At 54.0% G+C, this 46,665-nt stretch carries 31 protein-coding genes, 1 rRNA gene, 1 pseudogene and 1 riboswitch; of the genes and pseudogenes, 20 read left to right on the forward strand and 13 right to left on the reverse strand.

Annotation, left to right across the window (positions count from 1 at the left end):
• Positions 1-358: 358 nt before the first annotated feature.
• From AC3G2T_RS35610 to AC3G2T_RS35625, 4 genes are all read right to left on the reverse strand, one after another.
• On the reverse strand, positions 359-1,117 hold the full coding sequence (locus AC3G2T_RS35610; RefSeq protein WP_488438425.1) for an anti-sigma factor: 759 nt from the start codon (positions 1,115-1,117) through the stop codon (positions 359-361).
• A 2-nt stretch (positions 1,118-1,119) separates the two neighbouring features.
• On the reverse strand, positions 1,120-1,689 hold the full coding sequence (locus AC3G2T_RS35615; protein WP_474685299.1) for an RNA polymerase sigma factor: 570 nt from the start codon (positions 1,687-1,689) through the stop codon (positions 1,120-1,122).
• 120 nt (positions 1,690-1,809) lie between these two features.
• On the reverse strand, positions 1,810-2,190 hold the full coding sequence (locus AC3G2T_RS35620) for a cupredoxin domain-containing protein (protein WP_488438426.1): 381 nt from the start codon (positions 2,188-2,190) through the stop codon (positions 1,810-1,812).
• A gap of 550 nt (positions 2,191-2,740) precedes the next feature.
• Complete coding sequence (locus AC3G2T_RS35625; RefSeq protein ID WP_488438427.1) at positions 2,741-4,327, reverse strand: plastocyanin/azurin family copper-binding protein; 1,587 nt, start codon at positions 4,325-4,327, stop codon at positions 2,741-2,743.
• 214 nt (positions 4,328-4,541) lie between these two features.
• On the opposite strand from AC3G2T_RS35625, the gene AC3G2T_RS35630 reads away from it, so the two are divergent.
• The 3 genes from AC3G2T_RS35630 (at position 4,542) to AC3G2T_RS35640 (ending at position 7,853) form a co-directional block, all read left to right on the forward strand.
• Positions 4,542-6,152 (forward strand): glycoside hydrolase family 28 protein, encoded by a 1,611-nt coding sequence (locus tag AC3G2T_RS35630; protein ID WP_488438428.1) that lies wholly within the window; start codon positions 4,542-4,544, stop codon positions 6,150-6,152.
• Positions 6,153-6,676: 524 nt separating this feature from the next.
• Positions 6,677-7,204 carry a hypothetical protein gene (locus AC3G2T_RS35635; protein ID WP_474685295.1) on the forward strand — a complete coding sequence of 176 codons (528 nt, stop codon included), beginning with the start codon at positions 6,677-6,679 and terminating at the stop codon, positions 7,202-7,204.
• Positions 7,205-7,208: 4 nt separating this feature from the next.
• Positions 7,209-7,853 (forward strand): TetR/AcrR family transcriptional regulator, encoded by a 645-nt coding sequence (locus AC3G2T_RS35640; RefSeq protein WP_474685294.1) that lies wholly within the window; start codon positions 7,209-7,211, stop codon positions 7,851-7,853.
• 8 nt (positions 7,854-7,861) lie between these two features.
• Here the strand turns inward: AC3G2T_RS35640 and AC3G2T_RS35645 are convergent, their stop codons facing one another.
• Both AC3G2T_RS35645 and AC3G2T_RS35650 read right to left on the reverse strand, forming a co-directional pair.
• On the reverse strand, positions 7,862-9,646 hold the full coding sequence (locus AC3G2T_RS35645) for a SulP family inorganic anion transporter (RefSeq protein WP_474685293.1): 1,785 nt from the start codon (positions 9,644-9,646) through the stop codon (positions 7,862-7,864).
• Between the two features lie 97 nt (positions 9,647-9,743).
• Positions 9,744-10,070, reverse strand: a complete 327-nt coding sequence (locus AC3G2T_RS35650; RefSeq protein ID WP_474685292.1) for an ArsR/SmtB family transcription factor — start codon at positions 10,068-10,070, stop codon at positions 9,744-9,746.
• Between the two features lie 655 nt (positions 10,071-10,725).
• Between AC3G2T_RS35650 and AC3G2T_RS35655 the strand changes: the two are divergent.
• Positions 10,726-10,920: pseudogene (locus AC3G2T_RS35655) on the forward strand (hypothetical protein); the annotation flags it as partial.
• Between the two features lie 335 nt (positions 10,921-11,255).
• Here AC3G2T_RS35655 and AC3G2T_RS35660 read toward each other — a convergent pair.
• Complete coding sequence (locus tag AC3G2T_RS35660; protein WP_474685291.1) at positions 11,256-11,384, reverse strand: DUF6254 family protein; 129 nt, start codon at positions 11,382-11,384, stop codon at positions 11,256-11,258.
• 712 nt (positions 11,385-12,096) lie between these two features.
• Here AC3G2T_RS35660 and ltrA point away from each other — a divergent pair.
• The gene (ltrA, locus tag AC3G2T_RS35665; RefSeq protein WP_488438429.1) at positions 12,097-13,398 is read left to right on the forward strand and encodes a group II intron reverse transcriptase/maturase; all 1,302 of its coding nucleotides are present in this window, start codon (positions 12,097-12,099) and stop codon (positions 13,396-13,398) included.
• Between the two features lie 30 nt (positions 13,399-13,428).
• A complete protein-coding gene (locus AC3G2T_RS35670; RefSeq protein ID WP_488438430.1) occupies positions 13,429-13,821 on the forward strand; it encodes a hypothetical protein in 393 nt (130 codons plus the stop codon).
• 386 nt (positions 13,822-14,207) lie between these two features.
• On the opposite strand, the gene AC3G2T_RS35675 is transcribed toward AC3G2T_RS35670, so the two are convergent.
• From AC3G2T_RS35675 to AC3G2T_RS35685, 3 genes are all read right to left on the reverse strand, one after another.
• Positions 14,208-18,758 carry a glutamate synthase-related protein gene (locus AC3G2T_RS35675; protein ID WP_488438431.1) on the reverse strand — a complete coding sequence of 1,517 codons (4,551 nt, stop codon included), beginning with the start codon at positions 18,756-18,758 and terminating at the stop codon, positions 14,208-14,210.
• A gap of 525 nt (positions 18,759-19,283) precedes the next feature.
• Positions 19,284-20,636 carry a glutamate-1-semialdehyde 2,1-aminomutase gene (locus AC3G2T_RS35680; RefSeq protein WP_474685355.1) on the reverse strand — a complete coding sequence of 451 codons (1,353 nt, stop codon included), beginning with the start codon at positions 20,634-20,636 and terminating at the stop codon, positions 19,284-19,286.
• Between the two features lie 189 nt (positions 20,637-20,825).
• The gene (locus AC3G2T_RS35685) at positions 20,826-21,821 is read right to left on the reverse strand and encodes an LCP family protein (RefSeq protein WP_488438436.1); all 996 of its coding nucleotides are present in this window, start codon (positions 21,819-21,821) and stop codon (positions 20,826-20,828) included.
• Positions 21,822-22,063: 242 nt separating this feature from the next.
• Between AC3G2T_RS35685 and AC3G2T_RS35690 the strand changes: the two genes are divergently transcribed.
• From AC3G2T_RS35690 to AC3G2T_RS35705, 4 genes are all read left to right on the forward strand, one after another.
• A complete protein-coding gene (locus tag AC3G2T_RS35690; protein WP_474685289.1) occupies positions 22,064-23,119 on the forward strand; it encodes an ABC transporter ATP-binding protein in 1,056 nt (351 codons plus the stop codon).
• On the forward strand, positions 23,112-23,906 hold the full coding sequence (locus AC3G2T_RS35695; protein WP_474685288.1) for an ABC transporter permease: 795 nt from the start codon (positions 23,112-23,114) through the stop codon (positions 23,904-23,906). Before AC3G2T_RS35690 ends, AC3G2T_RS35695 begins: the two co-directional genes overlap by 8 nt.
• 5 nt (positions 23,907-23,911) lie before the next feature.
• Positions 23,912-24,697, forward strand: a complete 786-nt coding sequence (locus tag AC3G2T_RS35700; protein ID WP_474685287.1) for an ABC transporter permease — start codon at positions 23,912-23,914, stop codon at positions 24,695-24,697.
• Between the two features lie 213 nt (positions 24,698-24,910).
• Complete coding sequence (locus tag AC3G2T_RS35705) at positions 24,911-26,407, forward strand: right-handed parallel beta-helix repeat-containing protein (protein WP_474685286.1); 1,497 nt, start codon at positions 24,911-24,913, stop codon at positions 26,405-26,407.
• Here the strand turns inward: AC3G2T_RS35705 and AC3G2T_RS35710 are convergent.
• The gene (locus tag AC3G2T_RS35710; RefSeq protein WP_488438432.1) at positions 26,404-26,817 is read right to left on the reverse strand and encodes a hypothetical protein; all 414 of its coding nucleotides are present in this window, start codon (positions 26,815-26,817) and stop codon (positions 26,404-26,406) included. The genes AC3G2T_RS35705 and AC3G2T_RS35710 overlap by 4 nt on opposite strands.
• A gap of 315 nt (positions 26,818-27,132) precedes the next feature.
• Entirely contained in the window at positions 27,133-28,404 is a 1,272-nt protein-coding gene (locus AC3G2T_RS35715) for a DUF6612 family protein (protein ID WP_474685285.1), read from the reverse strand.
• A 173-nt stretch (positions 28,405-28,577) separates the two neighbouring features.
• On the opposite strand from AC3G2T_RS35715, the gene bcp reads away from it, so the two are divergent.
• Positions 28,578-29,048: a thioredoxin-dependent thiol peroxidase gene (gene bcp, locus AC3G2T_RS35720; RefSeq protein ID WP_474685284.1), complete on the forward strand. Its 471-nt coding sequence runs from the start codon at positions 28,578-28,580 to the stop codon at positions 29,046-29,048.
• Between the two features lie 12 nt (positions 29,049-29,060).
• Positions 29,061-29,417 carry a VOC family protein gene (locus AC3G2T_RS35725; protein ID WP_474685283.1) on the forward strand — a complete coding sequence of 119 codons (357 nt, stop codon included), beginning with the start codon at positions 29,061-29,063 and terminating at the stop codon, positions 29,415-29,417.
• 127 nt (positions 29,418-29,544) lie between these two features.
• Here AC3G2T_RS35725 and AC3G2T_RS35730 read toward each other — a convergent pair whose 3' ends face one another.
• Positions 29,545-34,254, reverse strand: coding sequence for a DUF8202 domain-containing protein (locus tag AC3G2T_RS35730; RefSeq protein ID WP_474685282.1), 4,710 nt, complete (start codon positions 34,252-34,254; stop codon positions 29,545-29,547).
• Between the two features lie 331 nt (positions 34,255-34,585).
• Here AC3G2T_RS35730 and AC3G2T_RS35735 point away from each other — a divergent pair, with 331 nt between their 5' ends.
• The 8 genes from AC3G2T_RS35735 to AC3G2T_RS35770 all read left to right on the forward strand — a co-directional run.
• Positions 34,586-35,830, forward strand: coding sequence for a response regulator (locus AC3G2T_RS35735; RefSeq protein WP_474685281.1), 1,245 nt, complete (start codon positions 34,586-34,588; stop codon positions 35,828-35,830).
• A gap of 340 nt (positions 35,831-36,170) precedes the next feature.
• Entirely contained in the window at positions 36,171-37,652 is a 1,482-nt protein-coding gene (locus AC3G2T_RS35740) for a polysaccharide deacetylase family protein (protein ID WP_488438433.1), read from the forward strand.
• 58 nt (positions 37,653-37,710) lie between these two features.
• Complete coding sequence (locus tag AC3G2T_RS35745) at positions 37,711-38,688, forward strand: AAA family ATPase (RefSeq protein WP_474685279.1); 978 nt, start codon at positions 37,711-37,713, stop codon at positions 38,686-38,688.
• Positions 38,689-38,699: 11 nt separating this feature from the next.
• Positions 38,700-39,920 (forward strand): DUF58 domain-containing protein, encoded by a 1,221-nt coding sequence (locus AC3G2T_RS35750; protein WP_488438434.1) that lies wholly within the window; start codon positions 38,700-38,702, stop codon positions 39,918-39,920.
• Entirely contained in the window at positions 39,907-42,207 is a 2,301-nt protein-coding gene (locus AC3G2T_RS35755) for a DUF4129 domain-containing transglutaminase family protein (protein WP_488438435.1), read from the forward strand. Before AC3G2T_RS35750 ends, AC3G2T_RS35755 begins: the two co-directional genes overlap by 14 nt.
• A gap of 168 nt (positions 42,208-42,375) precedes the next feature.
• Positions 42,376-43,914 carry a glutamine-hydrolyzing GMP synthase gene (guaA, locus tag AC3G2T_RS35760; protein WP_474687313.1) on the forward strand — a complete coding sequence of 513 codons (1,539 nt, stop codon included), beginning with the start codon at positions 42,376-42,378 and terminating at the stop codon, positions 43,912-43,914.
• Positions 43,915-44,001: 87 nt separating this feature from the next.
• Positions 44,002-44,102: riboswitch (purine riboswitch) on the forward strand.
• A 133-nt stretch (positions 44,103-44,235) separates the two neighbouring features.
• Complete coding sequence (locus tag AC3G2T_RS35765) at positions 44,236-45,633, forward strand: NCS2 family permease (RefSeq protein ID WP_474687315.1); 1,398 nt, start codon at positions 44,236-44,238, stop codon at positions 45,631-45,633.
• A gap of 906 nt (positions 45,634-46,539) precedes the next feature.
• Positions 46,540-46,665 (forward strand): 16S ribosomal RNA (locus AC3G2T_RS35770); the annotation flags it as partial.

The following is a 46,665-nucleotide window of genomic DNA, read 5'->3' on the forward strand; positions in this document are numbered from 1 at the left end:
GTAACACGCCTAGATGATCTGACCATTAGAATAGGTTTTTTTATGCAAAATTTCAACATTAATTTACCTTTTTTGTTAAATAACATTTAAAAAATATGGTTTGTTACATTTGTTTGCAAAGCTAGTGGAAAATTCCTGCACTTTCGCAGGCTTTTCGCCAAAATGAACCGTTTCTACGGAAAAAGCCTGCACTTTTGCAGGTTTTTTCGCCAAACGCATAGTTTCCAGTGAGAAACCTACATGTTCGCGGGTTTAGCGTGCGCCGAGCCGCTGTACTGTCTTCCGTGGCAGTCCATAGGGGGTGACTGCCTGCTGCTGCTCTAACAAGGTGTTGAAGCTAGCTGGGTGAGGTACCTTTTTATACGGACCCGAATACTTTTGAGCCTCGCGGCTGCTCGCCGCGGTCGTCCGGTTCGAGCGTGACGCCGATTGTATCGAAGGTGAGCTTGCCTGAGGCGATCGGCATGGATAGCACGCCGATACCTTTGCCGTCGTTCGCGACGCGGAACGTCCCGGCGCTTTGGCGCACGCCGTCCTTGAGCAGCCACACCTGGTACGCCTGTTCGCCGCTTGTCGGAGCTACGCCGAAGACGTAGACGACGAACTGTTTGCTTTGCCCGTTGTCGACGATGCAGGCGATGCCGTAGCTTTTTGCCTCGTTGGCTTCCGCCTGCGGCTCAAGCATCACGATCTGTTTGATTTGCGCGGCGGGTACGGAGAGCGCTTTTTCGATGGGGAGCGGCGCGGCGGCTCGTTCCCGGAAAAGCCATACGTTCCATGCGGTTCCGGTTGCAAACAAGATCAGCAGCAGGGCTGCGGCGTATTGGAAAGACCTTCTGTTCCGCCTTCTTACGGTGCGGGAGCTTTCGGCGCTATGCCCGGCTTCCGCTGCGAAAGCGGCGTTCATCACTTGTTTTTTCAAATCTTTCGGCGGTTCGATCCGTTCCATATCGGCGGGAAGCGCCTCCCATACGGTGCACAGCTCATCCATTTCGGCCTGGCAGGCCTCGCAGCCGGGAAGGTGACGCTCGAACGCCAAACGCTCTTCATCCGTACAAACGCCCGATATAACGTCCAGGCACAAGTCACATACCGATGCTGAGTTTTTTTCGGTCATCGTCATCCCTCTCCTTCCACCAGCAGATGTCTGCGCAATATTTTCAAAGTTTGATGCAATCTGTTTTTTACTGTTCCGAGCGGTTCTTCATAAAGGGCGGCGAGCTCGCTCAAACTGTAGCCGCGCCAATAAAAGTGCTCCAGCAGCTCGATTTGCTGCTTTGACAGGAAGCGGTAGGCGAGGCGGACCTGCTCTTTCAGCGATTCCCGCTCGGCATGCTCTTCCGGCGATGCCGCCCGGGAATCGGGTATCCGCTCCAGCTCCTCCGGCACGTACGGGACAAGCCCTTCGGCCTGTCTGCGCTGTTTGCGAAGCCAATCGGTCGTGATGTTGCGGGTGATCGTTATCAGCCAACTGGTAAAACGCCCCTTATCCGGGTCGTAGTCCGATTCGGTCGTCCATAGCCGCACAAATACGGATTGAACGATGTCGCGTGCAGCCTGCTCGTTTCGCACCGCTTTCCAGGCAAACGAATATACAAGCGACGCATAACGGTCGTACAGTTCGGAGAGCGCATCTTGGCGCTTAAGCTTCACGAGCAGCATCAGTTCGTAATCGGAGTGGTTATTCATTCCGCGCGGCCTCCAGAACGGCAATATAATCTCTTAATGCTATCATACAACAAATTGCGGGTATTGCGGTCGGCAATCCGGATAAAAAGCAAGGGCAACCGGTCACCCGGCTACCCTGCTTTATTTCTCTTTAACGACAATGGCGCCCCGCATGCCGGGATGAGGAGAACAATAATAGCTGAATTCGCCGGTTTTGTCAAAAGTGATCGTTTTGTCCTTGTTCTGTGCGAGCAAACCGGTATCGAACGATTTGTCGTCGGCGGTCGCGGTGTGGCTTACCGCATCTTTGTTTACAAATTTTACGCTGTCGCCGGCTTTGATCTCCAGCTTGTTAGGAGAGAAGGCGAAATCGACGATTTCGACGACATGCACTTTACCGGCCTCGTCGCCCGCGGGTTGACCGGCCGGGTTCCCGGCCGCGGCGCCAGCCCCGGGCTTGCCGCCGCCGGATGCGTCTACCGGCGCATCCTTGCCAGCCGCGCCTCCGCCGCCGGCAGACACGCCGCTTCCGGCGTCCGCTTTGGCGGAGCTTCCGCCCGCAGCCGCGGCGTCGTTGCCGGCGGCATGCAGCGCGTGTCCGCTGTCTGCATCGCCCGCGCCGCCGCTTGGGCTGCCCCCGGCCCCGGAGGGGGCCGGTTGCTCCGCCGGCCCGGCGGTTTGCTGCGCAGCGGCTATCTGGCCGCTGCCCGCGCCGCCCGCACCACCCGCGGTCCCCGCGCCACCTGCGCCAGCCGCAGCGCTCGCGCTGCCCGCGCCACCTGCGCCAGCCGCGCCGCCCGCAGCGCTCGCACTGCCCGCGCCAGCCGCGCCACCCGCAGCGCTCGCACTGCCCGCGCCAGCCGCGCCACCCGCAGCGCTCGCACTGCCCGCGCCAGCCGCGCCACCCGCAGCGCTCGCACTGCCCGCGCCAGCCGCGCCACCCGCAGCGCTCGCCGCGCCCGCAGCGCCAGCCGCGCCGCCCGCGGTCCCCGCGCCGCAAGCGCAAAGGAGCAGCAGGCACAGCAGCGCGAACCAAACGGCTAATGCTCGTAGCGTCATCGCTGCATCACGCTCATTTCACGATAACTTGGCCTTTCATAAATTGCTTGTGCGGCTCGCAGTAGAAGTCGTAGGTACCGGGGTTCGCAAGCGTAACGGTGTAGGACTCCCCTTTGTCGAGCAGCGGAGTGGCGAAGCTGCCGTCCACCGCGACCGCGTTGTGTTTCATATCGTCATAGTTGGTGAATGTGATTTTGGAGCCGGCCTCGACCGTCAGCGGGCTTGTGCCGAACGAGAACTCTTTGATGTCGATGTTGTAGGTTTTCGCCGCCTGGGCGGCTGTTGTACCGGCGAATTTCGCCGGATCTACGACGAACCATACGCTGCCTACGTTTTGGCCCGCGGTGTCGCCATGCGACTGATCTTTAACAAAGTAGTAGAGCGGGTAGCCTTTGTACGTCGCCTGTTTGCTGCCGTCAGCGCGCGTAATTGCGCCGAAATCGGCCGCCGACAGTGTCGAAGGCACGCTTCCTCCCGAAGCGCCGTAAGCCGGCCAATTGGCGAGGCAGTTCCCTTCGCAAACGCTCGTTTGCGGCTTGTCTTTATCAAAATAATACAGCGTGCGCCCGCGATCATCGGTCAAATAATTGCCGAGCGTCGTATTGGTGCCGAGCATGACCGTGTAGTCCGATTTTGCGGCGAACCAGACGCCGCCGACGGCCTCACCGAGAGTATCGCCCGCCGCCTTATCCTTGACGAAATAGTAGAGCGGCCAGCCTTTGTACATCCACTGCTTCGTTCCATCTGTCCGGGTCAATACGGAAAAGTCAGCCGCATTTAAAGTGGCAGGAATTTGCAGTTGATCCGACGTGAAGAGCGGCCAATTCTCGATGCACTTTCCTTGGCAGGCGTTCAAATCCTGCGCGTCTTTCGTGAAAAAGTACAGTGTGCGGCCTGCTTTGCCGGTAAAATATGTACCGAGCTTGGCGTCGCTGTGCAGACCGATCCGTTCGCCTTGCGGGAGCGCTGCGCCGGCGGGGATGACTTTTTCGCCCTGCAGCATCTCGAAGAGCGAATGGCCTTGCGCGGTTTGCGCAGACAGAGCTTCGACAAGCGCTGTGGCGATATGGGCGTTCGTCAAAGCGGAGACGCCTGCGATTTGCCCGAGACCCTTGCCTGCGGCGAACTTTTCCGCGTCCGCGTAAGCGAAATCCGTGCCGGATTTATAGCCTATCGCCTCTAGCAGCACCTTGTAGAACTGCTGGGCGCTGATCGGCACCAGCGGATCGAAATGCCCATCGTCCATGCCGCTCCAGCCGTACTGCGGATGATTTTTCAAATACGCGAGAATCGCCTGATTGCTCTTGTCGACCTGCCCGGAGTCGGCGAATCCGCCGCTTCCCTTGAAATCGAGAGCTTCCTGCAGCTTGCCTTGAAGACGGAGTGAAATTATAGCCGCCTGGATTCTTGTCGAGCCTTTGGCCAGGTAAGCAGCCGAAACGCCGTCGCCTTCACCGGCCAGAAGGCCGAGCTTTTCCACCGTTTGCGCGTCGCTTGTAACGCCTGAGCCGTTCGTTTGTCCCTCCGCACCCGCCGAAGCGCCGATTGCCGGCAGCAGCAGCGCCGCGCACAGGACAAGCGATAATCCAAATTTTTTCATCCATCCTGCCTCCTTATAAAAATATCCATTCTAAAGAGGTAACGACCGTCCCGGCAAAGCGGTTTGAGCAGACGGGAAATTTTTTTCCCTGACGGCTGCTCGTCAATGCTGCCGAGCCGCGAACCGGCCGGATCAGCGCGTTTCATCATTTTGTCATAATTTTCATGTATATTTAAAATCAGTATAACGATTGCGGCGAAAGAGGTGAGTTACGGTGAGGCAGCCATTATCACGAAAAAAAGGAACAGTTGCCCGATGCGCAGCGCTTCTGCTGGGAGGCGCGATTTTCTTTCCTTTAACGGCGTGCGGTTCACAGACGGCAAATGACGCGGTCCATTCTGCGGAGGATCGGGAATTGGCCTCGTATTTGACCGGTCTTCCATTCCAAATGCCGGATGTGCAAGCACCTCAATTCCCGGACCGGCGGTTCAATATTGCCGATTACGGAGCGGTTGGCGATGGAATCGCGAAAAATACGGAAGCATTCGCCAAAGCGATTGCCGCATGTTCGGACGCCGGAGGCGGCATTGTTGTTGTTCCCGCCGGAGTTTGGCTGACAGGCCCGATAACCTTGAAAAGCAATGTCAACTTGCGTTTGGACACCGGCGCCATCGTTGATTTTAGCAAGGATCACCAAGATTATCAGGCGGCTGCTTCCAAGGACGGCAGGCCAGTCCCTCTCATTTATGGAACGAATTTAACTCATGTGGCCATTACGGGCGAAGGCGTTATTGACGGAAGCGGAGAAACGTGGCGGCCCGTCAAAAAAGAAAAGCTTCCCGAATCGCAGTGGAATGCGCTTGTCGCCTCGGGCGGGAAGGTCGATAAAAATATTTGGTATCCGCCGCAGCAGGTCGTCGATGGCGCAGTGAAAGACATTCGTCCGATCATGGTGGACATCGAGAACAGCAGCTCGGTTTTGATTGACGGACCGACACTGGAAAATTCCCCTATGTTCAATCTGAACATCAAGCATGGACAAAATGTGATCATTCGAAACACGAAAGTCACGAACAACTGGTACGACCAAAATACGGACGGCATCGACGTCAACGGGAAAAATATCGTCATTTACCGCAACACCGTTAACACGGGGGATGACGGGATTTGCATGAAATCGTCGGGAGGAGGAAGCGGCGGCGAACCCGGTCTGCAAAATGTGGTGATCGAAGACAATGTCGTTTACCGCGCGCATGGCGGATTTGTGGTGGGCAGCAACACGGACGGCGGCATGAAGAACATCTATGTGTACAACAATGTCTTCTCCGGTACCGACACCGGTCTCAGATTCAAAAGCGATGTTGGAAGAGGCGGCCTCGTTCAGAACATTTGGATAGACGGCATCACTATGAAAAATATAGCTTCCGATGCGATTACATTCGATGTCACTTATCCGGCCGATAATAGCTCCAAAACGGATCAAAGCAAAGTGCCTCAGTTCCAAAACATCCATATCAACCATGTTTATGCGGACGGAGCCAAGGGAGCCGTGACCGTCAAAGGGACCGAGAGCATCCCTGTCGGCGGAGTGGATATTCAGAACACTGTCATTCAGGCCGATACAGGCTTCACTGCCGGCTTCGCCAGCGGAATTCAATTGACGAATGTGAAAATCATTCCGAAAACAGGTCCGGTGTACACGCTGAACAACAGCGACCATGTGTCCTTGAATCGGGCATGGAGCCCGGCAGGCACCGATACGTTCTTGAAACTGGCCGGCAGCAGGACGCAAAATATTCAATTGTCCGACACCGACACCTCTGCGGCGAAGCATCCTATTGAAGCGGGGAAAGACGTGCCAAAAGATGCAGTAAGCACTAGTTGATAAAAGAGCCGCCCACAATCCGGGTGGCTTTCTTTTTTTTTGCCAAACCGTACCGCACAAGCGGATTCATACGCCTTGCTGGCACTTTATCAGTTGCCAATTTGCTAGATACTGAATCTCTTATTAGTATCTTCCGGCAAAGCGAGGTGAGAGATATGAGTATAATCAGAGTCGATATAGTGATAATCAGATTCAGACGCATAAATGGCCGCAGATTTATAACAGCTGTCCGTGTAATCGGCAGTGCCAGACCGTGCGTTCGTTTCCTGTTTATTGGCGGACGGGTCACATTTGCTGAAAATTGTCTTTTGAGGCATGGATTCCGCATTATTATTTCGAGACGAAATGTACTGGTGTTTAAACGCATAAGGAAAATCTGACAAAGAAGAAAAGCATGTTTAGGCGACCGAACACTGGCGCTGGACATGCTTTTTTTATTTATAGTTCCTTTTCTTTTGCAGTACACTTGTGCTAAAATAGTTTTGTTTTTATAATACACTTGTGCTAAAAAGGAGCTTTTGATCATGATCGCTTTTTTCATCATTGCTTGTGAAGTCGGTTTTTGGATCTTTGTTTTGGCGGGTTTGGCCGCTCGTTACTTGCTCGGAAGGAAGCGTCTGGGCACGGCACTGCTTCTTTGCACGCCGATCATCGATCTGGCGCTGCTGGCGGCGACGGTCCTTGATCTTCGAAATGGTGCGGAAGCAGGCTTTTTTCATGGGCTGGCCGCGATTTATATCGGCGTATCGATAGGTTTTGGCCACCGGATGATTAGCTGGGCGGACCAGCAGTTCGCGTATCGTTTTGCCGGAGGCGCGGCGCCTGTCAAGCCGCCGAAGAAAGGAGCGGATCACGCCCGCCGCGAGCGCCGTCTGTGGTTTTTGCATTTTCTTGGTTGGGGGATTGGCTGTATGTTGTTGTATGGTATGATTTGGCTGGCAGGGGAACATAGCAATACGGATAGTTTGCGGCAGACCATCAAGACCTGGAGCATCGTGCTGGCGGTCGATTTTGTGTGGAGCTTCAGCTATACGCTTTGGCCGCGAAAGTAATACAATGGTACTTAACGATAATAGGGAGGCGGAATACGAAGAAATGCCCAAAGTGGTCAATTATACCGAGCAAAGGGAAAAGATTGCCGAAGCTTCCTGGAGGGTGATTTGCAAAGGGGGGCTGGAGCAGGCGACGGTCCGCAAAATCGCCGATGAGGCGGGCGTATCCATGGGAGCGATGCGTCATTATTTTAACAGCCAGGCTCAAATGTTTGAATTTGCGATGAATTTGATCGTCGAGCGGATTGAAGCGCGAATTCGAAAATTGAATCTGTCTGCCGAAGGCTTGACTGTACAAGCCGCCAAATCATTGATACTGCAATTCATGCCGATGAATGAGGAGCGGGAGTCCGAGATGGAAGTCTGGATCTCTTTTACGGTTAAATCGCTTAACGATCCTGCGCTCAAACAGCTGAGCCACCGCACTTTCAAGCAAATGCGGGAGGCAATGGCGGAAACTTTGCAGCTGCTTGCAAAAGAACGCATACTTGATCCGTCCATCGATGTACCGCGTGAAGCGGAGCGGCTGCATGCGCTGGTTGACGGTTTGTCGGTTCACCGGCTTATTCAGCCGGACACCGTAACCCCGGAGCGGATGGAAGCCGCTATTGACGATTTTTTTGCCGGCCTGGCGCCGAAAAGTTCCTGACATTGACATCACGGATGCTTCGAAGCGAGCGCTTTGGAGCGGTTTTGCCGGTCAAGGGAAACGGACCCGGATACTTTGTCTGAATCGGGAGCGGCTAAAGCGGCGCATTCGCGGAAGGCGAAATGCTTGCATCCCAAACATTTTTGGCGATCCAGCAGCTGCAAGGAATAGTCGACAGCCTCTCCCGTATGCTCAAAGAAATGTTCGTTCCCGATCATGGATGCCAAACCCGTTTTGTTCAGCACTTCTTTGGGTTGAGCCTGAATGCCCGAGATGACGACTTCACCGCCATGTTTCTTGAAATCCTTGACCACACTGGCCAGATTGATTTCACCGGTCGTATCCATAAAAGGAACCTTGCCCATTCTTAGCAGCAAAATTTTGGGGCGATAATGGATCATGCCCATAATCGATTTCTCGAACATAGTTGCCGCGCCGAAAAATAGCGGTCCTTCAATCGTGAAAACGGAGATTTGCGGGCAATCGTGCCCCTCTTTCACCATGTGGGGAGCCATTTTTTCATGCTTTACGGAAGGATCGGGCAAAACTTTTGCGACTGTCAGCATCTCGCTCATCCGTTTGACAAACAGGATCACAGCCAGCACCAGCCCGACTTCAACGGCAGTCGTTAAATCGACGAGCACCGTAAGCAAAAAAGTGATGATCAAGACGACGGAATCGCTCGTTTTCGTTTTTAAAACATGGACGAATTCTTTGCGCTCGCTCATATTCCAGGCAACGACCATCAGTATCGGAGCCATACTGGCCAAAGGAATACTCGAAGCGAATGGGGCGAACAAAAGCAATACGAGCATGACGACGATGCTGTGAACCATTCCCGAAACAGGACTTGCCGCGCCGCTTTTAATATTAGTCGCAGTTCGGGCAATGGCCCCGGTTGCCGGAATCCCGCCGAACAATGGCGTCACGATATTCGCAATTCCTTGCCCGATCAGCTCCCGGTTGCTGTGATGGCGGTTTCCCGTCATCCCGTCGGCGACTACGGCGGACAACAGCGATTCGATTCCCCCCAACATGGCGATGACAAAGGCCGGCTGGATGAGCTGCTTGATTCGTTCAAAAGTGATCTCCGGAACATGCACGCTTGGAAGGGCGCTTGAGATAGCGCCATATGTCGAACCGATCGTGGCTACATGCCCTTCAAAAAACCACGCGGCAATAAGACTGGATATAACAAGGCCGATCAGCGACCCGGGAACCTTCGGGAAAAACTTTGGCGCCAGCAAAATAATGGATAAACAAATCGCGGCCGTGATGACGCTATACGGATTTATCGTAAAAATGCGGATGCCGATTTCTTTCATATTCGACAAAAAATCCTCATGCTTTTGGATGCCTGTCAGCCCCAGAAGGTTGGTAATTTGCCCGGTGAAAATAATGACCGCGATACCGGCTGTAAAGCCGATGGTCACGGGACGGGGAATGAATTTGATAAGCGCTCCGAGCCTGAATACGCCCATCAGCACGAGTAAAACTCCTGCCAGGAACCCTGCTATAAGCAAATTCTCGTATCCGTACTGCATAACAATGGCAAACAAAATAGGGACGAACGCGCCCGTCGGCCCCCCGATCTGGAATTTGGAGCCGCCGAACAGTGAAATGAAAAAGCCGGCGATAATCGTTGTGTAAATCCCGTACTGCGGGTTAACCCCGGCTGCAATTGCAAAAGCCATTCCCAAAGGAATGGCAATAACACCGACAATCAACCCCGATATAAGATCTCTTCGAAGATACTCCGCATTGTAGCCTTCAAATCTGCCCGACCACTTCATCGTAAACCCTTCTTTTTTCATATATTTGATTATTTGAATATATAGGGAATATACACCCGTGCAAAATTGTTGTCAATGAACAAATATCGCCTATTTTTTATTCATTTCGGATGGTTTCCAGCAATGAAATGGCGTCAACCAGATGATTGTCAAAAATTTGCTTGGCTACCTTTAGCAGCTCCTTAATAAGAGGGTCGCGAAGGGAATACAAGACCGATGTGCCTTCCTTGGTGCCGCTGACGACATTCTTTGTTCGGAGGACCGCCAACTGCTGCGATACGGCGGAGCCTTCGGTTCCGAGCAGCGCTTGCAGTTCATTGACCGTCTTATCTCCTTCGCACAGCAGCTCCAGGATTCGAATCCGTAACGGATGAGCCAACGCTTTGAAAAACTCCGATTTAAACTGCTGAATTTCGCGATTCATCCCAACTGATCCCCTTAAGTTAAAGATTTGAATATATGAATAGAATACAGGAAACAAGTTGTTAAATAAAGCACGGCCGAAAAAATCAAACGATCCGGTTCCTGGCAATGACTCAGGCCTACAAGCAGGGGATGTGCTTTAAGCCGATCCTGTTCCGGGATAAGACAATCGTATCCGTGCAGTGAATGGGGCGGAGTTGTTCTACAGCTACGACGCTGCGGTGAAGCTGCCGAACCGTCTGGAATTGATGCACGAGTCGCTGCTGGAGCCGCTGGAATAGTACGCGGAGAGGGAGCTTGACTAAGGGTGGGGCGAGGACGAAATCGAGCTTCTGGACGCCGAAGACTACCGCAGAGCTTACCGGCACCTGCGTAACATGCAGGCAGGCAAAGGGGCCGGTTTGACGATTTTGAAAAGGAAAAGCGGATGCATGCCCGTGTCGTCGTGCGGAGCATTTCAAGCCGCTGCAGGCGGAGGTGAAACGGCTAAGTATTTGTAGATGTGACAGAAGTTTACCTGCAGTTGCTCCGAGATCGGGAGCTGGCCCTCGTCCTGGCCGGGGATGCCGGCCTGCCTGAGCGTTGGCCTGCCGTCGGGGAGCAGACGGAGCAAGCGCTGGCCGGGGGCATCTGCCGTATGAAGATGCCGCGCCGTTTTTTTGGCGAAGGATGTGGAGTTCGATGCCGTGCTCATCTATGACGGCAGCAAAGCGTGCTACGGCCGTGAGAGCGAGCGCAAGCTCTTCTACACGGCGTGCACGCGGCTCTTGCATATGCTGCATATTTATACAATCGGCGAACTAAGCGAATTCATCGCTTCGCAGCCTGCCGAAACTTATGTAATCGAGTAACCGAGAGACGGTTCCAACCCACTGCCGCAGCTGAGCCCTCATCGCCGCTATAACAGCTAAGCCTCCATCCAGCCCCGCTGTGGCAGTTCAGCCTCCGCCTGACTACCGCAACTGAGGCTCAATCCTCACTGCTGCAGTTGGACCTCTCTCCCATTGCTTCAAGCTAAGCCTGCCCCCACCGGTAAAGTGGGGGGAGGTAAAGTTAACCAGCCATACGGGAAGTGAGAAAACGGCCCACTGCTGCCGCCAACGAGACTAAGGTCAGCCGATTCCGACCGCTCTTTCTATCCGAAGAAATCTGCTCGGGTTGCATAAATTTCCCTTAGCTTTATTTCCTACTTGGTTGAGTTCTTTGCATCACTTTCGTTGGAAAGCTCCTCAAGCGATTTTACTTTGCCGTGTGGGTTCTGGGTTTGTTTGCGTGATTTCCATGCGGCTTCTTCACGGCGTTTTGATTGGCTCATAGCGATTTACTCCTTTGGCAAGTGGAATTTGAGTGCTTTTATAAATTGCCGAACTGCCGCAAGTTTTATTCTCCGTGAGCACTTCCCAGTCTTAGGCTTTCGAGAGACCAGTCTCGCTCTAATCGCAACGCCGGTTCGTGCAGAAATTCTGTAATTATACAGAAATTTCCGATAAAGCGCGCCTAGCAAAGCTAGGCACAACTAGCCGGTGCAAGTCCGGCCGAGGTAAGAGCCAAGTCGCCTCGTAGCTGACAGGCAACTGGTGGAGAGATCCTAAGGTTGAAGCCCTGTGACAAAGTACCTTCTTCGGAAGGGCGAGCCAATCAGCAGGCCGTAACATCAAGTGAATCCTGCCGCATCGTCAAAATACCCCGAAAGGGACAAGAGAGAGCCGAGCCCCGTTTATCTGGGCGAAGGCCACGGAACGCGTGAAGCCCTTGGACATGCAGCGCGGAAGAACTCTCCGGTGTATGGGGATCGGCATGCTGAGAAAGTGGTGTCTGGAACTAGGGAGACCCTACCCTGCACGAAAAAAAAAAATAAATAATAATTTTTTTTTCGTAGCCAGCAGACCTATAAACCCGAAAGGTGAAATGGCGAGCTGTAGGGAGGGAGACGGAGGGGATCGTAGTACTGATGAGGCAAGGACAACACAACCTTGCGGAGGAAAGGATCCCTGCTTTATTCAAGCGATCTTAAGGAGGTACGAGTAGTGAATGCCCCAAAGGCTAACAACACCAAAGCAAAAGCTCAACAACTCCATCAGACGCTATACCTTGCAGCCAAGGAAAACCGAAAGAGGCGGTTTCACGCGCTATACGACAAAGTGCACAGGCCCGACATGCTATGGGAAGCATGGAAACGAGTAAAAGCAAACGGCGGCAGCGGGGGAGTCGATGGAATGACCATCAGATACATCATGGAGGAATATGGAGAAGGACGGTTCGTGCTCGAAATTGCCCAAGCCCTGCTCCATAATGAATACCGCCCGATGCCTGCAAGACGGAAGGAAATTCCCAAGGGAGACGGAACATATCGGCCACTTGGCATACCCGCCATCCGTGATCGCGTGGTGCAGATGGCAACGAAGATGGTCATAGAACCGATCTTTGAGGCAGATTTCCAAGACTGTTCCTACGGATTCAGACCGGGAAGAAGTCAGCACCAAGCGATTCGGCACATCCGCCGCGCGGTAAAGAAGGGGATATACTGGGTAGTGGACATTGACATAACGGGCTACTTCGATAACATCAACCACAACAAGCTGATGAAGCTCGTAGAGCAGCGGATCAGTGACAGACGCGTTCTGAAGCTAATTCGAAACTGGTTGAAAGCCGGATTCATAAAAGATGATCAGTTTTATGAAACGGAACTCGGAAGCCCGCAAGGCGGAGTTATCTCGCCGTTATTGTCAAATATCTACCTCAACTACCTGGATACCATTTGGCAGAAAAAGTTTGCGGAAGAGGGAACACGGGTACGTTACGCCGATGATCTCGTGATCCTGTGCAAGACCAAGGAGCAGGCGATGAGAGCAATTGATGTCCTCAAAGCCGTGTTTGGGAAATTGGAACTCCAGATCAACACGACGAAATCAAAGCTCGTCAACCTATGGGATGACAAAGAAGGGTTCGATTTCCTGGGCATGCATCACCGGAAAATACCAAAGAGGAATAAAGGCGGTCAGGAGCGGCACATCCTTCGAAGCTATCCCTCAAAGAAAGCAATGAAGAAAATGCGCGAGAAGGTGAAAGAAGTAACCGGGCCGCGCAATAAGCTGTTCTGGACCATGAACCGAATGATAGAGGAACTAAATCCAAAGATACAAGGATGGAAGAACTATCACTCGATAGACACATTCGCAACAAAGTTCCTCAACAAGATCGATTGGTATATCCGGAAAAGACTGATGCTGTTCTGGAACAAGAAACACAATCGTCGCAAGAAGCATAGCCAGTCCGGGGGAGCTGCGATGGTGGCCCAATTAAGCGGACTCAAGAAACTAGCCACTTAAAGGAAAGTACGTAATGCTGAAGGAAGAAGAATGAAGGAAAGCCGTATGAGGGAAAACTTCACGTACGGTTTGATGAGGAGGGGCAGGCTACCCTGCCCTTTACTCTACAAATGGGGCCGGGCTCATGATTCGCGAAAGAACCTCTGCCCAGAAACCCACACGATAGAGCCGATTGCACCATCTGCCTGGTTGCACGAAATTCCTTCACTTTCCAGGCTGTTGATAACCCCCACGTTAGAGAAGATAACCATAATCCGCCCGACTGCACGAAGAAAACCTGCAAAAATACATGAATTTGCGTCCTTGATCGCTGTCCACGAGCAATTCCTGCAAAAGTGCAGGCTTTTCGCCGCGAACATAGGCTCAGGTTCACTTTCAACGAAAATTCCTGCACTTTCGCAGGTTTTTTCCTTAACAAGCTGATTTTTGCCCAGTCGTGGAGTTCCACGACCTAAACCGGGGGAGGCGCGCCCAGAAAAAGTGGCTGGTCCCCCAAATTAGCCACACCCTAGCCCTCACAGGGTGTCGCGACTTGCTCGGGCAGCCTAGTAGACCTGATTATTTTCGTTCTGTGGGGTGACGTCTACGGCGTCATGGGGGTTTTCACAGGTTTTGTGGGCCGGCATGCTGCTTCGCTTCCTGCCAAGCCGCCTTGTGCCCCTATTTTCAGCGCGTGGGGTCGACCGACCGCCATCATGCAGCGCAGCGCGACACCGCGCCCGGAGTGCCTGCCTCTCAGATAGAGGAGGCGACAAACCAAAAACCCTCTACTCGACGATGGGTCAAGTAGAGGGTAGGATTTGTAAAGATTACTCCGTTGCCACGGACTGGTCGGCTTGCATGCCAACCGGCGAGATGCGGATGAAGTTTGCTTCGAGGTTGTTCAGCAGACCGTCGATTTTTGCTGCGGCTTCGGCTTGGCCGGAAGCAGCGAGCTCGTCGCGGTAAGCTGTCAACAGCTCGGCGAGATCTTTTTTGCTTTGTACGCCGACGCTTTCGATTTTGACTTTCGCGCCTTTGGCGATACGGCGTTCGATTGCTTTTTGATCAAGGCCCATTTCAGGGACGAGACGTTGGTAAATCACGCCGCCTGTCATACCTGCGCAAATCCATGGACCCGGGTCGCCCATAACGACGGCGCGGCCGTTGGTCATGTATTCGAAAGCGAAGCCTTTGAGGTTCGCGCGTGCCGCAAGTCCGCCCAGCTCATCCTGCAGCGGAGTCGTGATTTCCCCGCCGAATACGACGTCTGCTCCGGAGAAGCGGATGCAGGCGCGAGTATCAGCGCCGCCTTGGATCAGGAACAAGCCTTTTTGCGCGCCGTAGCCGAACGATTTGCCGACGCTGCCGTTAATGTACGTTTTATCTTTGCTAAGCGATTTGAGGATCGCTACTTTACCGCCAAGCGCCATTTTACCTACGCCGTCCTCAGCGCCGCCGTGAACGGTAATATCTACGCCGCGGGCGTTGAATGCGGCCAGACCGTTGCCGGGAACGGAACCGTCAACCAGGTTGAGCGCGATCGAAGGAAGCTGATCGTAGCTGCCGTCGAAACGGTCTCTTACGCGATGGCTGGAGTAGCGGCTTCCGAGAATACGGGATTCCGCGTCCACTTTGGTCCAGTTGCGCACGATCGGAGCGTCAAGCGATAAGGAATCCGGGAAGAACTCCTGGCCTTCCGCGCCGGCTGCGATGCGGATATCCGAAGATACGGCCGCTTCTTCCAAAGCGAGCTCTGCCGCCGAGACGAACTGCAGCGGAGCCGGACGAAGCAGGTCGGACAGGTCGATGCGCTCCTGATGGATCACTTGCTCCAGCAGGTCGGAACGTCCGACAAGATCCTGCAAGCTTTTGAAACCGAGCGCTGCTACGATTTCACGGACTTCTTCGCCCATGCCGCCATACAAGCGGACAAGGCTGTCTACAGCCAGATCGTATTGACGAGGAACGAAGCGGCGAAGACCTTTTTCTTCGGCTTCTTCCATAGAGTCGATTTGCGTTGCGATACCTACGTGGCAAGTATCCAGATGACAGCCGCGGCAAGTCGTACAGCCGATAGCTTGCATCGAGATGCTGCCGAATCCGCAGCGGTTCGCGCCGAGCATCACCATTTTGACAACGTCTGCGCCGGATTTCAGACCGCCGTCGGACCACAGCTCAACGCGGTGGCGAAGGCCGGCTTCGATCAGAGCGACGTGAGCAAGCTTGGTGCCGATCTCGGTAGGCAGACCAACGTGAGTCAGGGAGTGGATACGAGCCGCGCCCGTACCGCCGTCAAAGCCGGACAGTGTAATGACATTCGCGCCTGCTTTGGCTACGCCGACTGCGATGGTGCCAACGCCCGGAACGACAGGGATTTTTACGATAATTTTCGCTTTGCGGCCGCTTGCTTCTTTCAACTCGGAAATGATTTGCGCCAAATCCTCGATCGAATAAATATCATGGTTGTTCGAAGGAGAGATCAGGTCCGAACCGATTGTCGCGTTACGTGCTGCGGCGATTTTGGCCGTAACTTTGGAGCCCGGCAGGTGACCGCCTTCGCCCGGTTTTGCGCCTTGGCCGATTTTGATTTCAAGGAAAGCGACGGCGTTCGCGAGTTCGACGTTAATACCGAAACGTCCGGATGCGACCTGCGCGCCGCGGGTTTTTTTGTAGCGTCCGAGCATGTCTTTAATCTCTCCGCCCTCGCCGTTCATGGTAACCATGTTCAGGCGTTCGCCGGCTTCGGCGTAAGCGCGGAAAGCTGTTTCGTTCTGCGAACCGAACGACATGGAAGCGATCAGCATCGGCAGGGAATGACCGCCGATCGAAATGTCGACTTCGGACGGATCAAGCGCCTTGCGGCCTTCGCTTAAAGCTTTGTCGTAGTTGAAATCCATCACGTGACGGATCGAAATTGCGTTTTTCTTTTCTTCTTCACGCAGCTTGTCGCGGTAGTCGCTGTAAGGAGCGGTTCCCGATGCGGTATCGCCTAACGCTTTCCACATGCGCTGGAAGAAGCGGAAGTTTTTCGCGGCTTTCGCTTTCGGATTGGTGAAATCCGCATAGCGGGATTCCGCGTCTGCTTCCAGTTGGGCAAAGCCTGTTCCGGCTTTCTCGCTGCCCAAGTAGTTCACGATATCCAGCACCTCGGCCACTTCCGGTTGGAAGCCGATCGAGGAGAAGAAACGCGTGTAACCGCGAAGCTCGTGCGTACCGATCGTCGAAATCACTTTCTCCAGACCTTTGCTAAGCGCAGCGTACACTTTGCGCGCCGCTGCCGCGTCGCCGTCTTTGTCGGAGGCTGTCGCGAACAGCAGGTAAGGCGAGATAACGTCGGCGCCAAGGCCGCAAGCTACGGCGATATCGTGCAGGTTGCGGATCGCTGCCGAACGCAGGACGATGGTAACGTGACGGCGCAGGTTGTCGCCGAACGCCAATTTTTCCGCACGCAGGGCGATATCGATTTTGGATACGGCCAGATGCGGGTCGAGCCACAAACGGTCGTTTTGATGAGCTGCCGCGTCGTCGAGCACGATTAGGGAAGCGCCGCTGCGGGCCGCTTCAAGCGCGCTGGAAGCGATTTGGTCCAAACCGTCGCGCAGCGATGTGCCGCGGGCGAACGTCGTCGACAGAACGGCAACGGAACTTTCGCCTACCGTACGGAACAGGGCCAGCAATTGCTCGAAAGAAGGCTGAGACAGATGCTCTTCGCTGTCTACGCCGTTCGTGCCTTCCAGCACGAGGGGAGACAAGAGTTCAAGGCGAAGCTGTGAATCGACTTGGCCGTATACGGATGGACGGCATCCGACGATGACACGAGTCGAGAAATGTTCCATTTCACGGTCGCGGTCGATCGCAGGGTTCGTTACGACAGCTACGCTTTCTTTAATGAAATCAGGCACGTTTTGACGCTCCCAGCTGATAGCCGCGTGCGGAGAGTCGTGACCGAGGGAACGAATCGGCTCTGCGCCGGTTTCGGACATCGTCTCGATGTGCTGAATGCCTTCGCGGTCCCAGCCAAATGCGCTGTACAATTGGTCCGTAGCCGCCAGATTGTCGTTCAGAGCGGCTTCCGCGTCTGATTTGGCAGGGTTCAGGTACTTGCGGAGTCCGCCAAAGTTCAGGCGTTTGCTTGCGCGCTCAAGAACGATGCTTTGCACTTCGTGGTAAGGAATGACCTGCACATGCTCGCCGGGAGTGAGCACAACGCCGACTTTTTCGCCCGGAGCGATCGGCTTCGGATCGGCAACCATGTCGCCAACCGTGATGATGCCTTGCTCAGAGGAGAAGTAGAGCGAAGTTTCGCTTTCCACCATCCATACCGGACGGAGACCGAGAGCATCGACGCTGAAAATACATTCGTTGCCGTAACGGGAAACGATACCCGCCGGACCTTGGGCGAAATGGCCCCAAACTTGACGGAAATAAACGTATAAGTCCTGCAGCTCCGGACGGAACTGCTTCATTTCGTTAATAATCGGAGGGAATACCATTTCCATCGCTTCGAACAGGCTGATTCCGAAACGGTGAATGAATGTTTCAATCGTCCGGTTCATGTCCTGGGAGTCGGAACCGCCGTCAACGAGCGGCACGCCGACCATATCGGCTTCGAGGCGCATTTTTTTGATCGTATTGATCTCTCCGTTGTGGCCGAGCAGGGAGAACGGCTGAACGCGGAAGAAACTGGATTGCGTATTCGTCGAGTAACGGTTGTGGCCGATGGTGACTTGGGCAGTGAAAAGAGGATCGCAGGTGTCGTTAAAATATTTAGGCAAAATGCTGGCGGCGCCCATCACTTTGTAGGCGGCTGTCACGTTGCTGAGCGTAGCCACATGAACCGTATAGCGGTTTTCAATGGCAATGTGGAGTTCGAACAGGTGATCGGCTACGTTCACGCCTTCCTGGTCGCAAAGAGCGGCGATTTGCCAGAAAGTAGGCTCGTCATTCAAACCGTTCGGGCCAAGAACGCTGCTATCCACTTGGTTTTCCTGCTCCAATATAATGGAAACATTATGTTGGCGGAAAAGCTCGCGAATCCCGTTCTGCATGTCGGCGACGGTGAGATCAAGCTTGCGCGGAACAAAAATATGAGCAACTGAAAAACGGTTGTCATAGGCCAACTTGCCGTCCAAGCCTGCATCCGTTAATTTCTTTTCCCAAAGCGCACGGGGAATGTCAGTCAAAATTCCGCAGCCGTCGCCTTCGCCGTTAATAAAACCCGAACGATGTTCCATTTTTACGAGGGCATCGATCGTTTTTTGAATATTGTCACGGGAAGGATGGCCGTTCTTTTCGATAATACAAATAATACCGCAGCTATCGTGTTCCATTCCTAGCAGGTTCTGAAAACGGCCTTCATTAAGCATCAACTCATTCATTGCACTAGGTCAGTCGCCTGACCGTCACCTCCAATACAAAATTAAACTCCTCTTGCGTTTGCGCTCTTGCATTCCTGCACTGCCAAGCCCCGCAATCTTTGCACAATCCCCGAAATTTCCAAAAAACGGACAAAATCCGAAATATGCAAGCAGCTGCATAAAAATGCAAATTTGTTGAATAACGTGCCAGTTCCGAAAAGAACTTCCCCTATAAAATGCAGTTCATTAAGGACTAAGCGATAGTAAGGCGCAGTGCACAAAAAGCTTGCCGAAACTTGTAAAACGCGCCCTAACTTTCTTGGAAAACACGGTGAAAACAAGACGTTCCGCGAAAAGGGTAAAAGTAACTTTAGAATAGCATGAAAAAGTGCATCAGACAATAGTCGGCATAAGAAAAGCGAAATGTAAGCGCTGCCTTTTGTGCATATTGGTGAATAAAACCAGATATATAACCAGAAATTTGCATGAAAAAAACGAACGAACTAGAATCGGAGACGATTCATAGTTCGTTTCTAGGGAAATCGGTTAGCGCGTGAGAGCCATCGTTTTGAAGGCTCGATCCGCGGCTTCCAGCGTTTGGACGATGTCGTCTTCCGTGTGCGCAACGGTCAAAAACCACGCTTCGTATTTGGACGGAGCCAGGTTGATGCCCTGCTCCAGCATCAGGCGGAAAAACTGTCCGAACCGCTCGCCGTCGGTATCCTTCGCTTCGTCGTAATTGGTGACCGGATGATCGCAGAAGTGGGTCGAGAAGGCGCCGCCGATGCGGTTGACCGTCAAGGCGATGCCGTGACGGGCCGCTGCCGAGGCGATGCCGTCGGCGAGAGAAGCGCCCAGCCGCTCGAGCCTGGGGTAGACGTCCGCCTGCCGCAGCACTTGCAGGCAGGCGATGCCGGCGCTGATGGAGGCGGGATTGCCCGCCATCGTGCCGGCCTGGTAAGCAGGTCCGAGCGGAGCGACCTGCTCCATCACTTCTTTGCGGCCCCCGTAGGCGCCGATCGGCAGTCCCCCGCCGATCACTTTGCCCAGGGCCGTCAGGTCCGGCTCCACGGCGGCGTAGCGCGCCGCCGCCGTTTCGGGACCGGCCTCCTCCGCAAGCGGGAGGCCGGGGTAAGTCTGTGCCGCTCCGTAATGGAAGCGGAACGCCGTGATCACCTCGTCGTAGATGACGAGGGCGCCATGTTTGCGAGCGGCTGCGCAGAGCCGCTCGAGGTAGCCGGCATGGGGCATGACCATGCCGAAGTTGCCGACGATGGGCTCGACCATGACGGCGGCCACGTCCTCGCCCCAACGCGCAAGCGCGTCCTCCAGCGCCGGAATGTCGTTGAACGGCACGGTGACGACCTCTTGCGCGATGCTTGCCGGCACGCCGGCGGAATCCGGCGTGCCGAGCGTGGAGGGCCCGGAGCCGGCCGCCACGAGCACGAGATCCGAGTGGCCGTGGTAGCACCCGGCGAACTTGATGATCTTCGTGCGCCCCGTGTAGGCGCGCGCCACGCGAATCGTCGTCATCACGGCTTCCGTGCCGGAGTTGACGAACCTGACCTTGTCGAGCGACGGAATCGCCGACTTCAGCATTTTGGCGAACTCGATCTCGAGTTCGGTCGGGGTGCCGTACAGCGTGCCGCTGCGCGCGGCTTCGCAGATCGCCTCGGTCACGTGCGGATGCGCGTGACCGGTAATGATCGGGCCGTAGGCGGCGAGGTAATCGATGTAGCGGTTGCCGTCTTCGTCCCAGAAGTAAGCGCCCTGTGCGCGCTTCATGAAGACGGGCGCGCCGCCGCCTACGGCTTTGAACGAGCGGGAGGGACTGTTGACGCCTCCCACGATATGCTGCAGCGCTTCCTGGTAGAGCTGCTCGGATCTTTTGCGTTCCATCATAAATAGAATCATTCCTTTGCTATATTTGATCGCAGGCGGTGCCTGCAAAAAGCCTCTGTCCGGGTGGAAGCCGACAGGCATTCTCCGGGCAGAGGCGGGCAAGATTGACGATGCCGGGCGGGGCATTGCACGGTTGTGGAGAACGGCAGCACCCTGCGGCAAGTGAAGGATGTCCGCAGGCTCGGCCTATTGCTTCGCCGTTTTTGCCGGCGATTTGGGCGAAGGAGAGGGCGACGGCTTCGTCGGCCCTTCATCGGCTTCCGCCGTGCCTGCGAACAAGTTTTTCACATAAGTTTGCAGTTTGTTTTTGTCCGCCGCGATGACGGCGGCGCCGCGCACCGTTTTTTCTACGAGCAGATCGGATGGCGGAAGCTGGGAGCTGACGACGCCGTCGGCTTTCGCTTCGAACCCGAGGGAGCCCAGCTTGAGCATGTCGGATACGCTTATATTCGTATCGATGTATGGATCGATGGAATTCAGGATGTGCGGAAGCTTGATGAGCGAGCTTGTCGACTGCAGCTTTTGCGCCACGGCCATCAAAAATTTGCGCTGCCGTTCCGTACGCGAGAAATCCGACAGGGCGTCGTGCCGGAAGCGGACGTACTGGAGTGCCGTATTGCCGTCGAGGTGCTGCATGCCCTTTTTCAAATTAATGTCGTATACATGGTCGTCTTCGGAGTCGGAATATTTCATATCTTTCTCGACCTCAAGGTCGATGCCGCCGACAGCGTCGATGAGCGCGATGAAGCCTTTGAAATCCGTATACACATAGTACTGCACAGGAATGCCGAGCAGATCGCTGACGGTTTTCATCGCCAGATTCGGTCCGCCGGTCGTAATGGCCGTATTGATCCGGTCGTCGCCGCTGCCGGGTATTTTCACATATGTATCCCTTAGTATGGAGAAAAGGTACGCTTTTTTGGTAACCGGGTCGATGGATGCGAGCATGATGCTGTCCGAACGGGGAAGTTCGTTTTGCTTCATTCCGCGGGAATCGCCGCCGAGCAGAAGAATGTTCACGCGCTGCTGGCCTTCCCATTTGGGAGGCGTATACTTATCGCTTTGCCCCTTGAACGACTTGGCCGACAACGGCCCGCCGCCGCCTTGGGGATCCGCTGATTTATTTGATATGTTATTGGCGAAATTATAAAAAGAATATCCGTAATAACCGATAACCACCATAAGCAGCAAACCGATCAGGAGCAAAGTCCGCTTCACTATTTTCAAAGAATCGCAGCTCCTTTCGCACAGGGATTGTTAATCATCTGTACTTTTTTTATTTACAGAATTCATGTATCATGGAAGTGTTGCTCAAATGAGCCACTTATGCTCATTATTATAGTTGTTGCAAAACTTCGATAGCAAGTTCTGGCGAATAATGGAATAAATTGTTGCCGAGTCTACGAAGACAGGGAGGTTAAGTCATGTTGGCGATTGACGTTCATCAGCTTCGCAAAGAATTTCAAGTACAGCAGAGCCGCGGAGGGCTGAAAGGCGCTTTCCAGGATCTGTTCAAAAGGGAATACAAACATGTCACAGCCGTTAAGGACATCAGCTTCCAAATCCCCAAAGGGGAAATATGCGGCTATATCGGCGAAAACGGCGCCGGCAAATCGACGACGATCAAAATGCTCACCGGCATTCTCGTCCCGACCTCGGGGCATATCAAGGTCAACGGCTTCGTTCCGCACAAGGAGCGCGAGAAGTTCGTATCGGGCATCGGCGTGGTGTTTGGCCAGCGCAGCCAGCTGTGGTGGGACATCGGCGTCGTGGAATCGTTTCAGCTGCTGAAAAAAGTGTACCGCGTCTCGGAAGCCGATTACAAAAAGCGGCTCGACGAGCTCGTGGAGCGCCTGCAGTTGTCCGAGCTGCTGTCGCGGCCCGTGCGCAAGCTGAGCCTCGGCCAGCGGATGCGCTGCGAGCTTGCGGCTTCCTTGATTCACAATCCGGCGATTCTGTTTCTGGATGAACCGACAATCGGTCTGGACATCGTCGTGAAAACCGAGATCCGCGAATTTCTCAAATCGCTCAACCAGCGGTATGAGACTACGATTCTGCTAACGACGCACGATTTGCAGGATATCGAAGCGCTGTGCTCGCGGGTCATTATGCTGGATGACGGCAACATCATTTACGACGGCGGCCTGGATGAGCTCAAAGCCAAATGGGGCAAAGGCAAGGAAGTCGTTCTGCAATTCGTCCATCCGGTGACGCTGCAGCGGCTTCAGGAGCTGACGCAAGGCCTCGACGTTGCCTGGCAGGTCGAAAATGAGCTGTCGGCCAAGGTGTTTATTCCGCAGGACCGGGCCAATGTCTCGGAGGTGCTGAGCCGCGTCGTCGGCGTCCTGCAAATCGAAGATATTAAAATCGTCGAAACGAATACGGACGATATCGTCCGCGAAATTTACAAATCGGGATCGGCGGAGGCCAAAAAGGAACCGGAAGCGCAGCAGGCAGAAGGAGAAGTTATTCATGCTTAGCGCTTATATGGAAATTATCCGCATGCGTTTCCTCATGATGCTCGCTTACCGCGTTAATTATTACAGCGGCATATTAATTTATGCCCTTAACATCGGGTCTTACTATTTTGTCTATAAAGCCATCTATGGCGCGCAGGCGACAATTAGCGGGATGACTTTAGGACAGATGACGACGTACGTCGCTATCTCTTGGATGGGACGGGCATTTTATTTCAACAACCTGGACCGCGAGATCGCCACGGAAATCCGGGACGGCAGCGTAGCTATCCAGTTCATACGGCCTTACAATTATGTAACGGTCAAAATGATGCAAGGCTTGGGCGAAGGGGTTTTCCGCCTGCTGCTGTTTACGACTCCCGGCATGGTTGTCATATCGCTGCTGCTGCCGGTAGAATTGCCGACACGGCCGGATCTCTGGCTGATTTATTTGATCATGCTGTTTTTCAGCTTCCTGATCAACACGCAGATTAACATCATTACCGGCTTGTGCGCTTTTTTCCTGGAAAACAACGAAGGGCTCATGCGCATGAAGCGCGTTGCCGTCGATCTCTTCTCCGGTTTGATCATTCCGGTGTCCTTTTTCCCGGGCTGGTCGGAAACGGTTCTGCAATGGCTTCCTTTTCAAGCTATTACGTACTTGCCGAGCGCCGTATTTACCGGTAAGATTACAGGCTCGGATGTTTACGCAATGCTGGGCGTGCAGGCGATTTGGTTCCTCGTGCTGATCATCCCGATTTACATGATTTGGGTCAAATCCAGAACGCGCTTGTTCGTGCAAGGGGGTTGAGCGGCATGTTCTACGTATCCCTGATCGCCGATTATTTGAAAAATTACATGAAAACCCGGCTCACTTACCGCTCCGATTTTTGGATCGAAGTGCTTTCGGATTTATTGTTTAACGGCCTTAACTTGTTTTTCATTCTCGTTGTGTTTTTGCAAACTGCGTCCATGGGCGGCTGGAACCAGGAGCAGATTTTGTTCATCTACGGTTATTTTATGATCCCCTACGGCTTGTTTATCACTTTCTTCAACTTGTGGGGATTCAGCGAGCGGTACATCGTCAAAGGAGAAATGGACCGCATTCTGACCCGGCCGGCTTATAATCTGTGGCAGCTGATGCTGGAAAATCTCGATCCCGCCTCGCTGTTCAGCGCCTTGGCCGGCGCCGGCGTGATGGTGTACTCCTGGGTCAAACTGGGTCTTCCGTTCCATTGGCACGATCCGCTCATTTTCATCGTTCTTGTCATCGGGTCGGTGCTGATCTATGCGGGAATCTATATATCCCTGACCTCGCTCTCCTTTTTCTCGGATGCTCCGACAGGCATTTTGCCGTTGATCTGGAACATTCAAAATTATGGCCGATATCCGGCAACCATATACAATAAGCTGCTCCGCAGCATTTTGACGTGGATTTTGCCCTTCGCATTCGTGGGCTTTTATCCGGCGGCTTACTTTTTGGACCCGGCAAATTGGAAATGGTTCGCGCTGCTGACACCCGTGGTCGGCATCGTATTCAGCTTCATAGGATTCACGATCTGGAATATAGGCGTCAAACGTTACCGCGGCGCAGGTTCTTGATCCGCAATTCGCACCGCCCGCAGCTCTCTGGCGCGCGGTGTTGTGCTGCATAACGGCGGTCCGTCGACCACAGAGGCCCTTCATTCGTGCTTTACGAACGGAGGGCTTTTTTTGCGGTTTTTCTTGATACAAAATGTATCTAAATATATAATGAAACGTAGGACAAGCACCCGCAAGGATTGCTGCGGCGTGAAATTTACAAGGAGGAATGTCATGGGAGATGACCGGAAAATGACGATGACAAGAAGAAAAGCGTTAGCCTCGCTGGGCGCGATAGGCGCTGCGGTGCTGGCGGGCGGTGCTTTTGTACCTGCGGTGACGAAAGCCGCCGGGCCAGTCAATACGTTTTATGCCTCGGAATACCCGTCGCTTCAGGACGCGGTGAATGCGGCCGGAGATGCCGGAGGCGGAGAAGTGATCGCGGATGCGTCATATGTGCTTGCCGAGACGCTGAACTTGAGGCAGCCGAACGTCCGGCTGCGCGGACTGGGCAACAAGACGGTGATCTCGGCCGGCGAATCGCTGCGGGTGCTCGTGGATATTTCGGCGAGTTTCACCGCTATCGAGAACTTAACGCTGGATTTGTCGTCGGCCGGCATCAGAAAGACGGGAATTCATCTCTCGCAAGGAGAAAATTCCACAGCGGCCAACATCCGCATCGACAGCGTACTTTTCGTAAAAGGGCAAAAAGGGATCAACATCAACAACAACCTGGCCAAAGAGGACAACGTCTCGGTTGAAGACATTTCCATTACGAACTGCACCTTCGACGCCCAGACATCGTACAGCGTGCTGCTCGACCAGTTTGCCCGGGGCAGAGGACTGCTGGTGACGGGCTGCACGTTCCGCAACGGTGGCGGAGATTACATCGAACTGAACATCAAAAAAACAGAAGATGCCGATGCCGAGCTCACCTTGTTTCCGGATATCATTATTTCCAACAACATTTTTAAAAAGACAAGCTCCGCCTCCACGCAAAAAGGCTTCGCCGTCGGCATCGCTTACGGATGCAACGTCGTCGTAGCGAACAACTCGTTCTTCCGCATTCAGCGGGAAGCGATCCACGTCGAAGACTCCTCCTCATCGATTACGATTACCGGCAACACATTCAGAGAGTGCGGTTACGATACTCCGGACAGCACGAATAAAGTCATCAATCTGATCTCGGGCTCTGCGGATATTACGATCAGCAACAACTCGCTGTTTAATTCGATGAAGCTGGGAACCGGGATTTGCATTGAAGCGGGAGGGGGCTTGAGCCCGGCCCGCTATGCGATATCCGGCAACACGATCAGCGGCTTTGAAACGGGCTTCCTGGGCATCGACGATTTGGCCCTGGCGCTGAACGGCAACGTTTTCTCGCTGTGCCGGCAAGCCGTAAGCATGTCCAAGCCCAAATATTTTGTGATGGACGGCAATATCATTTCGGACTGCGAGCATGGCATCGAGCTGACCGGCTTCGGCGGCTACGTGAAAGAGACCGAGCATTATATGGTATTCAGCAACAATATTTTGCGGAATATTAGCGCAAGCACGTTCACGATCGACGAACCCAAGTCGGCGCCGTACGCGGCTAAACGGACGATGATCGGCAACATCGGATTCACGCCAAAAGCGATGCCGGACTCCACGGCTTCCGACGTCGCCGCTTTGCAAAGAGATTTCAACCAACTGCTGGCTCTTTTGAGAAACCAGCGAGTGATCGGTTAGCGCTCGGCCAGTCCCAAAAAGACGCCCTCAGGGGGCGCCTTTGAGACGGTGAGGGAACGCGTCTGTCGGCTCTGGCGGCGCACAGATTGAAATCCGCTTGCCAGAGCTAGTGCGGTGCGGCATTGGCAGCGCGCGCGAATCCTGGGCGAGCGTTGTGCCACCGAGGCATGGCGGCGGTCAAATTCCAGCGGCCCCGCACGGAAAACCTGCCCAAAAAACTGCAAAAGTACATCTTTTTGCTCGTTGATGCTCCGGATTCGAAAAATTCCTGCAAATCTGCAGTTTTTTTCGCTAAATCTGGGGCTAGGGGCCAATCTGCGCAGGAATTCCTGCACAATCGCAGGCTTTTTCCCAAAAAGAACCGTTTCCCTTGAAAAAGCCTGCACTTTTGCAGGTTTTCGGGCCGGCAAGCCGCCTACCCCAGGTGCTCCGGGGCGAGTGCCGCTATTTTCCCGATAAGCCGCTTAACCCCGGGTGCCCCGGCCAAGGTGCGGCTATTTTCTCGACAAAGCGCCCAACCCCCGGTTGTTCCGGTCGAGAGCCGCCATTTTCCCGAAAAACGCCTAACCCCAGTTACCCTGAACGATTGGCGCCATTATCTCGGCAATCCGGCTTAGCCCCGGTTGCCCTAAGCGAATGGCACTATTTCCCCGACAATGCGAGAGACGCCCGTGGAGGGCGTCTCTTTTGGCGTGCCGTCGGCTTCTGTTTCCACGGTTCCGCGTTTAATTGTTTCCTGCGGGTGCGCCGGGCAGAGAGAACGGCTTCGCTGCTTTCGCTTCTGCCGGGAGTTTGATATCGATAGCCTGATTGATATCTTTGAACGTCATGTTCAGGGACATGTCCATGTGATCGACCGGTATTGCCGCTCCATCGCCATATGCGACCGAGTAGTCGCCGGCCATGCTTACCGGAAGCTTGGTTTGCTCTTCGAACGTCATGACGGCCGAGATCGAGACGCTCATTTGCGACAATTCCATAGAGTCGGCCATATCTTTCAACATGCTTTGGCTGCTGTTCATGCTGCCCATGGCGCCCAGCGCTTTAATGATGTCCGCTGCGTTCGTTAATTTCCCGTTAACCTCCACTTTGTGCAGCTTCTTGCCGCCAGCTTCCACGGTGCCGAGATCCCGGCTGAAGAAATAAGGTGTCACGAACGTTTTGCTCAAGTCCATATTGCTTTTTTGCAGAGCCAGCAGTTGGTCGAATGTAAACGGCATTTGTTTGCTCATATCGTACCAAACGGTGCCTTCGTTCGTAAGCGGGCTCGGTATCTTGACGAAAGTGCCGTCTTTGACGGTGTATATTTCCGTTGTGACCGTTGTTTCCTTGGAATCCGCGCCCGGTGTTTTCATCGTGACGGTCTGGTGCATGCCCTGGTCGACGTTGAATTCCATTTGCGAATGGGAAGCCGTTTTCATATTGCTCAATTCGATGCCTTGGTCCGGTTTGAAGGCGATGTTCATGTTCATATCGGTAACGGCGCGGAACGTTTTCAGCTCGGTTTGCGATTTGCCCGCATTCGTCAGCCAATCGGACGCATCGGGGTCGTTTGCCAGCGATTTTCGGATCAGTACAGACGCCGTGTCAGCCGTAATTCCCGTATCTTTGCCGAAATCCAGGCCAAAATGATCTTTCAGTTTCGTTCCTGCCAGCGGATCGGCGATTCCGAGAAAGCGTCCGATTACGAAAGACGCCTCATCCTTGCTGATCGGCTGATCCAGCCGGAACGTCCCGTCGGAGTAACCGTACATGGTTTTGCGCTCCAGCATGATCCGCACCGCATCCGCGTATGGGGAGTCGATGCCGACATCGGCCGGGAGCCCTAAATTTTTATTGACTGGGGCCAGCTTGAGCTCGTCTGTAATTTGCTTGATAAACTGTCCCCGCGTCACGGGAGGCGAGTCGGCAAAAGCGGTGGAAGCGGAAAAAGCCGGTGTCGCTAACGTTAACCCAAGTGCCGCTGCCATCGTCAAACGTTTGAAACGAACGATCATTGCACACACTCCTTCAAAAGTATGATAGTATCTATTGGAATTTCCATATTTTCTCATACGCAATAGAGTTCCTGAAGTTTCGCTTTTTGACAAATGAAGTTGCCGTACCCCTGGTAATATCGCATAATGTGTCATATAGCAAATTCAGGGAATGCAGAAGGAGAAGGCTATTCATGACGCAAGTATCGGCAAGACCGGCGGCGCCGGATTTTACCCTTCCCGGATCGAACGGGAAAGAAGTGTCTTTGCGGGATTACCGCGGCAAAAAGCTGGTCATCTATTTTTACCCGCAGGACAATACGCCGACATGTACGACGGAATCATGCGATTTCCGCGATTTTAACGGCAACTTCGCCGAGCTCGGAGCCGAGGTCATCGGCATTAGCCCGGACCCGCTTAAAGCGCACGATAAATTCATCGCCAAGTACGAATTGCCGTTTGTGCTCTTGTCCGACGAGGGGCACAGGGTCGCCGAATTATTCGGGGTATGGACGCTCAAAAAGCTGTACGGGCGCGAGTATATGGGAATCGAACGCTCCACATTCCTGATTGATGAGCAAGGCAGAATCGCCCGGGAGTGGCGCAAAGTTCGAGTGAAAAATCATGTGCAATCCGTTTTGGATGCGGTAAAAGATTTGAATTAGGAGGAATTTGCGATGACCAGCCCGCTTTTGCCTAAAATGGCCGGAGCTTTTATTCCGGTCCGCGACATTGAGCAAGCGAGAGATTGGTACTGCCGGCTTTTCGGCTTTCCGCTCGATACGCCCATTTTGCATGGGCATATTTGTCCGCTGCCTGTGGAGGGTCCCGGCGTTATTTTGGATACGATGCCGAGGTGGGAGAGCGCAACGCTTCAAGCCCCGGCGGTCATGTTCCCGACGCGCGATCTGGAAGGCGCCTACGCATATTTCAAAGATCAGGGCGTCGAGCTAGTCACGGCCATCGAGAACGGCCACTGGTTCGTGTTCAAAGACCCGGACGGCAATTGCCTTATGGTTTGCAAAGAGGCTTGAAATCGACAAAAAAGCCGCTCCCGGCGACAGAACGGGATGCGGCCACAATTTCAACAAGCAAATAAAGGGGCCGTCCTTCAGCTTTATATTCGCTGACGGACGGCCCCGTTGCATGCCACTTTCTCTTCTACTTGGAATTTCGGTTATCGATCAGATTGGCCTTCCTCAGCATCCGTTGCACGATGGCCGCCGTCTCCGCCCGGGTAATGTCGCTCGTCGGCAGCAGTCCCGCGTCGGAGCCTTTGACCAGCCCGTTCTTCACTATAGCCGCGACTGCTTGTTTCGCCCATGCGTCTACTGCCGCGCCGTCCGCAAACGGGGCAAGTACGGATGCCGCGTCCGCGCTGCTGACGCTTGCGTTAAGTCCCGTCAGCTTCATCGCCCGTGCGATCATCGCCATCGCTTCTTCGCGGGTGATCGTTTTGCTCGGGCGGAACGTTCCGTCCTCGTATCCTTCAATGATGCCGTACTCCTGCGCTTTAGCCACCGCGCCGACGTACCAATCGCCGGACTTCACATCATTGTACGCCGATTTTTTCCCGTTTTCGGGGAGACCGAGCGCACGAACGATAATCGCTGCGAACTCCGCGCGCGTAATCGCCGCATTCGGATTGTAATGCGTCTTGTCGACTCCGTTCACGATCAGCCGCGACGCCATGTCGTTCACTGCGTCTTTAGACCAATGGTCTGCTGCATCTGCAAACGTCATCGGGTGCCAGATCAAGGTGTACGTGCTGTTCGTCAAGCTGCTTACAACCGCATAATACTTCCCGCCGCGAACGGTAATGTAGGTCGGCACATGATAAATCGTTCCGTCCGCCGCAAGCACGGTTGCGGTTGTGATTTTGTTCAAGTCGATGCCGTCCGGCAGCGGAATTTCCCGCTGAACGTACGTGTTGAACTTGTCTACGTCCACCGTTTTGCCGTTGTAAGAAGCGGTTACCGTGAAATCGACCGGCGGCACGACGACGCTGAACTTCCCTTTTTCCGCCATGTTTGCCGCGAGTTGAACCTTCGCCGCATCGCTTTTGGCAATGTCCACATGGACGACGATATCCGACAGCTTCACTTGTCCGCCAAGCTGCGTCGCCAATCGGTCGATCGCGATTTGCGCCGCAGGGAGCTTGTAGTTCCCGTTAGCCGTCTGCACTTCCAATACCGCTTGCTTGTTCTCCATCGCTTTCACTGCATCGCCGGTCAACACCGCCGTCACTTTGTCCGCACTCACCGTCGCCACAGGGACGATGACGACCGGCTTGTCGCCCTCTTGCTCAAGCTGCGCAGCTAGTTTGGCCGTATCCACCGTTGCTGCCAGCACGCTTTTCCCGCCTTCTTTGGTTATAGCGCCCGTGGCGATTTGATCATACTCCTTGCCGTTCACGATGACGCGGAATCCAATCGAGCTGTCTGACGCACTGCCGGGACTGCCGCCGCCACCGCTGCCACCGCTTCCGGTTGAAGGCGAGCCGGAGGAGGAGGTCGTATCCGACGCGCGTGAAACCGTCACGGTGTACGTTTGCGTCGTTCCGTCCTGCGCCGTCACAACCACCTTAATCGTATTGCTGCCTACGCTCAGCGGCAGCGAATCGGAAGCGACGCCGCTCGTCAACGAAATCGGACCTTTTACCAATGTGCCTGCACTATTGTATACACTCGCCGTCACCGCAGCATGATCGGAATCATGTGCCGTCGCCGTCACTGTGATGCTGCTCACGCTGTTCGCCACGCTTGCGGTATAGCCATCTGTCGTGCCTGACGTAAAAGCCGGGCTTAACGTTCCGCTTGACAGCGTTAAACTGCTTAAATCCGCATTGCCGGACGAGGAAACCGAAGTACGAATCGTAGTTCCCGCGCTGGCAGCAGACGCGTTCTGAGTCGCTGTCGCTTTCACCCGGGTTACAAACGTATAGTCGGTGTTCGGCGTCAGTCCGCTGAACGTCGGGCTGTCCTGCCACGTTACGCCGCCGTCTTTGCTGTATTCCTGACCGGTAACTGCCTGCAACGTAATGCTTGTTGCTGTTTTGCCAGCTTCTACAGGCGCTACCGGGGCTGCCGTTCCGTCCGCTGCCGCTACCGCACCCGTCGCCGCGCTCGTCACGCTGCCTGTCGCATGCGTACCGTCTGCGGTGACCTTTACGGTGATGGATGCACCGAGATCGTCTGCGGATAACGTGTAGCTGGAACCCGTCGCATTTGTGATAGCGACTCCGTTTCGATACCACTGGTAAGTCGATACGTTGCCCGTCGTGCTCGGCGTATATGTAATCCCCGTTACATCTGCCGTCAACGCTTGACCAACCTTGGCAACTCCGCTGATCCCGACGCTGCCCCCCATCGTCGGAAGAGCGGCCGTACCGGCTGCACCGGGAGCCCGACCGGCGGTGGAGTCTCCTTTTACGCGGACTTGGGCATTGGAAACAGGATTCGGTACGCTTGTCAGCGTCTGCGGATTGGCGGTTGCTGTCGTCCATGTTGTCCCGCCGTCCAGCGAATACTCATAATCGGAAGCATTGGGATATCCCGATACATTGTTCCACGACAGCGTCTGCGCACTTGCGTCCAAAATGACATTGGTTGGAGCCGCTGCTCCGTCCGCTGCCGCAACCGCACCTGTCGCCGCGCTCGTTACGCTGCCTGTCGCATGCGTACCGTCTGCGGTGACCTTTACGGTGATGGATGCGCCGAGATCGTCTGCGGATAACGTGTAGCTGGAACCCGTCGCATTTGTGATGGCGACTCCGTTCCGATACCACTGGTAAGTCGGCACGTTGCCCGTTGTGCTCGGCGTATATGTAATCCCCGTTACATCTGCCGTCAACGTTTGACCGACCTTGGCTTCACCGCTGATCGCTACACTGCCTCCCATCGTAGGAAGAGCGGCCGTAACGGTGATCGTCTTCATGTCCGTCGTGGTCGTATCTGTCCATGCGCTGCCATCCCACGTTTGCTTCGTGAAAGTAGCCGTTACCGTGTAACTGCCTGCTGTCGCAGGCGTATAAGTGGAGGTATAGGTGACTCCGCTTGCGCTGAACGTTCCCGATTTGCCGCTTTCCGTCGATGACCAGCTTGTCGGGATGTACCTCTCGTCTCCGTACACCGCTCCTGTTTCCGACTGCCGGTCTCCCGCTGCCGTTAGCGTCATCGAACCGCCTACCGTGACATTACGCGGGCTTGCGTCGACACTGTTGTTCGCCGCACTAACTAAAGTGCCTGTTTTTACATCCATTGAGAATTGATTCACAGGCACACCGTTCGTACCTTTTAAGTTACCTATGCCATTGTAGGACACATTCACTGTTTTGTGGGTGACATCCGTTCCTGCCGGTAAAGTAAAAATCATTTTCTTAGCGTCAGTTGGGTCAACATTAATGACCGATGTTGATGGTGTACCGTCAATTGTAATTATAAACCCGGTTAAATTTGTCCCCGCTACCTCTTTGTCGAACGTAAGAATAATAGTATTCCCGCCCGCTGCCGCTGCACTATTCGGCACTGGCACTGGAGCAGCAAAGGTGAAGAATTTGCCATCCGCCAAGGCTGTTTTTGTCGTAAAATAATCTTTTCCCTCAAAGCTTACTGTTGTTAATTGATGCTCTGTGGCACTCGTGAAATCGGAGTCGTTATCGTTGACAAGCAACGTCGAATTTGCTGGAATCGTATCCTTCGGAATCGCAATCAGCACTTCGCCGACATTCCCGGTATTCTGGACTTTCCATACACGTTCTGCACGGTTTTTGTCTGTCGTGCCAATCTGCTTACTAAATATTAAACCTTTTCCGTTATCGCCCCAGATTAATGACTGTTTATCTGCAAGCGTTTCTGAAATACTCTCATTTTTCGTTGACAACTGTGCTCCAATGCCAATTGTCATCTTCGATGCATCGTTCGCCGAACGGCTTTGCTTTTGATGCAAATCTTGCGCATCGTCGCGGGCAATACCTGCAATATTACTATTATATGTTGAATCTGCATTCCAAATTGGATTGGCATCCGAATTCAAATAATTGAGATTGTTTAACGATATTCCGTATTTGATCGCCATATAGGAATTGATTTTAAGCCTGTCGGTAGCCGTCAACGGACCTGAATAGAAAAGCAATTCGCCTACTTGGCCTTTGTAAAAACTTAATGGAGTTCCAACGCTATCATATTGCGAGCCGAGTGACATTTTATGGTTAATACCTGTTAAAGGATTCGTTCGGCTGGGCACAGAAACAAGCGCATTCCCATCACGATAAATGGATTGACCTGCGTCGCCGGAACCATTGATTCCATAATTAAAGTTCCAAATATAAGGATTGCCCACTACTGCTCCTGCAGAAGCATATACTCGCTCGGTAGATTGGCTCCCGGCATCCCAATAAACAGTTCCGCTATAAGGCAGATGCACATTTAACCTGCCTCCACCGGACGTTTCCTCCCAAAAAATGGAGTTCGAACCGCTTCCTATACCCGACATTAAAAATATATTAAAATTATTGTTGGTGCTGTTTCCCAGAACACCATTCGCATTTAATAAATAATCTTGCACCCCGTCAAAGGCTACTGCCTTATTAAAATTAAGCCGGTTGCTATCATCACTATAAACAGGTTGTTTGGTAGCATCGGTTTGAGAGAAATCACGGTTATTGCCGCTCTGATCTTTCCATTCTGAAACTGTACCGTTCGCCGCCGTCACGCCGGCATCGGCACGGAGCCATAAGTGAAGATTTGTGGTAACCCCGCCCGGCCCTGCTGCCACCGCCGCTTTGGCCGTTTGCGGAGCCAGCACGGTAGGCCATAAACCTATTGTCAAGGCGCCGACCAGCAGCAGCTTGAGCGGCTTCTTCCAGTTCATCCTACCTTTCCTGTCAAACACCATTTCATCATCTCCTGATACAATTAATCTGTGCGAATTCCATTCCCATCAATCAATCAAACAATGATGACTCTCTTCCGTTCTCATCTCCTATCCGATAGGGAGCCAAAGCACCTCAATCCCGATATCTCGCTAAAATCCATGTCTATTCGACATCTTTGATCATAACAAAAGGAACTCTACAAAATCTTTGCAAGCTGCGTGTACTTTCACACGCTCTAATCTTCCATTGCCAAAATGCCGATAGTATGGTATAGCGGTCAAAATGGAACCGATAAACAATGCATACATTTCATGGAGTGTGAAATAGATGAAGATCATGTTGGTGGATGACGAACCGCTAGTGCTAAATCAAATTCGGCGAATGCTCTCGGGATATTCCGGGATTTCGATTGTCGGTTCGTTTCGGGACGCGAGGGAGGCTATAGCGCTAATGCCGGAACTTCAGCCGGACGTCGTGTTTCTCGATATTCACTTGCCGGAACTATCGGGAATCGATGCGGTGGAGTTGGCGCAGGAGACTTGTCCGGGAATCGATATTGTGTTTGTAACGGGATATACCGAATATGCTGTCAAAGCGTTCGAATTGAATGCGGTCGATTATTTGCTTAAGCCGTTGCATCAAGACCGTTTGGACAAAGCGATTCAACGATTGCTGCAAAGAAGATTGCATAAACAAGAAGATGTTCAACCAACAGCGCCTTCCCGCATTCTCTGTTTTCGCTCTCTCCGGTTTCAACACAGCGGCGGGGCTCCGGAAATTCCGAAATGGCGGACGGCAAAAACACAGGCTCTGTTTGCGTATTTGCTGCACCATCGCGGCAATATCGTCCTCAAGGAAACGCTTCTGGAGCTGCTGTGGTCGGATCTTGACGCGAAGCAGGCAGCGGGTCAATTATACACATCGATTTATCACATCAGACAGTGCTTGAAGCAAATGGGCATCGATGCTCCCATCCGCAATATGACGATCCAAGAAGGCTATCTGCTTGACACAAGCCGCATTCGGATTGATATGGACGAATGGGAAGATGGTTTGCGGCAGGTGAGCGGAGATCATTTGGATGACAGTCACTCCAAACTGCGGCAGTTGCTTGAGCTTTATGAAGGGGACTATTTCCAGGAGTACGATTATTGGTGGGCGGAGGACGAACGCGAAAGACTAAGGAAGCTATGGTATCAGCACGCTCGTTCGTTAGCCCGATTCTATGAACAAGCCGGGATGCGGGAGGAAGCGCTCGAGATGTACGAACGGATTCAGGAGGGGGATCCGTATAACGAAGACGACGGACTGGCGCTGATGAAGCTTTATACGGCAACCGGACGGCGCAGTGAAGCGGAGAGGCACTATCTTAAGCTGGATCATCTGTTTTCAAATGAGCTGCGGGTTGGCTTGAACGATAGACTGGTAAACTGGTTCAAACAATCGAGGAAGCAATTGCCCCCTGACGCAAAGAGGGTGACGAAGGAGGACGTCGACAAAGCACTGACGAGTAGACGATCCAAAAATAATGATTCTTTAGGTATTACCTCTTCATTCCGTGCTTCCACCTGAACGTTGAGTGACAAAAAGCTGCCCCGTCGACAGGACGGGATGCGGCTTTTTGCGTTGCTCAGTATGGTGCTCAAGCGAGAGGATGTCCTGCGGCCGGACAGATTGTGCGATTGGCCTCTCTGTGGGTGTGCGGAGTTCGTTCGACCAGGTCGCCGGTCTGCTTCGGCTCGTTGTCCAAACGCAGGCGGACACTATCGCGAAGGCTCCATTTTGCCGCTAAAGGAAGCAGTCCGCGGATATACACGGGAACCCCGATTTTTCACTGACATACTCCAAGCCCTTCTCCCATATACTCTATCAGCAAGTTAAATTGATAGAACAAAAGCGAGGGATTAACGGCATGCTCTTCTTTTTACCAGGTCACAGAAACAAACAAAGACAACGTCTTCGGCTGCTGATGGCGGTTCTATTGGTTTTCGTCTATTTTTGGCTCTCTGCGATACCCGCGCGGGCGGCGGACAAAGGGGATTCCTCGGCATTTGCAAACAGGCAGGAACAAGACGATCTCTACCGGAAACTCGAATCCGGCAAGCGGATTAAAGAGGAGAAGAGCTACACGGTCCCCGAACAGCCGACGGTCTATCTGACTTTTGATGACGGTCCGAGCAAGCTGACGGGAGAAGTGCTGGATATTTTGGAAAAAGAAAATATTAAAGCGACGTTTTTCGAACTTGGCGAAGAAGCCAAAGCGCATCCCGAGCTCGTAAAACGGGTGGTAAAAGACGGCCATACCTTAGGCAATCATACCTACGATCACCTATATAAAGAGTTGTACGGAGATTTTCAAACTTTTTGGGAGCAAATCCAGACGAGCGAAACTATTTTTCAGGAGCTTGCGGGAGTCAGGCCCCAACTGGTCCGGGCTCCGGGCGGAACCTATACGAATTTTGACGCGTTTTACTACTATTTTTTGGATCAGGCGGGATATACCGTCGTTGACTGGAACGTAGACAGCGGAGATTCGAAAAGAGCTCGCGTCCCGGTCGAGGAAATTGTCCAAACCGTTAAAAAGTCTCCGCTGGAGCACGAAATCATCGTTTTGCTCCACGATGGAACCGGGCATGAGGCGTCGGTTAAAGCGCTGCCCGAGATCATCAGCTACTACAAAAAGCTGGGCTACGCCTTTGCGCCGCTGACAACGCAGGTAAAGCCGCAGCAATTCGCGCTTGGCAGGCCCAAATGGACGCGAAGCATGAGCGCGAGCCATTTCAAGGAGCTTTTGCAAACAACCCGAAACTATGTGCTCGCGCACGCCCGGACTACGGAAATGGCCGAGGGGGATCCGAATCAACAATTGATCCGGCAATCCGAGACGGCTGTCTGGGAATCGGCACAAGCGCTGGCCGGACAGGAAGATACGCAGCCGCTGCATATTGCATTGGGCGGAGGCAACAGCATGACGCTGGATAAGGATCGATATGACGTCCGGGGAGGCCGCATCGAGCTGCCGCTGCGCGTCCTTGTGGAGAGGCTGGGGGGCCGGATCGAATGGCGGGAAGCTGCGAGAACGGCCGAGGTGCATTACGGCACCGGCGATATCGAATACGATATACCGGACCGAACCGTCAGGGTATACGCGATGGGCAAGGAAAAGGCCAGGTATCCTCTGGCCGACATGCGGCTTGAAAACGGGACGATTATAGTCCCTCTTCATACGACGATTGACCTGTTGGGCGGGCGGATAGCCGAAGAGGTGATGGAACCGGGCAGACGGGAAATATCGCTTGCCTTTCGTCCGGGCTTCATGTGGGCGGAGCTGCTTTTTTCGGCGGATAGGCTCCAGGACGGCCGGCAGTCTACTTTTCACAAATCTACTGTCTAAAATGGTAGACGACTGGAAAAACTAGAAGCATACCTTTGATAAAGGAGGCTTCTTGCCTATGCAGTCGAAAGCCAGGGCGTTCGATCAGCCGCAGCCTCTCGTGGAACGGATGATCATGAACGTCGAGAAAGTTATTATCGGAAAAAGAGAAACGATAGAGCGCGCCTTCGTGGCGATGCTCAGCGGCGGCCATATTTTGCTGGAAGACGTGCCGGGTGTCGGCAAAACGATGCTGGTCCGCGCACTCGCCAGAACGGTTGGCTGCGAGTTCAAAAGAATTCAATGTACGCCGGATTTGCTCCCGTCCGATGTGACAGGCGTTTCTGTTTATAATGCGAAAACGGGAGAATTTGAGTTTCGGCCGGGGCCTCTCCTGACACCGATCGTGCTGGCCGACGAGTGCAACCGCACTTCGCCGAAGACGCAAGCGGCATTTCTCGAGGCGATGGAAGAGAAGCGGGTTACGATCGACGGCGTCAGCTACGACTTGCCGCAGCCTTTTTTGCTGCTGGCTACGCAAAATGCCGCCGATTTCGAAGGCACGTACGCCTTGCCGGAAGCGCAGCTGGACCGCTTTTTGATGAAGCTGCAGCTCGGCTATCCGACGCCGGAACAGGAAATGCAAATGCTCGACCGGCTGCAGGATCGGCAGCCTTTGGAGCAACTAAAGCCCGTCGTCGTTCAAGACGAGTTCATCCAGCTGCAAAAAGAAACGCGCATGGTCCACGTGGACGAAACGCTGAAAGAATTCATTGTCAGGCTTGCTCTGGCCACGAGGCAGCATACCGATCTGTATTTGGGGGCCAGTCCGCGGGCGTCCTATGCCCTGATGCGCGCCGCTCAGTCTTTGGCGTATATGCGAGGCAGAAGTTTTGTCGTGCCGGACGATATTAAAAGCTTGGCTATTCCGGTATGGTCGCATAGGCTGCAGCTGACTGCGGAAGCCAGAATGACGGGGAAAACCGCGGAAGCGGTCATGACCGGACTTCTTGCTTCGGCACAGGCTCCGGTGCTTCGCTATGCTTCGTCGAAATAGGAGGCGGAGCGATGAAAAGCTGGGGTAAATTCATGCTGCTCGCGGCCGGAACCGGGTTGTCGGCTGTTTTGGCGTATATGTACGGCGGGTTCGCGGCCTGGTTCTTGCTGAACTGTTTGCTCATTATTTTGCTGCAGGCCGCGCTTATGCATATGTTTGCTTTGAAAGGCTTTCGCGCGGAGCGGATGCTTTCCCATTCCGTCAGTATGTCGGGAGAAGAGTTGGCCGTCTCCCTGCATATGGTCCACGCCTCGATGCTGCCGCTGCCATGGCTTCTGGTCAAAGAAACGTGGGTTCACAGTGTGTCGGAAAGCAAATTCGTATATCGCAGGCTGCTGTTCCCGTGGTTTCGGAAGTCGTTCCTGCTGCGCTACCGGATTACCGGGCTGATGCGCGGCGTGTACCGCCTGGCCGAATTTGAAGCGGCGGCAGGCGATTTGTTCGGCTTTGCCGTGAAGCGGATCAACGCCGGGACGCAGCAGCACAGCTGCGTCGTGTACCCGAAGCCCGATGCCCTGGACCGGGCCGGCATGGCGTTTCATTCCGAAGACGGCGCGAAGCCTTCGCCGGCGCTGCCCCAAGCGGTGACGCCAGCCATCGGCGGCGTCAGAGACTATGCAAGCGGTGACCCGTATCACCGCATTCATTGGAAGTCCACAGCCCGGCTGGGCCGGCTGATGACCAAAGACGCCGAGCAGGCGGCCGCCGCGAGGCGCATGCTCCTGCTCGACGCGGCGCCCGCCGCAGGCCAGCCTGAAGCGGCCCGGCCGCTGCTGGAGAAGGGCGTCGCGCTCGCGGCGGGCTTCTTCGAGGCCGCCGCGCGCGGGCGCGAGAGCTGCGGCTTTGCCGGCAGCTCGGCCGGGGCCAGGCGAATCACGCCGGCGATTCGCCCCGACCTGACGCTCGCGTACGAAGTGCTCGCGAGCGTGGGCGGCAGTGCCGCTCTGTCCTTTCCTGACCTCGTCAGGAAAGAGGCCGCGGCGCTGCCGCCGGATACGTCGATGCTGTGCATCACATCGACGCTCGATTCAGCCCTGCTGCGCGCGCTCGCGGAAGCGCGCAGCAGGCGGCGGGCCGTGCACGTCGTGTACGTGCACGCACGGCCTTCCCTCTCGGTCGCGGAGCGAGAGGGGGCTTTGCAGCTGCAGGCGCTGGGCTGCAGCTTCACGGAAGTGCCGCATCCGCAGCGCGAGTGGCCAGGGCAAGGGGGTGTTGCGGATGCAACCGCTTGAACCCCGCCGCTCGTCCGGCACCGCCTTGCTGCAGCCGCAGCCGCCCGCAAGTTCCAGCGTCCGGGCGTCCGGCGCGCCGGACGCGCGCTCATCGCGCCCGTCCCGCCCGGGCTCGCTGCTCCGCGACGGTCTTTTGTCGCTGCTGCTGTTTTTGCTGTTGGCGGAATGGCTGAGGCCGCTGCCCATGCTTTCCGATATTTCGGAAGTTTATATGATTAAGCCGTTCCTGGCCGTATTTGCGGTCTGCATAGCGATGGATTGGCTGCGGGTCCCTTATTCATGGGGCTGGGCGGCCAAAGGCTTCCTCATGCTGCTGTTTATCGGCTTTATGTTTTATCCGGCCGACTTCTGGACGTGGTCGTGGACGATAGATTTCGGCAGGCTCATCACGCAGGACATTCAGCATTTGTTTCAGCTCCGTCTCGATCTTGTAAGCGCGCAAAGCCGCACGCTGCTGTTTTTGATTGGCTGGACGCTGATGATTTCCGTGACGCAGGCGTTGATGCTGCAAAGACAGCACAGCCTGTGGTTTGCTTCCGCCACGCTGCTGTATCTCGTTATTCTGCAGCTTACACTGAGCGTCGATACGACTTCGGGAATTATCCGCACGCTGGGGTACGGCCTTCTGCTGTTGGCGCTGCTGAACTTGTGCCGGATCGAAGACTCTTACGGCTTGAAAACGACGAGTCCTGGCGGAGGCCTGCAATGGCTGCTGGTCAGCCTCATATCCACGGGACTGCTCGCCGGATCAGGCTGGTATGCCGCTTCGTCGGCTGCGCCGAGCCCGTTGATGAAGCCGCTTAATCTGGCGTCTTTGTCCGACCGGCTGCTTTCTATGTACGAAGACAAAGCCGGCGTTCCGGCCGTCCCTCCCAAATCGGGGTACGGCAATGACGATTCTGCTTTGGGAGGCCCGCTGCGATCCGACGATACGGTCGTTTTCACGGCCAAAACGACCGAGAAAACGTATTGGCGCGGCGAGTCCAAAAGCTTTTACGACGGGAAGGGCTGGACGCAATCCGAAGCGGATTGGGAAGCTTTCGTCCCGGCAGGCGTTCATGGGCCGGACCAAACGGTCACGCAGGAAGTGCTTTGGAGCGCTCCGGCCGCTACCAAACAGCTTTTTCACGGGGGAACCGTTCTGCAGATCGACGCGCTTCTGACGAATCGGGAAAGGCCGCTGTCGTCCGGCGATGTTTTGATGAATACGGCCAGCGGAAAGATGGCGCTTCCGGAAATGTCGGACCCGCTGTCCTTTTATAAAATTACGGTTCAGCCGACGGATAAAGATCCGGCCGTGCTGAGTGCGGATACCGGCGCCTACCCGCCCGCCATCGCGGAAACTTATCTCCAGCTCCCGGCTCAGCTGCCGCAGACGGTGCGCAGGCTCGCCGAACAGGTTACGGCGGGTAGCGCGGACCCGTATGCCAAAGCGGCGGCGGTCGAACAGTATTTGCGCAGCCATTACGTTTACAGCCTGGACAAACCGACGCGTCCCGGCAAATCCGAGGATTTTGTCAGCCACTTTTTGTTTGTCGATCAGACCGGCTACTGCGATCACTTCTCCACGGCGATGACCGTGATGCTGCGCTCGGTCGGCGTTCCGGCGAGATGGGTAAAGGGATTTGCCCCAGGCACGGAGAATGGGGCGTCCGCAGGATTATACCGTGAATTTACCGTGCAAAATAAAGATGCGCATTCCTGGGTGGAGGTCTACTTTCCGTCATCCGGCTGGATTCCGTTTGAGCCTACTCCCGGCTTCGCGGATTTCGGCGTCCGGACAGCAAGCCTGCTGCCGGCGGAACAGCACAAGGCCGCTGCAAAATCCGCGCCGGAACGCGCAGAGACGGGATTATTGGACAGCCTGAAGCAATGGATTCGGCCAAGCCTGCCCGATTTTCAAGCTTTCATGCAGCGGTATGGAGCGCTTTGCGGATTTGCTGCGGGAAGTTGCCTGCTTCTTGCCGGAGCCGCGCGGCTTCTATGGCGCAAAGGCTTCCTGCAAGGCGCAGGGCGATTGTCCGCTTCGCAGCCGGTTCTGCGGTTTATGGATCGGCTTTGGCTGCAATTGTTCCGCAAATACGGCGCCAAATCTTCCGGTCAAACCGTCCGCGAATATGTCGCCGCATTGAAGATCGAGAACGACTTGCAGAAGCAAGCGCTGCTGGAATTCGCCCAGGCGTATGAAAACTTGCGCTATGCGCCGCTTCATCGGCCGCGTTATTCCAAAGCCGAGATTGCCGCCCTTTGGAAAGCCGTACAATCGAAACGGGGTTCCCGGGAGTGAGGGCCGGCTCCGCCGCTGATACCGTTTACTTTTCGGAATGCTTTTCCGGGCCCCGGAAACCTTTGACTATTGCTCTTTACATCCTAGGCATGTAATGTTTAAAATTAGTAGCGATAAATAGTGATAAGAGGACAAGCATTATCGCTATGAAACTAGGAGGCACGGATAATGAGCAAACCGAATGAATTGATTGTAGTTCTGGACTTTGGGGGTCAGTACAACCAGTTGATTGCAAGGCGTATCCGCGATTTGGGCGTTTACAGCGAGCTTCTGCCTTTCAATACTTCTGTGGATAAAATTCGCGGGCTGCAGCCCAAAGGCATCGTCTTTTCGGGCGGTCCGGCAAGTGTTTACGGAGAAGGCGCGCCTTCGGTCGATCCTGCGATCTACGATTTGGGCATTCCGATTTTGGGCATTTGTTACGGCATGCAGCTGATTGCGCATCAATTGAACGGGAAAGTGGAACGCGCCCAAACGCGGGAATACGGCAAAGCGGAGCTTGAATTTACGGCCGGCAGCCCGCTTGTGCAAGGACTGGACGCCAAGCAAGTCGTGTGGATGAGCCACGGGGACCACGTTTCCGTGCTGCCGGAAGGGTTTGCGCTGGAAGCCAGCACAGAGTCGCTGCATATTGCGGCCATGAGCCACCGCGACAAAAACATTCATGCGGTTCAATTCCATCCGGAAGTCCGCCACTCCGTGCAGGGCACCGAAATTATTCATAATTTCGTCTATGGCGTCTGCGGATGCGAAGGCAACTGGAGCATGGAAACTTTTATTGAAGACACCATCAAAGAAATCCGCCAGCAGGTCGGGGATAAAAAGGTGCTTTGCGCGCTGAGCGGCGGCGTCGACTCTTCCGTTGTCGCCATGCTCATCCATAAAGCGATCGGCAGCCAGCTCACCTGCATGTTCATCGATCACGGTCTGCTGCGCAAAGGCGAAGCGGAAAGCGTCATGGACACCTTTGTCGGCAAATTCGACATGAAAGTGGTTAAAATCGATGCGCGCGAGCGTTTCCTCGGCAAGTTGGCCGGCGTGGACGATCCGGAGCAAAAACGAAAAATCATCGGCACGGAGTTCATCCGCGTGTTCGAGGAAGAGTCGGGCAAGTTCGACGACTTTGAGTTCCTGGCGCAGGGTACGCTCTACACCGATATCGTGGAGAGCGGCACGGCCACGGCACAGACGATCAAATCGCATCATAACGTAGGCGGACTGCCGGAAGATATGAAATTCAAACTGGTCGAGCCTCTGAAAACTTTGTTCAAGGACGAAGTCCGCAAAGTAGGCGAAGAATGCGGCCTGCCTGCGGAAATCGTATGGAGACAGCCGTTCCCGGGGCCGGGTCTGGCCATCCGCGTATTGGGCGAGGTGACGGAAGATAAGCTGAAAATTGTCCGCGAGTCCGATGCGATTCTTCGCGAGGAAATCGCCAAAGCTGGCCTGGACCGCGAGATTTGGCAGTACTTCACGGCGCTTCCGAATATGAAAAGCGTAGGCGTCATGGGCGACGCCCGTACGTATTCCTATACGGTCGGCATCCGTGCGGTCACGTCTATCGATGGCATGACGGCCGATTGGGCGCGGATTCCTTGGGACGTGCTTGAAAAAATTTCCGTTCGTATCGTCAACGAAGTTGAAAACGTAAATCGCATCGTGTACGACGTGACATCCAAACCGCCTGCTACCATTGAGTGGGAGTAGATACAATCTTAAACCGAACGTTCTTGGGGATACCGCCTGTCGAACGTTCGGTTTTTTATTGACATTCTTCATGCGTAATTCTAAAATGTAGGTGGATAACAGTTTTTTCGTATAATCCCGGGAATTGGCCTGGGAGTTTCTACGAGGTCACCGCAAATGATCTGGCTACGAAAAAAGGACGGAATCCCGATGAGAACGTACTTGCGTACTTGCGCTTTCAAGGCGGTTCTCTTTTGGAGAAACTCCTTTTTGGTTCCCGGAAATCATTCTCATGATTCCGGGTTTTTGCTGTTCCGAATATCGGTTGGGAGGAAGAGTTAGATGGATCGGTTTTTCAAGTTGAAGGAGAACGGCACCACGGTAAGAACGGAAATTATGGCGGGAATTACGACGTTCATGACGATGGCGTACATTTTGGCCGTGAATCCGGACGTTCTCAGCGCCTTCAAGTCGGGGGCGACAGGCGGTGATTGGACGGCTATCTTCCTGGCGACGGCTATTGCCGCAGGCGTTATGACGATTGCCATGGGGCTGTTCGTAAATTTTCCGGTTGCGCTTGCTCCGGGAATGGGATTAAACGCTTATTTTGCAACCATTATTCTTTCCTCGCAAGGGAAGTTTACGTTTCAAATGGCGCTGACGGCCGTTTTTATTTCAGGGATTATCTTTTTAATATTGACGGTTTCGAAAATTCGCCAGATGCTGCTCGTCGCCATTCCGGACAGCCTGAAACATGCGATTACAGTAGGTATCGGTTTGTTCATTTCCATGATCGGTTTTAAAAACAGCGGGATTTTGACGGTGGCGGTCGAAGCGTCCAATGATGTTCCGGCGCATAAATTTACGGACGTTTTGTCTTTTGAAACGGTATTCCATATGGGCTCTTTGGAAAATAAAAATGTCATTTTGGCGGTCGTCGGCATTTTGCTGATTTCCATCCTGATGGTGCTGCGCGTACGCGGCGCGATTCTGTTCGGGATTTTGGCTACGACGGTTGTCGGCTACTTCATGGGGCTTGTAAATCTCGATTCTTTGACCGGCCCGCAAACGACCTGGGTGCCTGATATGACGAAGCTTGCTTTTGCCAATTTCGATTGGAACGGCATTATGACGGCGGGAATCGTCTCCGTTGTCGCTACGTTCACCTTCGTGGAGCTGTTCGACACGTTCGGGACGATGGTCGGCACGGCTAACCGTGCGGGCATTATGAAAAATAAAGAGGAAGGCAACAAACGCGTCGGAAAAGCGATGTTCGTAGATGCCGTCGCCGTCAGCGGAGGCGCGCTGGTCGGAACGAGCACGGTTACGGCTTTCGTGGAAAGCGCGGCGGGAGTAGCGGAAGGCGGACGCACGGGTCTGACCTCGGTAACGACAGGCGTCTGCTTCCTGCTCTCCTTGTTTTTGGCTCCGATCGCGATGCTGATTCCGGGTTCGGCCACAGCCGCGGCATTGATCGTAGTAGGCGTGTTGATGATGCAGTCCGTCCGGGAAATCGACTTTCAGGATTTTGTGCTGGCGATCCCGGCTTTCCTGACAATCGTCCTGATGCCTTTCACATACAATATCGCCAACGGAATTTCTTTCGGAATCGTTGCTTATGTCGTGCTTGCCACCGCTGCAAACATTAGGGGAAAAGACAAGTATCAAATCCACTGGCTTATGTGGGTGTTAGCCATCCTCGTGCTTGCGCGTTACATTTTTATCGGAAGTCAAGGATAAGGCATTCAATATTAAGGCTCTGGCGCTTATGTGCCGGAGCCTTTTGGTTTTCGCGGGAGATAGCCAAAGACTTAATGGGTGGCGAGGTCGCTCGTGAACGGGTTTGGGGAGGGCGTGCAAACCTGCGAATTTATGCCGGGAAGAGCTACCCGGTCACCCAGCTACCCGGCTGCGAGCAGAAAACCTGCAAAAGTGCAGTTTTCTTCTCGCCGGAACGCTAACAATGAACAATTCCTGCAATTGTACAGGCTTTTTGCCGGGTACAGGGGTTCGGTTCATTTTTATCGAAAATTCCTACACTTTCGCAGGTTTTTCGCCCAAATGAACCATTTTCGCAGAAAAAGCCTGTACTTTCGCAGGCTTTCGCTTCGGGCTCCCGAGCCGCCTCGTGACAACCCGAAGTGCGACGGCGCAAAGTATCGTTCAACTAAGCTAACATGTGGACGACCAACCGCCGTCATGCAGCGCAGCACCGCACGCTGGGAGCTGCGCGCGGTGCGATTCGCGGAAACCACGTTTGCAGATTTTTCGCTAGTGTCAACGAACTGCGCTTTCCTCCGTACTAGTGCATTATAGTGATGCCTTGGTGACGGTTGTATTTCCCATAAAAAAAGTCGAAGAAAAAGCTTGCATTCGTTATCTATCTTTGATATATTACTCCTTGTCGCTTTTGAGACCGCGAGATTGCAAAAAAAGAATTTAAAAAAAGTACTTGCAATCAAGTAGGCGAATGTGATATATTGATTAGGTCGCCTTCGAAAGACGGCGATGCGAACGAAAGAAATTGTTCTTTGAAAACTGAACAACGAGTGAAGAAGCAAGGTTGAGCAATCAACCAAAACAAGAGATTGCAAAATCTCGTCAGCTTTGAAATTGAGCTATTCAGCTTTCAATAAAGGTAACATCTTTTTGGAGAGTTTGATCCTGGCTCAGGACGAACGCTGGCGGCGTGCCTAATACATGCAAGTCGAGCGGTCCCTTCGGGGATAGCGGCGGACGGGTGAGTAACACGTAGGCAACCTGCCTGCAAGA

The organism is Paenibacillus sp. sgz302191 (assembly GCF_057749925.1).

Bases quoted from the DNA above. Each gene is read 5' to 3' on its own strand.
- AC3G2T_RS35610 (WP_488438425.1), bottom strand. From the start codon at position 1,117: ATGACCGAAAAAAACTCAGCATCGGTATGTGACTTGTGCCTGGACGTT.
- AC3G2T_RS35640 (WP_474685294.1), top strand. From the start codon at position 7,209: ATGGTACTTAACGATAATAGGGAGGCGGAATACGAAGAAATGCCCAAA.
- AC3G2T_RS35675 (WP_488438431.1), bottom strand. From the start codon at position 18,758: ATGAATGAGTTGATGCTTAATGAAGGCCGTTTTCAGAACCTGCTAGGA.
- AC3G2T_RS35725 (WP_474685283.1), top strand. From the start codon at position 29,061: ATGACCAGCCCGCTTTTGCCTAAAATGGCCGGAGCTTTTATTCCGGTC.
- guaA (WP_474687313.1), top strand. From the start codon at position 42,376: ATGAGCAAACCGAATGAATTGATTGTAGTTCTGGACTTTGGGGGTCAG.
- AC3G2T_RS35670 (WP_488438430.1), top strand. From the start codon at position 13,429: ATGAAGGAAAGCCGTATGAGGGAAAACTTCACGTACGGTTTGATGAGG.
- AC3G2T_RS35715 (WP_474685285.1), bottom strand. From the start codon at position 28,404: ATGATCGTTCGTTTCAAACGTTTGACGATGGCAGCGGCACTTGGGTTA.
- AC3G2T_RS35680 (WP_474685355.1), bottom strand. From the start codon at position 20,636: ATGGAACGCAAAAGATCCGAGCAGCTCTACCAGGAAGCGCTGCAGCAT.
- AC3G2T_RS35690 (WP_474685289.1), top strand. From the start codon at position 22,064: ATGTTGGCGATTGACGTTCATCAGCTTCGCAAAGAATTTCAAGTACAG.
- AC3G2T_RS35650 (WP_474685292.1), bottom strand. From the start codon at position 10,070: ATGAATCGCGAAATTCAGCAGTTTAAATCGGAGTTTTTCAAAGCGTTG.
- AC3G2T_RS35755 (WP_488438435.1), top strand. From the start codon at position 39,907: ATGCAACCGCTTGAACCCCGCCGCTCGTCCGGCACCGCCTTGCTGCAG.
- AC3G2T_RS35625 (WP_488438427.1), bottom strand. From the start codon at position 4,327: ATGAAAAAATTTGGATTATCGCTTGTCCTGTGCGCGGCGCTGCTGCTG.
- AC3G2T_RS35700 (WP_474685287.1), top strand. From the start codon at position 23,912: ATGTTCTACGTATCCCTGATCGCCGATTATTTGAAAAATTACATGAAA.
- AC3G2T_RS35735 (WP_474685281.1), top strand. From the start codon at position 34,586: ATGAAGATCATGTTGGTGGATGACGAACCGCTAGTGCTAAATCAAATT.
- AC3G2T_RS35645 (WP_474685293.1), bottom strand. From the start codon at position 9,646: ATGAAGTGGTCGGGCAGATTTGAAGGCTACAATGCGGAGTATCTTCGA.
- AC3G2T_RS35695 (WP_474685288.1), top strand. From the start codon at position 23,112: ATGCTTAGCGCTTATATGGAAATTATCCGCATGCGTTTCCTCATGATG.
- AC3G2T_RS35685 (WP_488438436.1), bottom strand. From the start codon at position 21,821: ATGGTGGTTATCGGTTATTACGGATATTCTTTTTATAATTTCGCCAAT.
- AC3G2T_RS35615 (WP_474685299.1), bottom strand. From the start codon at position 1,689: ATGAATAACCACTCCGATTACGAACTGATGCTGCTCGTGAAGCTTAAG.
- AC3G2T_RS35705 (WP_474685286.1), top strand. From the start codon at position 24,911: ATGGGAGATGACCGGAAAATGACGATGACAAGAAGAAAAGCGTTAGCC.
- AC3G2T_RS35750 (WP_488438434.1), top strand. From the start codon at position 38,700: ATGAAAAGCTGGGGTAAATTCATGCTGCTCGCGGCCGGAACCGGGTTG.
- AC3G2T_RS35765 (WP_474687315.1), top strand. From the start codon at position 44,236: ATGGATCGGTTTTTCAAGTTGAAGGAGAACGGCACCACGGTAAGAACG.
- AC3G2T_RS35635 (WP_474685295.1), top strand. From the start codon at position 6,677: ATGATCGCTTTTTTCATCATTGCTTGTGAAGTCGGTTTTTGGATCTTT.
- AC3G2T_RS35745 (WP_474685279.1), top strand. From the start codon at position 37,711: ATGCAGTCGAAAGCCAGGGCGTTCGATCAGCCGCAGCCTCTCGTGGAA.
- AC3G2T_RS35660 (WP_474685291.1), bottom strand. From the start codon at position 11,384: ATGAGCCAATCAAAACGCCGTGAAGAAGCCGCATGGAAATCACGCAAA.
- bcp (WP_474685284.1), top strand. From the start codon at position 28,578: ATGACGCAAGTATCGGCAAGACCGGCGGCGCCGGATTTTACCCTTCCC.
- AC3G2T_RS35730 (WP_474685282.1), bottom strand. From the start codon at position 34,254: ATGAACTGGAAGAAGCCGCTCAAGCTGCTGCTGGTCGGCGCCTTGACA.
- AC3G2T_RS35740 (WP_488438433.1), top strand. From the start codon at position 36,171: ATGCTCTTCTTTTTACCAGGTCACAGAAACAAACAAAGACAACGTCTT.